The 56,958-nt window shown below is 67.6% G+C and carries 55 protein-coding genes and 1 pseudogene (2 of these 56 running past the window's edge); 18 read left to right on the top strand and 38 right to left on the bottom strand.

Translation table 11 applies throughout. The features are described 5' to 3' along the window. The 3 genes from K7711_RS42955 to K7711_RS42965 all read right to left on the bottom strand — a co-directional run. Positions 1-1,434 carry the 5' portion of a hypothetical protein gene (locus K7711_RS42955; protein ID WP_222978156.1) on the bottom strand. 567 nt of this gene lie to the left of the window's left edge, so the window shows 1,434 of its 2,001 coding nt (coding positions 1-1,434); its start codon is at positions 1,432-1,434; the stop codon falls past the left edge of the window. A 39-nt stretch (positions 1,435-1,473) separates the two neighbouring features. Further along, on the bottom strand, positions 1,474-2,325 hold the full coding sequence (locus K7711_RS42960) for an alpha/beta fold hydrolase (protein ID WP_235748689.1): 852 nt from the start codon (positions 2,323-2,325) through the stop codon (positions 1,474-1,476). Positions 2,326-2,715: 390 nt separating this feature from the next. After that, positions 2,716-3,075, bottom strand: coding sequence for a VOC family protein (locus K7711_RS42965; RefSeq protein ID WP_222978158.1), 360 nt, complete (start codon positions 3,073-3,075; stop codon positions 2,716-2,718). A 120-nt stretch (positions 3,076-3,195) separates the two neighbouring features. On the opposite strand from K7711_RS42965, the gene K7711_RS42970 reads away from it, so the two are divergent. Then, positions 3,196-4,005 carry an alpha/beta fold hydrolase gene (locus K7711_RS42970; RefSeq protein ID WP_222978160.1) on the top strand — a complete coding sequence of 270 codons (810 nt, stop codon included), beginning with the start codon at positions 3,196-3,198 and terminating at the stop codon, positions 4,003-4,005. Positions 4,006-4,016: 11 nt separating this feature from the next. Here K7711_RS42970 and nuoN read toward each other — a convergent pair whose 3' ends face one another. From nuoN to K7711_RS43040, 14 genes are all read right to left on the bottom strand, one after another. Then, a complete protein-coding gene (gene nuoN, locus K7711_RS42975) occupies positions 4,017-5,642 on the bottom strand; it encodes an NADH-quinone oxidoreductase subunit NuoN (protein ID WP_308015205.1) in 1,626 nt (541 codons plus the stop codon). Then, positions 5,639-7,294, bottom strand: a complete 1,656-nt coding sequence (locus K7711_RS42980) for an NADH-quinone oxidoreductase subunit M (protein WP_222978162.1) — start codon at positions 7,292-7,294, stop codon at positions 5,639-5,641. Before K7711_RS42980 ends, nuoN begins: the two co-directional genes overlap by 4 nt. 64 nt (positions 7,295-7,358) lie before the next feature. After that, positions 7,359-9,248, bottom strand: coding sequence for an NADH-quinone oxidoreductase subunit L (gene nuoL, locus K7711_RS42985; RefSeq protein ID WP_222978164.1), 1,890 nt, complete (start codon positions 9,246-9,248; stop codon positions 7,359-7,361). Position 9,249: 1 nt separating this feature from the next. After that, positions 9,250-9,549, bottom strand: a complete 300-nt coding sequence (gene nuoK / locus K7711_RS42990; RefSeq protein WP_222978166.1) for an NADH-quinone oxidoreductase subunit NuoK — start codon at positions 9,547-9,549, stop codon at positions 9,250-9,252. 16 nt (positions 9,550-9,565) lie between these two features. Beyond that, the gene (locus tag K7711_RS42995; RefSeq protein WP_222978168.1) at positions 9,566-10,438 is read right to left on the bottom strand and encodes an NADH-quinone oxidoreductase subunit J; all 873 of its coding nucleotides are present in this window, start codon (positions 10,436-10,438) and stop codon (positions 9,566-9,568) included. A gap of 61 nt (positions 10,439-10,499) precedes the next feature. Then, a complete protein-coding gene (nuoH, locus tag K7711_RS48160; RefSeq protein WP_222978170.1) occupies positions 10,500-12,338 on the bottom strand; it encodes an NADH-quinone oxidoreductase subunit NuoH in 1,839 nt (612 codons plus the stop codon). Next, entirely contained in the window at positions 12,331-14,778 is a 2,448-nt protein-coding gene (locus K7711_RS43005; protein WP_222978172.1) for an NADH-quinone oxidoreductase subunit G, read from the bottom strand. The genes nuoH and K7711_RS43005 overlap by 8 nt, the downstream gene beginning before the upstream one ends. Next, positions 14,775-16,112, bottom strand: a complete 1,338-nt coding sequence (nuoF, locus tag K7711_RS43010) for an NADH-quinone oxidoreductase subunit NuoF (RefSeq protein ID WP_222978174.1) — start codon at positions 16,110-16,112, stop codon at positions 14,775-14,777. The genes K7711_RS43005 and nuoF overlap by 4 nt, the downstream gene beginning before the upstream one ends. Beyond that, positions 16,109-16,834, bottom strand: coding sequence for an NADH-quinone oxidoreductase subunit NuoE (gene nuoE, locus K7711_RS43015; protein WP_222978176.1), 726 nt, complete (start codon positions 16,832-16,834; stop codon positions 16,109-16,111). The genes nuoF and nuoE overlap by 4 nt, the downstream gene beginning before the upstream one ends. Beyond that, positions 16,831-18,153: an NADH dehydrogenase (quinone) subunit D gene (gene nuoD / locus K7711_RS43020; protein ID WP_222978185.1), complete on the bottom strand. Its 1,323-nt coding sequence runs from the start codon at positions 18,151-18,153 to the stop codon at positions 16,831-16,833. The genes nuoE and nuoD overlap by 4 nt, the downstream gene beginning before the upstream one ends. Continuing rightward, positions 18,153-18,920, bottom strand: coding sequence for an NADH-quinone oxidoreductase subunit C (locus K7711_RS43025; protein WP_222978187.1), 768 nt, complete (start codon positions 18,918-18,920; stop codon positions 18,153-18,155). Before K7711_RS43025 ends, nuoD begins: the two co-directional genes overlap by 1 nt. Next, a complete protein-coding gene (locus tag K7711_RS43030; RefSeq protein ID WP_067674818.1) occupies positions 18,917-19,471 on the bottom strand; it encodes a NuoB/complex I 20 kDa subunit family protein in 555 nt (184 codons plus the stop codon). Before K7711_RS43030 ends, K7711_RS43025 begins: the two co-directional genes overlap by 4 nt. Positions 19,472-19,589: 118 nt before the next feature. After that, on the bottom strand, positions 19,590-19,970 hold the full coding sequence (locus K7711_RS43035) for an NADH-quinone oxidoreductase subunit A (RefSeq protein ID WP_222978189.1): 381 nt from the start codon (positions 19,968-19,970) through the stop codon (positions 19,590-19,592). Between the two features lie 350 nt (positions 19,971-20,320). Continuing rightward, positions 20,321-20,740 (bottom strand): Rv3143 family two-component system response regulator, encoded by a 420-nt coding sequence (locus tag K7711_RS43040; protein WP_222978191.1) that lies wholly within the window; start codon positions 20,738-20,740, stop codon positions 20,321-20,323. Positions 20,741-20,873: 133 nt separating this feature from the next. On the opposite strand from K7711_RS43040, the gene K7711_RS43045 reads away from it, so the two are divergent. Continuing rightward, positions 20,874-21,302 (top strand): CBS domain-containing protein, encoded by a 429-nt coding sequence (locus K7711_RS43045; protein WP_222978193.1) that lies wholly within the window; start codon positions 20,874-20,876, stop codon positions 21,300-21,302. Positions 21,303-21,818: 516 nt separating this feature from the next. Further along, a complete protein-coding gene (locus tag K7711_RS43050; RefSeq protein ID WP_222978195.1) occupies positions 21,819-22,229 on the top strand; it encodes a PASTA domain-containing protein in 411 nt (136 codons plus the stop codon). 25 nt (positions 22,230-22,254) lie between these two features. Here the strand turns inward: K7711_RS43050 and K7711_RS43055 are convergent, their stop codons facing one another. The 5 genes and pseudogenes from K7711_RS43055 to K7711_RS43070 all read right to left on the bottom strand — a co-directional run bounded on the left by K7711_RS43055 (position 22,255) and on the right by K7711_RS43070 (position 27,648). Beyond that, positions 22,255-23,232, bottom strand: coding sequence for an aldo/keto reductase (locus K7711_RS43055; RefSeq protein WP_222978197.1), 978 nt, complete (start codon positions 23,230-23,232; stop codon positions 22,255-22,257). A 114-nt stretch (positions 23,233-23,346) separates the two neighbouring features. Continuing rightward, the gene (locus K7711_RS43060; RefSeq protein WP_222978198.1) at positions 23,347-23,784 is read right to left on the bottom strand and encodes a MarR family winged helix-turn-helix transcriptional regulator; all 438 of its coding nucleotides are present in this window, start codon (positions 23,782-23,784) and stop codon (positions 23,347-23,349) included. Between the two features lie 124 nt (positions 23,785-23,908). After that, the gene (locus K7711_RS48165) at positions 23,909-24,913 is read right to left on the bottom strand and encodes an MSCRAMM family protein (protein WP_308015206.1); all 1,005 of its coding nucleotides are present in this window, start codon (positions 24,911-24,913) and stop codon (positions 23,909-23,911) included. Continuing rightward, positions 24,914-26,632 (bottom strand): annotated as a pseudogene (locus K7711_RS48170) (MFS transporter); the annotation flags it as partial. A gap of 131 nt (positions 26,633-26,763) precedes the next feature. Beyond that, positions 26,764-27,648 (bottom strand): LysR family transcriptional regulator, encoded by an 885-nt coding sequence (locus K7711_RS43070; RefSeq protein ID WP_235748690.1) that lies wholly within the window; start codon positions 27,646-27,648, stop codon positions 26,764-26,766. A gap of 125 nt (positions 27,649-27,773) precedes the next feature. On the opposite strand from K7711_RS43070, the gene K7711_RS43075 reads away from it, so the two are divergent. From K7711_RS43075 to K7711_RS43095, 5 genes are read left to right on the top strand one after another with little or no spacing between them, the layout of a single operon-like run. Next, positions 27,774-29,216 carry a form I ribulose bisphosphate carboxylase large subunit gene (locus K7711_RS43075; RefSeq protein WP_222978208.1) on the top strand — a complete coding sequence of 481 codons (1,443 nt, stop codon included), beginning with the start codon at positions 27,774-27,776 and terminating at the stop codon, positions 29,214-29,216. Between the two features lie 16 nt (positions 29,217-29,232). Next, positions 29,233-29,655 (top strand): ribulose bisphosphate carboxylase small subunit, encoded by a 423-nt coding sequence (locus K7711_RS43080; protein ID WP_222978210.1) that lies wholly within the window; start codon positions 29,233-29,235, stop codon positions 29,653-29,655. Between the two features lie 38 nt (positions 29,656-29,693). Next, entirely contained in the window at positions 29,694-30,701 is a 1,008-nt protein-coding gene (locus K7711_RS43085) for an AAA family ATPase (RefSeq protein ID WP_235748691.1), read from the top strand. A 16-nt stretch (positions 30,702-30,717) separates the two neighbouring features. Beyond that, a complete protein-coding gene (locus K7711_RS43090; RefSeq protein ID WP_222978213.1) occupies positions 30,718-31,776 on the top strand; it encodes a class 1 fructose-bisphosphatase in 1,059 nt (352 codons plus the stop codon). An 11-nt stretch (positions 31,777-31,787) separates the two neighbouring features. Continuing rightward, entirely contained in the window at positions 31,788-32,666 is an 879-nt protein-coding gene (locus tag K7711_RS43095) for a phosphoribulokinase (protein ID WP_222978214.1), read from the top strand. A gap of 3 nt (positions 32,667-32,669) precedes the next feature. Here the strand turns inward: K7711_RS43095 and K7711_RS43100 are convergent, their stop codons facing one another. From K7711_RS43100 to K7711_RS43115, 4 genes are all read right to left on the bottom strand, one after another. Beyond that, positions 32,670-34,304 (bottom strand): ABC transporter substrate-binding protein, encoded by a 1,635-nt coding sequence (locus tag K7711_RS43100; RefSeq protein ID WP_222978217.1) that lies wholly within the window; start codon positions 34,302-34,304, stop codon positions 32,670-32,672. A gap of 19 nt (positions 34,305-34,323) precedes the next feature. Then, complete coding sequence (locus tag K7711_RS43105) at positions 34,324-36,402, bottom strand: hypothetical protein (protein ID WP_222978219.1); 2,079 nt, start codon at positions 36,400-36,402, stop codon at positions 34,324-34,326. A 104-nt stretch (positions 36,403-36,506) separates the two neighbouring features. Beyond that, complete coding sequence (locus K7711_RS43110) at positions 36,507-37,220, bottom strand: YoaK family protein (RefSeq protein WP_222978220.1); 714 nt, start codon at positions 37,218-37,220, stop codon at positions 36,507-36,509. Between the two features lie 124 nt (positions 37,221-37,344). Further along, complete coding sequence (locus tag K7711_RS43115; protein WP_222978221.1) at positions 37,345-38,292, bottom strand: patatin-like phospholipase family protein; 948 nt, start codon at positions 38,290-38,292, stop codon at positions 37,345-37,347. A gap of 281 nt (positions 38,293-38,573) precedes the next feature. On the opposite strand from K7711_RS43115, the gene K7711_RS43120 reads away from it, so the two are divergent. The 3 genes from K7711_RS43120 to K7711_RS43130 are packed head-to-tail and all read left to right on the top strand — an operon-like array spanning position 38,574 to position 39,845. Beyond that, positions 38,574-39,455 (top strand): helix-turn-helix domain-containing protein, encoded by an 882-nt coding sequence (locus K7711_RS43120; RefSeq protein ID WP_222978222.1) that lies wholly within the window; start codon positions 38,574-38,576, stop codon positions 39,453-39,455. Next, the gene (locus K7711_RS43125) at positions 39,452-39,655 is read left to right on the top strand and encodes a DUF397 domain-containing protein (protein ID WP_222978223.1); all 204 of its coding nucleotides are present in this window, start codon (positions 39,452-39,454) and stop codon (positions 39,653-39,655) included. Before K7711_RS43120 ends, K7711_RS43125 begins: the two co-directional genes overlap by 4 nt. After that, positions 39,648-39,845, top strand: coding sequence for a DUF397 domain-containing protein (locus tag K7711_RS43130; protein ID WP_222978224.1), 198 nt, complete (start codon positions 39,648-39,650; stop codon positions 39,843-39,845). Before K7711_RS43125 ends, K7711_RS43130 begins: the two co-directional genes overlap by 8 nt. Positions 39,846-39,890: 45 nt before the next feature. Here K7711_RS43130 and K7711_RS43135 read toward each other — a convergent pair whose 3' ends face one another. The 3 genes from K7711_RS43135 to K7711_RS43145 all read right to left on the bottom strand — a co-directional run bounded on the left by K7711_RS43135 (position 39,891) and on the right by K7711_RS43145 (position 43,214). Next, complete coding sequence (locus K7711_RS43135) at positions 39,891-40,886, bottom strand: GlxA family transcriptional regulator (protein WP_222978225.1); 996 nt, start codon at positions 40,884-40,886, stop codon at positions 39,891-39,893. A gap of 142 nt (positions 40,887-41,028) precedes the next feature. Further along, complete coding sequence (locus K7711_RS43140) at positions 41,029-42,120, bottom strand: RNA ligase (ATP) (RefSeq protein WP_222978227.1); 1,092 nt, start codon at positions 42,118-42,120, stop codon at positions 41,029-41,031. Positions 42,121-42,374: 254 nt separating this feature from the next. Beyond that, positions 42,375-43,214, bottom strand: coding sequence for an NAD(P)H-binding protein (locus K7711_RS43145; protein WP_222978229.1), 840 nt, complete (start codon positions 43,212-43,214; stop codon positions 42,375-42,377). Positions 43,215-43,276: 62 nt separating this feature from the next. On the opposite strand from K7711_RS43145, the gene K7711_RS43150 reads away from it, so the two are divergent. Together K7711_RS43150 and K7711_RS43155 are read left to right on the top strand one after the other, a co-directional pair. After that, positions 43,277-43,675, top strand: coding sequence for a winged helix-turn-helix transcriptional regulator (locus tag K7711_RS43150; protein ID WP_222978231.1), 399 nt, complete (start codon positions 43,277-43,279; stop codon positions 43,673-43,675). 145 nt (positions 43,676-43,820) lie between these two features. After that, positions 43,821-44,864 (top strand): fused (3R)-hydroxyacyl-ACP dehydratase subunits HadA/HadB, encoded by a 1,044-nt coding sequence (locus tag K7711_RS43155; RefSeq protein WP_222978292.1) that lies wholly within the window; start codon positions 43,821-43,823, stop codon positions 44,862-44,864. A 62-nt stretch (positions 44,865-44,926) separates the two neighbouring features. Here K7711_RS43155 and K7711_RS43160 read toward each other — a convergent pair whose 3' ends face one another. From K7711_RS43160 to K7711_RS43170, 3 genes are all read right to left on the bottom strand, one after another. Continuing rightward, positions 44,927-46,294, bottom strand: coding sequence for a 2OG-Fe(II) oxygenase (locus K7711_RS43160; RefSeq protein WP_222978233.1), 1,368 nt, complete (start codon positions 46,292-46,294; stop codon positions 44,927-44,929). Between the two features lie 336 nt (positions 46,295-46,630). Continuing rightward, positions 46,631-47,401, bottom strand: coding sequence for a 2-phosphosulfolactate phosphatase (locus K7711_RS43165; protein WP_222978235.1), 771 nt, complete (start codon positions 47,399-47,401; stop codon positions 46,631-46,633). 174 nt (positions 47,402-47,575) lie between these two features. Next, entirely contained in the window at positions 47,576-48,163 is a 588-nt protein-coding gene (locus K7711_RS43170) for a TetR family transcriptional regulator (RefSeq protein WP_222978237.1), read from the bottom strand. 39 nt (positions 48,164-48,202) lie between these two features. On the opposite strand from K7711_RS43170, the gene K7711_RS43175 reads away from it, so the two are divergent. The 3 genes from K7711_RS43175 to K7711_RS48175 all read left to right on the top strand — a co-directional run bounded on the left by K7711_RS43175 (position 48,203) and on the right by K7711_RS48175 (position 50,711). Next, the gene (locus K7711_RS43175) at positions 48,203-49,447 is read left to right on the top strand and encodes a KasA/KasB family beta-ketoacyl-ACP synthase (protein WP_222978239.1); all 1,245 of its coding nucleotides are present in this window, start codon (positions 48,203-48,205) and stop codon (positions 49,445-49,447) included. 67 nt (positions 49,448-49,514) lie between these two features. Next, positions 49,515-49,955, top strand: coding sequence for an SRPBCC domain-containing protein (locus tag K7711_RS43180; protein ID WP_222978242.1), 441 nt, complete (start codon positions 49,515-49,517; stop codon positions 49,953-49,955). Positions 49,956-50,132: 177 nt separating this feature from the next. After that, on the top strand, positions 50,133-50,711 hold the full coding sequence (locus tag K7711_RS48175; protein WP_222978243.1) for an LppP/LprE family lipoprotein: 579 nt from the start codon (positions 50,133-50,135) through the stop codon (positions 50,709-50,711). A 20-nt stretch (positions 50,712-50,731) separates the two neighbouring features. On the opposite strand, the gene K7711_RS43190 is transcribed toward K7711_RS48175, so the two are convergent. The 6 genes from K7711_RS43190 to K7711_RS43215 form a co-directional block, all read right to left on the bottom strand. Next, entirely contained in the window at positions 50,732-51,493 is a 762-nt protein-coding gene (locus K7711_RS43190) for a dienelactone hydrolase family protein (protein WP_222978244.1), read from the bottom strand. Positions 51,494-51,715: 222 nt separating this feature from the next. Next, positions 51,716-52,837, bottom strand: a complete 1,122-nt coding sequence (locus K7711_RS43195) for an NAD(P)H-dependent flavin oxidoreductase (protein ID WP_222978247.1) — start codon at positions 52,835-52,837, stop codon at positions 51,716-51,718. Positions 52,838-53,102: 265 nt separating this feature from the next. After that, a complete protein-coding gene (locus tag K7711_RS43200; RefSeq protein WP_222978248.1) occupies positions 53,103-53,537 on the bottom strand; it encodes an NUDIX hydrolase in 435 nt (144 codons plus the stop codon). 413 nt (positions 53,538-53,950) lie between these two features. Then, the gene (locus K7711_RS43205; protein ID WP_222978249.1) at positions 53,951-54,526 is read right to left on the bottom strand and encodes a GTP-binding protein; all 576 of its coding nucleotides are present in this window, start codon (positions 54,524-54,526) and stop codon (positions 53,951-53,953) included. A 4-nt stretch (positions 54,527-54,530) separates the two neighbouring features. Beyond that, the gene (locus tag K7711_RS43210) at positions 54,531-54,905 is read right to left on the bottom strand and encodes a DUF742 domain-containing protein (RefSeq protein ID WP_222978250.1); all 375 of its coding nucleotides are present in this window, start codon (positions 54,903-54,905) and stop codon (positions 54,531-54,533) included. After that, positions 54,902-55,321, bottom strand: a complete 420-nt coding sequence (locus K7711_RS43215) for a roadblock/LC7 domain-containing protein (RefSeq protein WP_222978251.1) — start codon at positions 55,319-55,321, stop codon at positions 54,902-54,904. The genes K7711_RS43210 and K7711_RS43215 overlap by 4 nt, the downstream gene beginning before the upstream one ends. A gap of 164 nt (positions 55,322-55,485) precedes the next feature. Between K7711_RS43215 and K7711_RS43220 the strand changes: the two genes are divergently transcribed. Both K7711_RS43220 and K7711_RS43225 read left to right on the top strand, forming a co-directional pair. Continuing rightward, the gene (locus tag K7711_RS43220) at positions 55,486-56,115 is read left to right on the top strand and encodes a LysE family translocator (RefSeq protein WP_222978293.1); all 630 of its coding nucleotides are present in this window, start codon (positions 55,486-55,488) and stop codon (positions 56,113-56,115) included. Positions 56,116-56,231: 116 nt separating this feature from the next. After that, positions 56,232-56,958, top strand: partial view of a succinic semialdehyde dehydrogenase gene (locus K7711_RS43225; RefSeq protein WP_222978252.1) — the start only. It continues 827 nt past the right edge of the window; the window shows 727 of its 1,554 coding nt (coding positions 1-727); the start codon lies at positions 56,232-56,234; the stop codon falls past the right edge of the window.

The raw sequence follows: 56,958 nt of genomic DNA on the forward strand, positions 1-56,958 counted from the left end.
GTGTCCAGGGTGGAACGGCTCGCCGCCGGGCGGCGGGAACGGCGGTGGCGTGCCGAACCCGTCGTGCCGCTCGGTTTCGACGTTCGCGGGCCCGGCGGGCGGCGCACCGATGACGGAACCGTGCTGTGGTTCGACCACCGGCGGACCAGCTTGCTGTGGGTTCGCTGTGAAGTCCGGACGCGGCAGCACCGCGGTCGGCGGATCGACCGGCGGCACGGCGGGAATGCCGTCGGTCGCGGCATGGAACAACGCCGGATCGGGTTGCGCGAACGGCTCGGTGGGCGGAGTCTGCGCCGCGGCGAACGGAACCTGCTGCGGCGCACCGCCGCCGGCGGATTCGGGTTCGGTGGGCTGTGGCGCGAGACGTCCGGGCACATAGGGTTCCGGGGCGGGCGGCTGCGGCGCACCTGGCTGCGGATGCGGGGCGGATCCGGCCGGTCCGGACACGGCGAATTCGGGTTCGTTCTGCTCAGGCGGCATCGGAGGTGCAGAGCCGAACGCCTCGGCCGGACCGTTCCGCGGCCCCGATTCGGGCAGCGACATCTCCGGCAGTTCCAGCGACGAATAGTCCTGCGTCGCACGCTCGCCGGGGGCCGCGAACTCCTGCGACGCCGCGGTGATCGGACGGTCGGGAGCGGGCCGTGCGGGCATGCCGGGCTCGGGCCTGACGTGCTCGGATGGTTCCGCAGACGGCTCTGCGAACAGCGGTTCGGGTGCGGACTGCGGTGGCGCGCCGAACGGTGAGCGCTGCGCCAGCGGTGGCAGCACATCCTCGTCTTCCACGGCCGGAGCGCCGATCACACCGGCACTCTGCTCGACCACGGGTGCGGACCGCGGCGGCCCGTCTCCCCGACGCGATTGCGCTGGGTGATCGTCCTGGTAGCGAGGCGAATCGAAGTCGTCGTCGCGGCGGCGCGGGACGAATTCCTCGTCGAGATCCTGTCGCCGGTCGGCCGCGACGACCTGCTGCTCGGGCGACCACGAGGCCCGGTACAGCGCGATGATCGCGATGGTGGTGGTCGTCACGATCGGAATCGCCGCCCACGTACCGTATTTGCCGATCACGTCGTCGACCGAACCCCCGGTGAGGTTCACCGCGTTGAACAGCAGCATCGCCCCGGCGCCCAGGGCGCCGGTGAGTCGGCCCACGGCCGGTTTCATCCCGGTCACCAGCATCGCCCCGGCGGGAATCGCGATGATCGCGGCCAGCAGCGAACCGAAATCGCGGGCCTGGATCTCGTAGCCGGGTTGCGACAGCCCCCACACCAATCTGCCCAGATAGGTCAGTGTGGCCAGCAGCAACATGACCGCCGCCAGCACATCGGCGAGCGAATGCCGCCGTCCCCGGGGCGGTTCCGGCTCGGACGTCCGGCCCCGACCGGGGTCCGGCGCCACCGACATGGGCCGATTTCCGGGCGGGTGCGGGTTGTCCATCGGTGAAACTCCCTCGTAGCTACGCGAACACTCGGTAGCCTATTGGATGCTGCCGCCCCTGGCATACCGCTGTATCCCCAGGAGCTCGAGCACTCGTGCGGCGAATTCGAGGGTATGGGTGCGCGCGCCGTTGTGCATGCCGGGAAAATCGACGGCTTCGAGACCGAGCCGCTCGGCGATCCGTGCGGCCGGTCGCGCGGGCAGCAGGTGGCGCGAGTCGGCGCCCACGGCGAGTACGAGTCGATCGGCCTGTGTGGCCAGTGTCGCGAAATCGGGGATGTACGAGGTGAATTCGCACAACTCGTATTCCATCATGATGGGCGCGTTGACGGCCAGCCGTGCCCACATGGCGGTTTGATGCGGCGTGAGCTCGCTCGGTTCGGGGGACGGCGCCATCGCGCCGCCGATGCCGTCGAGGAATCGCTGTGACGCGGCGGCCATCCCGTCGGTGCGCGCGAGATGCGCGACCTCGGTCACGAAAGCCCGATGCTCCTCGGCGTCGGGTAGCACCGCGAAACAGGGCGGCTCGTGGGCGAGCAGTCCGCGCACCACGTCGGGATGACGCGTCAGCAGATCGAGCCCGACGATCGCGCCGTCGCTACCGCCGACGACGTAGGCGGGCTCGTCGGTGAGGTGCCGCAGCAGCAGGTACGCATCCTCGCTCTGTACCCGCACGTGCTGCTGTTCGGGCCGCCCGCTGTCGAGCGTGCTGCGCGAATACCCGCGCGCATCCATCGTGATGACGGTGGCGTGCGGTGCGAGCAGTTCGGCCATCTCATCGGACCCGTTGGCATCGCCCCCGCCACCGGGCAGCATCAGCAGGACCGGGCCCGTCCCGCGAATCTCGTGGTAGATGGTGGCGCCGGGCACGGGGAAGGTATCGGATTTCATTGCAGCTGTGGGTCTTTCATCATGATCGGCGGGCCGATCGCTCGGGGCCGGGGCGGCCGGACAGGGCGCATCACACGGCTTGCTATCTTGCTTAGGATATTCCCTAATCTAATTAGGATCAAGCAATGGTGATCGACCCCGTCCGGGTCCCGGAACCCTGAAGTCGAGCCGCACCACCGAGCCGGAGCGGCGATCCTGCGCAGTCCCTCGGCGAGGTCGCGGCCCGTCGGTGCGTTGTCGGGGTCGATGAGTTACTGCGCGGCGGCCCCGATGAGCGGTGCCGGATAGACGGCGCCGACGCTGCGCGCGGATGGTCGAGGCCTGTCAGAAGGTCGCCCGCACCATCCCCGCCGAGAACTACGCCGCCTGACTACCTGGGCACGCTGCGAATCACTCGATGCTGTGGGCGATTTCGTGCGTCGGCTGATACAGCCCGATCGGCCCGGCCCCCGGGACGATCAGTGTGGTGCGGAGCCCCCAGCGTTCCCGGGTGACGTCCCCGGTGAACTCGACGCCCTTGGCCCGCAACTCCTCGACGGTCGCGGTGAGGTCGTCGCACATCAGGTACAACTCGCAGCGCCCGCTGTCGGGCCCCTCGGCAGGGTGGACCGCCAGCTCGGCCGGGGGCGAGCGGAAGATCAGCCAGCCGTGCCCGGCGTCCACGTGGGCCAGGCCGAGAACGTCGCGGAAGAATTCGCGGGCGGCTTCGGGATCGGCCGCGTGAATGATGGTGTGCGCACCGTTGATCATGTGTCGAGGCTATCGTCGAAGCGCACGGCGGTGACCGGAAGTCTCGGTGGACCACGCCGATGAATTCCGGAGACTGGGGGAGTCCACATCGAGGACCGGTTCGATCTCTTGGAGGATCCGATGAGCATTCCCGTCACCGCGGGCACCCTCGCCGCGCCTGATGTACGGCTGTACTACGAACTGCGCGGCGCCGGACCGCTCGTGGCGCTGGTGGGTTCGCCGATGCACGCCGCGCCGTTCGCGGGTCTGGCCGATCAGCTGGCAGGTGAGTACACCGTGCTGACCACCGATCCGCGCGGGCATTTCGGCAGTGCGCTGCACGATCCGGAAGCCGATTCGACCCCCGAGCTGCGCGCGCAGGATCTGGCTCGGTTGTTGCGGCACATCGCCGCCGGACCCGCCGTCGTACTCGGATCCTCCGGCGGCGCGATCACCACCCTGGCGCTGCTGCAGTCCGCCCCGGAGCTGGTGTCCCTCGCCGTGGCGCACGAGCCGCCGCTGGCCGAACTACTGGACGAGCGGCTCCCCATGCGTGCCCGGCGCAAGGACATCGTGGCCACCTTCCGCGAGGACGAGATCGCCGGGATCCGAAAGTTCTTCTCCTACGCCGAACTCGAACTTCCCGAGGACCGATTCCAGCAGATGTTCGGGAACCGGACGCCCGCGGACATCGCCAACGACCGCTACTTCTACCTGCACGAGCTGGAGGGCACCTCGGGCTGGCAGCCCGACCTGGACGCCCTGCGCGCCGTGCGGGACCGGCTCGTCATCGGTATCGGCGAGGCGTCCGCGGGTGTGTTCTGCGATCGAACCTCCCGCGCACTGGGCGCCGAACTCGGCGTCGAACCGACCCGGTTCCCCGGCGGCCACGTCGGATTCCTGGAGAATCCCGCCGTGTTCGCCGCCCGGCTGCGCGAGGTCGTGGGCTGAGGGTCGGGGGATCAGCGCACGAATTGTGTTGCGCGATCGGCGATATCGAGCACCGATTGCGGCAGGATGCCCAGTACCAGGGTCGCCGCGGCGGTGAGCGCGACCACCGTGCTGGTGATCGGCGGCGCCACGATCTGCGGGGCGTCCTCGGGCGGGTCGGTGAAGAACATCAGCACGATGACCCGGATGTAGAAGTAGGCGGCGATCGCGCTGCACACCACGCCCACGATGACCAGCCACGCGTAGCCGCCGGTCGCCGCGGCCTGGAACACCGCGAACTTGCTGACGAACCCGCTGGTGAGCGGAATGCCCGCGAACGAGAGCAGGAACAGCGCGAAAATCGAGGCCAGCCACGGGGACCGGCGTCCCAGCCCGGCCCACGCCGACATCGCGGTGGCCTCGTCGCCGACCCGGTCGCGCACCAGCGTCACCACCGCGAACGCGCCGGTGGTGCTCAGGCCGTAGGCGATCAGATAGAACAGCACCGAGGACACGCCTTCGCTGTTCGCCGCGACCAGCGCGACCAGGATGAATCCGGCGTGCGCGATCGAGGAATAGGCGAGCATGCGTTTGACGTCGGTCTGGGTGATCGCCATGACCGCGCCGACGGCCATGGTGGCCACCGCGACCGCGGCCAGGATCGGCCGCCACGTCTGGCCCAGCCCCGGCACCGCGACCATCAGCACGCGCAGCAGCACACCGACGGCCGCGATCTTGGTGCCCGCGGCCATGAACGCGGTCACCGAGGTCGGCGCACCCTGGTACACATCGGGCACCCAGGACTGGAACGGCACCGCGCCGATCTTGAACAGCAGCCCGACCGCGAGCATCGCAAGACCTAGTACCGCAAGGGTTTTCGAACCCGAGTCCCGGCCCACCGCGTCGGCGATGCCCGCGAACCGCACGGTTCCGGCGTAGCCGTACAGCAGCGCCATCCCGTACAGGAAGAACGCCGAGGAGAACGCGCCGAGCAGGAAGTATTTCAGCGCCGCCTCCTGCGAGAGCAGTCTGCGACGGCGTGCGAGCCCGCACAGCAGATACAGCGGCAGCGAGAGCACCTCGAGCGCGACGAACGCGGTCAGCAGATCGTTGGACGCCGGGAACAGCATCAGCCCGCCGACGGCGAACAGTGCCAGCGGGAACACCTCGGTGGTGGTGATTCCCGCACGCGCGGCGGCGATCTCGTCCGAGCTGCCCGGCGTCGCGGAAGCCTGCGGAGTGAAGGCGTCCACCGGCACCCGGGCCCCGGCGGCCAGGGCGGCGGTGCGGCTCCAGGTGCCCGGCCCCTCGCGGCGTGTGCGCCCCAGCCGGGGTTCGATGCCGCGTTCGGCCATCAGCGCCATGCCGAACAGGGCGGTCACCAGGATCGTGCCCTGCAGGACGAGGGTGACGTTGTCGATGGCGACCGCGCCGACCACGGCGGTGCTGTGTGTGCCGGCCAGGCTGATCACCATGACCAGGGCGACCACGAGTCCGGCCGCGCCCAGCAGCAGTTGCAGCGCGTAGCGCCACGAGCGGGGTGCGAACGCATCCACCAGCACCGCCACGACGGCGACGCCGAAGACTATGAGCATCGGTGACAGGTCACGGTATTCGATCGAGGGCGCCGGAACCGTCGCGGCGAGAAGGGAACTCACGGGTGTGTACCTCCGTTCGCGGCGGCCGGTCCGGTGGCCGACCGAGGACTTCCGGCGGATCTGCTGTGCTCGGATGTGGCCTGCGGCACCGCGGGCGCGGGGTCATGCGCCCCGATCGTGCTGAGCGTGCCCGCGACGGCCGGATTGATCCGGTCCAGGAGCGGTTTCGGGTAGGCGCCCAGGAACACCAGCGCCGCGATCAGCGGCACTACCACGACGAGTTCGCGGGGCAGCAGATCTCGGAGCCGCTCGTTGCCCTCCTTGACCGGGCCGGTCATCATCCGCTGGTACATCCACAGCACGTACAGCGCGGCCAGGACCAGCGCGCTGGTGGCGAAGATCGCCGCGACCGGGTATCGGGTGAATGTGCCCACCAGGACCAGGAATTCGCTGACGAACGGCGCCAGGCCCGGCAGCGAGAGGGTGGCCAGGCCCGCGATCAGGAACGTCCCGGCCAGGACCGGTGCCACCTTCTGCACTCCGCCGAAGTCGGCGATGAGGCGAGTCCCCCTGCGCGAGACCAGGAATCCGGCGATCAGGAATAGTGCCGCGGTGGAGATCCCGTGGTTGACCATGTACAGCGTCGCGCCCGAACCGCTCTGGTTGGTCATCGCGAAGATGCCCAGGATGATGAACCCGAAGTGCGAGATGGAGGTGTAGGCGATCAGGCGCATCACGTCGCGTTGTCCGATCGCGACGATTGCGCCGTACACGATTCCGACCACGGCCAGCGCACTGATCAGTGGCGCATAGGTTTTCGAGGCGTGCGGGAACAGCAGCAGGCAGTACCGCAGCATGCCGAAGGTGCCGACCTTGTCGACCACCGCCATCATCAGCACCGCGCTCGAGGGGGTGGCCGAGACCGCCGCCCCGGGCAGCCAGGTGTGCAGCGGCCACAGCGGGGCCTTGACCGCGAACGCGAACATGAATCCCAGGAACAGCCCGTTGAGGACCGCGGGCCCTGCGCCCAGCTGTCCGGTCGCGGCGGCTTGGACCACGGTCCGGAAATCGAACGTCCCGCCGGCTCCGCCGAGGTGCTGGCGGGCGGTGAGTACGTAGAGTCCGATCACCGCGGCGAGCATGATCAATCCGCCGAACAGGTTGTACAGCAGGAACTTCACCGCCGCGCGCGAGCGGGCGCGGCGCAGTTCGAGATCGGCACCCTGTGGTCCGAAGCCGCCGATGAGGAAGTACATCGGGATCAGCATGACCTCGAAGAACACGTAGAACAGCAGGATGTCCAGCGAGACGAAGGACACCAGCACCATCGACTCGACCACCAGCGTCAGCGCGACGTAGATGTGCGCCACGCGGCGGCCGCCGCCGACTTCGTCCTCGTCGCGCCATCCGGCCACGATCAGCAGCGGCACCAGCGCCGCGGTCAGCAGCACCAGCGCCAGGGCGATCCCGTCGAGGCCGAGGGTGTATCCGGCCCCGAAAGCCGGTATCCACCGGTGTGATTCGACCATCTGATACTGCGGTCCGCCGGGGGTGAACCGTGCCGCGATCACGATCGCGATCGCCAGCGTGGCCACCGCCACCACCAGCCCGGTCGCCCGCGCCACGGTTCGCCATGCCCGTGGCACCGCCACCACCACGATCGCGCCGACCAGCGGCAGCACCCACAGAGTTGTCAGCCAGGGATAGTTCACATCGACCTCACCGTGAGCAGGGCGGCGACCACCGGGGCCGCACGGGTGAACAGGGACGGGGCGCTCATATCAGGCTCACCGCCAGCAGAGCCACGATCACCACGGCCGCTCCGGCGAACATGGACAGTGCGTACGAGCGCACGAAACCGGTTTGCACGCGCCGGATCCGGGTGGAGGCCGCGCCGATGACGGTGGCCGTGGAGTTGACCAGGCCGTCGATGCCACGGGTGTCCAGGAACACCAGCGAGCGGGTCAACCGGGCGCCCGGGCGCATGAACGCGGCCTCGTTGACCGCGTCGCCGTACAGGTCGCGGCGGGCCGCGACGGTGAGCGCGGACACCGGCACGGGTGCGGTTTCGGGGACGGGACGTTGCCCGTACTGGCGGTAGGCGAGCACGACACCGGCCGCGACGACCAGCAGCGCGAGCACCGTGACCACCCAGGAGGGCATGCCGCCTTCGGAGTGCCGCTGTCCGACAACGGGTTCGAGCCAGTTCTGCAGCGAGGACCCGAACACGAACACCCCGCCGGAGAAGATCGAACCCAGCGCGAGCACGATCATCGGTCCGGTCATGGCGACGGGTGACTCGTGCGGGTGGGTCTCGGGCTGCCAGCGGCGCTTGCCGAAGAAGGTCAGCAGCATCACCCGCGTCATGTAGAACGCGGTGATCCCCGCACCCAGCAGCGCCGCGACGCCGAGGGTGACTCCGCTCGCGCCGCCGTACCCGAACGCGGCCTCGATGATGCGGTCCTTGGAGAAGAAGCCCGCGAACGGCGGCACCCCGATGATCGCCAGGTACCCCAGGCCGAAGGTGACGAAGGTGATCGGCATGAGCACGCGCAGCCCGCCGTAGCGGCGCATATCGGTTTCGTCGTTCATCGCGTGCATCACCGATCCCGCGCCCAGGAACAGTCCGGCCTTGAAGAATCCGTGGGTGAGCAGATGCATGATCGCCACCGCGTATCCGGCCGGGCCCAGGCCCGCGGCCAGGACCATGTACCCGATCTGGCTCATGGTCGAGGCGGCCAGGGCCTTCTTGATGTCGTCCTTGGCGCAGCCGATGATCGCACCGAACAGCAACGTCACCGCGCCCACGATCAGCACGCCCGCGCGGGCGCCGGGGGCGAGGTCGAAGATGGCGTGCGAGCGGGCGATCAGGTACACCCCGGCGGTGACCATGGTCGCGGCGTGGATCAGCGCGGAGACCGGGGTCGGGCCTTCCATCGCGTCCCCGAGCCAGGACTGCAGCGGCACCTGCGCGGATTTACCGCACGCGCCCAGCAGCAGCAACAGCCCGATCGCGGTGAGCGTGCCCTGTCCCGCGTGCGGCGCACCGCCGAACACCTGCCCGAAATCGAGTGAGCCGAAGGTGGCGAACATGACGAACAACGCGATCGCCAGGCCCATATCGCCGACCCGGTTGACCACGAACGCCTTCTTGGCCGCGGTCGCGGCCGAGGGCTTGTGATACCAGAACCCGATCAGCAGGTAGGACGCCAGACCCACGCCCTCCCAGCCCAGATACAACACCAGATAGTTGCCCGCCAGGACAAGCACCAGCATCGCGGCCAGGAACAGGTTCAGGTAGGCGAAGAAGCGCCGCCGCCCGGGATCGTGCGCCATGTAGCCGACCGAGTACAGGTGGATCAGCGATCCGACGCCGGTGATCAGCAGCGCGAAGCAGATCGAGAGCTGATCGAGTTGCAGGGTGAAGTTCACCTGCAGTCCGGCCGCGGGCACCCAGCTGAAGAAGTCGTGCGAGACCGCGCGGGTGGCATCGGAGCGGCCGAGCATATCGACGAAGGCCCACACCGCGATCGCGAACGAACCCAGTGCGGCGAGCAGGCCGAGCCAATGTCCCCAGGCGTTGCTCACGCGCCCGGCCAGCAGCAGGATCACCGCACCGGCCAGCGGGATCGCGGGCAGGAGCCACAACATCTGCGTGGTATCCATATCAGTACTTCAGCAGGTTGGCGTCGTCGACCGAGGTCGAGCGGCGGGCGCGGAAGATGGTCATGATGATGGCCAGGCCGATGACGACCTCGGCCGCGGCCACGACCATCGTGAAGAAGGCGAAGACCTGACCGTCGAGGTTGCCGTGTTCGCGAGCGAAGGTCACGAAGGCCAGGTTCACCGCGTTGAGCATCAGCTCGATGCACATGAACACCACGATCGCGTTGCGCCGCACCAGAACTCCGGCCGCGCCGATGGTGAACAGCAGAGCCGAGAGATACAGGTAGTTGTCCGGATTCACCGCAGAGCCTTTCTGGTCAGCCGTGCGTGGGGGCGTCGTTGCCGGAGCCGTTCCCGTTCGCGGGGCGGGCGTTGTCGTCCGAGTCGGTCAGGCCCACGCCGATGGCCGCGGCCTCGGTGTGGGCGCGGTTGCGGCGGTGGCGCAGCACGGTGCTGACCGACAGTTCGGCGAACGAGCCGTCGGGCAGGCGGGCGGGCACGTCGACCGCGTTGTGCCGGGCGTACACGCCCGGGGTCGGCAGCGGGGTGACCCGATCACCTTGGCGCACCCGGCGCTGGGACATCTCGCGCTGGTCGGTGCGCGGCCCGAATCGTTCACGGTGCGCGAGCACCATCGCGCCGATGGTGGCGGTGATCAGCAGTGCGCCGGTGAGCTCGAACGCCCACACGTACCGCACGAAGATCAGTTCGGCCAGCTCGCCGATGGTGTCCTGGGGGAAGCCGGGTCCGGTGCGGACGACCGAATGATCGTGCATGCCGCGCGAGATCGCGGCGATCAGGATCAGCCCGAAGCCGATGCCGACCACCAGGACCGCGATCCGGTGCCCGCGCAAGGTTTCGCGCAGCGATTCGGAGGAGTCGACTCCGACGAGCATCAGCACGAACAGGAACAGCATCATCACCGCGCCGGTGTAGACCACGATCTGCACCACGCCCAGGAACAGGGCGTTCTCGGCGATGTAGAACACCGACAGGGTGATCATGGTGCCCGCCAGGCACATCGCGGCATGCACGGCCTTGCGTGCGGTCACCATGCCGACCGCGCCGACGACCGAGACCACCGCCAGCACCCAGAACAGCACCGCTTCACCGGTGGAGGCGCGCACCGGGTGCGCGGCCAGCGGAATCTGCTGGGTGGCCGAAACCAGTTGTGTCGCAAGGATGGTCATCGCGAACCTCCTTCGGGTCCGGTGCACGGTGTAGCCGCTGCGCCGCGATGTGTCGCCGGAGTCACCGCAGGGCTCCTTCGGCGTGAGCCGTGGGTGCCTGGTTCGGGTCCTGTCCCGCGGCGAGACTGCCGAGCACATCGACGGTGCCGAGGTAGTAGTCCTGCTCGGTGGTGTCGGGGACCATCGCGTGCGGCGGGAGAGTCATGCCGGGCTCGAGCGGGGCCAGCAGCCGGTCCTTCTCGTAGATCAGATCCGCGCGGTTGTCGTCGGCGAGTTCGTATTCGTTGGTCATCGTCAGCGCGCGGGTGGGGCACGCCTCGATGCACAGTCCGCAGCCGATGCAGCGCAGGTAGTTGATCTGGTAGACCCGGCCGTACCGTTCGCCGGGGGAATAGCGTTCGGTCTCGGTGTTGTCCGCGCCTTCGACGTAGATCGCATCCGCGGGGCACGCCCACGCGCACAGTTCGCAGCCGATGCATTTCTCCAGCCCGTCGGGGTGCCGGTTGAGCTGGTGACGGCCGTGATAGCGGGGCGCGGTGGGGACTTTGACCTCGGGATAGAACTCGGTGTTGGGCTTTTTGAACATGGTCAGGAAGGTGACCGCGAAGCCGCCGAACGGTTCGAGCAGTCCGGGTTTCGGTCCGCGCGCGGGTGGGGTGGTGGGCATCGGCGGGACCGGGAATCCGGCGTATTCCGGTGCGGGATGCGCGGATTCGGTGCGGGCGGGCCGGTCGTTTCCGCGCAGCCCGGCGCGCACCACCGCCGCGAGCAGCAGCAGGGTCAGCACGATGCCGCCGATCACCAGTCCGGCGGTCTGTACGTGATATCCGTTGTCCTGCAGCACTTTCAGTACGGCCACGAACATCACCCACAGCAGCGAGGCCGGGATCAGCAGCTTCCAGCCCAGATTCATGAACTGGTCGTAGCGCAGCCGCGGCAGCGTGCCGCGCAGCCAGATGAATACGAACAGGAACACCCACACCTTCGCGGTGAACCACAGCAGTGGCCACCAGCCCGAATTCGCGCCCGCCCACAGGCTCAGCGGGAACGGGGCGTGCCAGCCGCCGAAGAACAACGTGGTCGCCAGCGCCGAGACGGTGCCCATGTTGATGTACTCGGCCATCATGAACATCGCGAATTTGAGCGAGGAGTATTCGGTGTGGAATCCGCCGACCAGTTCGCCCTCGGCTTCGGGCAGGTCGAACGGGGCGCGGTTGGTCTCGCCGACCATCGAGACCGCGTAGATCACGAACGAGGGCAGCAGCAGGAACACATTCCAGGTGCCGAACTGGTACGCGACGATGCCGGAGGTGGACATGGTGCCGGTCAGCAGGAACACCGCGGCGAAGCAGGCGGCCATGGCGATCTCGTAGGAGATCACCTGCGCGGTCGAGCGCAGCCCGCCCAGCAGCGGATAGGTCGAACCCGAGGCCCATCCGGCCAGCACGATGCCGTAGACCCCGACCGAGGCCATCGCCAGGATGTACAGCACCCCGACGGGCATATCGGTCAGTTGCAGCGGAGTGTGCGTGCCGAAGATCGACACCTGCGGCCCGAACGGCATCACCGCGAACGCCATCACCGCCGGAATCAGCGAAATCACCGGCGCGAGAATGAATATCGGCTTGTCCACGATGGCCGGGACGATGTCCTCCTTCAGGAGCATCTTGACCCCGTCGGCGATGGACTGCAGTGTCCCGTTGGGGCCGACGCGGTTCGGGCCCACCCGCATCTGCATGAACGCGACGATCTTGCGTTCGGCGTAGACGCCCAGCATCGGGATCAGCAGCAGGAAGATGAAGATCGCGACGCATTTGACGATCACCAGCCACCACGGGTCGTGCCCGAAGGCGGTGAGGTCGGTGCTCGCCGCGGTCGATGTGGCTACGAGCTCATTCACGGTGGTCCTCCCGTCGGATCCGCACCAGGCGCCCGGGGGTGACGGCGAGGTGTTCGTACACCGACGATCCCGGTGAGTTCAGCGGCAGCCACACCACCCGGTCGGGCATCTCGGTGACCACCAGGGGCAGGGTGAGGTGGCCGTGGTCGGTGCTCACGTGCACCGGATCGCCTGTGGCGGCCCCGATTGCGGCCGCGGTGTCGTGCGAGAGCCGCACCACCGGTGGGCGCGCGGTTCCGGCGAGGTTCGCTTCGCCGTCCTGCAGGCGGCCGCGATCGAGCAGCATGCGCCATCCGGCCAGCACCGCGGTGCCGGGTGTGCGGTCCGGGACCGGTTCGGGCATCGTGTCCGGTCCGGTGGCCGGTGGTCCGTCCCACGTGCCGAGGTTCGCCAATTCCCTACGGGCCGAGGCGATATCGGGCAGGCCCAGCCGCACGCCCATCTCCTCGGCGATGGCGTGCAGGACGCGATGGTCGGCCAGTGGCGCGGATTGCCGGCGCACGCTGGGATCGGCGAGGGCGGCGTCGAATTCGCGGGCGCGGCCCTCCCAGGTCAGGAAGGTGCCCGCCTTCTCCATGGCGGTGGCGACCGGGAACACAACGTCGGCGCGGTCGGTGATCTCGCTGCTGCGCAGTTCCAGGGCCACCACGAAGCGGGCGGCGTCGATGGCCGCGAGTGCCGCGCGGGGGTCGGGCAGGTCGGCGACCTCGACTCCGCCCACGACCAGTGCTCCGAGTGTGGCGGCGTCGGCGAGGATGGTGGCGGTGTCACGTCCGGGTGCGGCGGGCAGTTCGTCCAGGTCCCACGCGGTCTTGATCTGTTGGCGGGCACGGGAATCGGCGACCGGGCGTCCGCCGGGCAGCAGACCGGGCAGTGCTCCGGCCTCGAGTGCGCCGCGCTCGCCCGCGCGCCGGGGTACCCACGCCAGTGCCGCTCCGGTGTCGTCGGCGAGCCGGGCGATCGCGGTGAGCGCGCCGGGGACCGTGGCCAGGCGTTCCCCGGCCAGGATCACCGCGCCGGGCACGCGCAGCAGCTCGGCCGGTGCGTCGAGCTCGGCGGGACCGTCGCCGATGCGCAGCGCCTCGAGCAGGCGCGGCTCGTCGCCGGGCACCGTGGAAATCAGCGTGCCGGCCATCCGTTCGAGCCCGCGCGAGGCGTACGCGGCCAGCGAGTACACCGGAAGTCCGTGCTTACGTGCGGCTTTGCGCAGCCGCACGTACACCATCGGCGATTCCTCTTCGGGCTCGAATCCGGCCAGCAGCACCACCGGCGCGGTCTCGAGGGCGGCGTAGTCCACGCGCATGCCCTGTCCGGCGATGCGGGCGGCCAGGAACCGGGTCTCCTCGGCCGAATGGGCGCGGGCCCGGAAGTCGATATCGTTGGTGTCCAACGCGATTCGCGCGAATTTCGAATACGCGTAGGCGTCCTCGAGGGTGCTGCGGCCGCCGACGAGCACACCGGCGTTACCGTGCGCGGAGGCCAGCCCCTCCGCGGCGCGGGCCAGCGCCTCGGACCAGGATGCCGGGGCCAGGGTGCCGTTCCAGTCGCGCACCAGCGGGGTGGTGAGGCGATCGGGTTGAGTGGCGTAGCTGAACGCCCAGCGGCCCTTGTCGCAGTTCCATTCCTCGTTGACCTGCGGATCGTCACCGGCCAGGCGACGCAGCACGGTGCCGCGGCGGTGGTCGGTGCGCTGGGCGCAGCCCGAGGCGCAGTGCTCGCACACCGCGGGACTGGAGACCAGGTCGAAGGGCCGGGCGCGGAAGCGGTAGGTGGTGCCGGTGAGTGCGCCGACCGGGCAGATCTGCACGGTGTTGCCGGAGAAGTAGGAGTCCAGGGGTTCACCGTCGGCGATGCCGACCTGTTGCAGCGCACCGCGATCCATCAACTCGATGAACGGATCCCCGGCGACCTGCTGGGAGAAGCGGGTGCAGCGCGCACACAACACGCACCGTTCGCGATCCAGCAGCACCGCGCTGGAGAGCGGAATCGGTTTGGGATACGTACGTTTGACGCCTTCGAAGCGGGATTCGGCGCGTCCGGTGGACATCGCCTGGTTCTGCAACGGGCATTCCCCGCCCTTGTCGCACACCGGGCAGTCGAGTGGATGGTTGATCAGCAACAGTTCCATCACCCCCTCCTGCGATTTGCGCGCGACGGGGGAGCTGAGCTGGGTGCGCACGATCATGCCCTCGGTGACCGGAATCGTGCAGGACGCCACCGGCTTTCGCTGCCCTTCGACCTCGACGAGGCATTGGCGGCACGCGCCGACAGGGTCCAGCAGCGGATGGTCGCAGAATCGGGGGATCTGGATGCCGACCAGTTCCGCGGCGCGGATCAGCAGTGTCCCGGCGGGCACGCTGAGGGTGGTGTCGTCGATGGTCAGGCTCACCAGATCCGCGGGGGTGACGCCGCTGGTGTCGGTGGGGACCGTGGCGGTCATCGCGTGCCTCCTCGTTCGGCGATGGCGGTCTCGGCGGTGGCCCACGCGGTGCTGCGGGCCGGGTCGAATGGGCAGCCGCCGCGCAGGTGCTGCTCGTATTCCTCGCGGAAGTACTTCAGGGAGGAGAAGATCGGGCTGGCCGCGCCGTCGCCCAGGGCGCAGAACGACTTGCCGTTGATGTTGTCGGCGATGTCCAGGAGCTTGTCCAGATCCGTACCGGTGCCTTGCCCGGTTTCGATGCGTTCGAGCAGCTGCACCAGCCAGTAGGTGCCCTCGCGACAGGGCGTGCATTTGCCGCAGGATTCGTGGGCGTAGAACTCGGTCCAGCGCAGCACTGCCCGCACGACGCAGGTGGTGTCGTCGAAGATCTGTAATGCCTTGGTGCCCAACATGGATCCGGCCGCGGTGACGTTCTCGTAGTCCAGTGGCACGTCCAGGTGTTCGGCGGTGAACAGCGGGGTGGACGATCCGCCGGGCGTCCAGAACTTCAGCGTGTGCCCGGCGCGTACGCCGCCCGCGTACCCGAGCAGCTCACGCAGCGTGACACCGAGCGGGGCCTCGTACTGGCCGGGCCGGGTGACGTGTCCGGACAGCGAGTACAGGGTGAATCCGGGCGAGCGTTCGGAACCCATGGTGCGGAACCAGTCGACGCCGTTGCGGATGATCTCCGGGACGCTGGCGATGGATTCGACGTTGTTGACCACGGTCGGGCAGGCGTACAGGCCCGCGACGGCCGGGAACGGCGGACGCAGCCGGGGCTGGCCGCGGCGGCCCTCGAGCGAGTCCAGCAGCGCGGTTTCCTCACCGCAGATGTATGCCCCGGCACCGGCGTGCACGATCAGGTCCAGGTCGTAGCCCGAGCCGAGGATGTCGTGTCCGAGGTAGCCCGCAGCATAGGCTTCCGCGACCGCGACCTGCAACCGTCGCAGCACGGGCACGACCTCACCGCGCACGTAGATGAACGCCTGTGCCGCACGGATCGCGTACGCCGCGATGATGACGCCCTCGATGAGCACGTGCGGGGTGGCCAGCATCAGCGGGATGTCCTTGCAGGTGCCCGGCTCGGACTCGTCGGCGTTGACGACCAGATAGTGCGGTTTGCTCGTGCCGTCCGGGCCGGGGCCCTGCGGGATGAATCCCCATTTCATGCCGGTGGGGAAGCCCGCGCCGCCGCGTCCACGCAAACCGGAGTCCTTGACCGTGGAGATGACCTCGTCCGGTTCCATGCGCAGTGCCTGGGACAGTGCGCGGTAGCCGTCGTGGCGGCGGTAGGTGTCCATCGTCCAGGACTGCGGTTCGTCCCAGTAGCGGGTCAGTACGGGTACCAGGCTCACCGGTCGCTCCCGTTCGATGCGGCCGAATCATGCTGCGGCGGTGATTGTTCGATGCTGCGCGCGATCTGCAGTCCGGCCAGGGTGGGCGCGCCGGGTTCGCCGTCGGTGGCTCCGGGACGTTCGTCCGGGAATCCGGCCAGCACGCGGGCGGTCTCGCGAAACGTGCACACCGGCAGGCCGCTGCGGGTTCCGGTGACCGGCTCGCCCGCGCGCAGCGAATCCATCAGGGCGCGTGCGGATTCGGGAGTCTGGTTGTCGAAGAACTCCCAGTTGACCATCAGCACCGGTGCGTAGTCGCAGGCGGCGTTGCATTCGATGTGCTCGAGGGTGATGCTGCCGTCGGTGGTGGTCTCCCCGTGCCGCACACCCAGATGCTCCTGCAGTGCAGCGAGGATCTCGTCGCCGCCCAGCACCGCGCACAGCGTGTTGGTGCACACCCCGACGTGGTAGTCCCCGGTCGGGCTGCCGCGGTACATCGAATAGAAGGTGGCCACCGCGGTCACCTCGGCGTCGGTCAGCCCCAATTGTTCTGCGCAGAAACCGATTCCGGTGCCCGAGACGTATCCCTCCACGCTCTGCACCAGATGCAGCAGCGGCAGCAGCGCCGAGCGTGACTGCGGATAGCAGTCCAGGATGGTCTTGGCGTCCGCGGCCAGGCGGTCGTGCACCTCGGCCGGATACGGGATCGGTTTGGTGGTCAGTTTCAGCATGATTCGGCTCATCGGTCCACACCGCCCATCACCGGGTCCAGACTCGCCACCGACGCGATGACGTCGGCGACCATGCCGCCTTCGCACATCGCGGCCACGGCCTGCAGATTCGTGAACGAGGGGTCGCGGAAGTGCACCCGGTGCGGACGGGTGCCGCCGTCGCTGACCATGTGCACGCCGAGTTCGCCGCGCGGGGATTCGACCGCGCAGTACACCTGTCCCGGCGGCACCCGCATTCCCTCGGTGACGAGTTTGAAGTGGTGGATCAGCGCCTCCATGGAGGTGCCCATGATGGTGCCGATGTGCTCGGGGGAGTTGCCCAGCCCGTCCGGGCCCAGGGCCAGGTCCGCGGGCCAGGCGATCTTCTTGTCCTCCACCATGATCGGGCCGGGCCGCAACGTGCCCAGGCACTGCTCGACGATCTTGAGCGATTCGCGCATCTCGTTGACCCGGATCAGGTAGCGGCCGTAGCAGTCGCTGCCGGTGTCGGTCATGACGTCGAACTCGTAGTTCTCGTATCCGCAGTACGGCTGGGACTTCCGCAGATCGTGCGGCAGTCCCGTGGCGCGCAGCACCGGGCCGGTGATGCCCAGGGCCATGCATCCGGCCAGATCCAGATAGCCGACGTCGCGGGTGCGGGCCTTCCAGATGGGGTTCTGGTTGAGCAGCAGTTCCATATCGCGCAGCCGTTTCGGCATGAGCGCCAGCAGATCTCGGATCTTGGCCACGCCGTCCTCGGGCAGATCCTGGGCCAGGCCGCCGGGACGGATGTAGGCATGGTTCATCCGCAGGCCGGTGATGGTCTCGAAGATGTCCAGGATCAGTTCGCGCTCACGGAATCCGAACAGCATCGGGGTCAGCGCGCCCAGTTCCATGCCGCCGGTGGCCAGGGCCACCAGATGCGAGGAGATCCGGTTGAGCTCCATGAGCATCACCCGGATCACGTTGACGCGCTCGGGAATCGCCTCGGTGATGTCGAGCAGTTTCTCCACCGCCAGGCAGTAGGCGGTCTCGTTGAAGAACGGCGAGAGGTAGTCCATGCGGGTGACGAACGTGACGCCCTGCACCCAGCTGCGGAATTCGAGACTCTTCTCGATGCCGGTGTGCAGATAGCCTATGCCACAACGGGCTTCGGTAACGGTCTCGCCCTCGATCTCCAGGATCAGCCGCAGCACACCGTGGGTGGAGGGGTGCTGCGGGCCCATGTTGACCACGATGCGTTCCTCGGCCGCGCCGTCGAGGGCTTCGCGCACGTCGTCCCAGTCCTGCCCGACGACGGTGATGGTGGTTTCTCCCGGCTGCTGCGCGCGCCGGGTTTCGGTCTCGCTCATCAGTTGTACGTCCTCCGCTCGTCGGGCGGCGGGATGCGCGCGCCCTTGTACTCGACCGGGATCCCGCCGAGCGGGTAGTCCTTGCGCTGGGGGTGTCCGCGCCAGTCGTCGGGCATCTCGATGCGGGTCAACGAGGGGTGACCGTCGAACAGGATGCCGAAGAAGTCGTAGGTCTCCCGCTCATGCCAATCGGTGGTGGGATACACCGAATACAGCGAGGGGATGTGCGGATCGTCGTCGGGCGCGGCCACTTCCACGCGCAGTCGCCGGTTGTGGGTGATCGACATCAGGTGGTAGACCGCGTGCAGTTCGCGCCCGGCGTCGTCGGGATAGTGTGCTCCGCTCACGCCCAGGCACAGTTCGAAACGCAGCGGGGCCGCATCGCGCAGGGCTTGTGCGAGGGCGGGCAGGCGTTCGCGGCGCACGTGCAGGGTCAGCTCGTCGCGGAAGACCACGACCTTCTCGATCGCGGCGGTGAAACCTTCGTCGGACAACGCGTGCCGTAGCTGGTCGATCAGCTCGTCGAAGTAGCCGCCGTAGGGCGGGGGTGTGCTGCCGGGCAGGCTCAGGGTGCGGATGAGGCGGCCGTAGCCGGAGGTGTCACCGCTGCCGGTGACTCCGAACATGCCGCGCCGCACGCCGATCACCTCGTCGGCGGGTTCGGGCTGGGGTGTGGGGGTGGGCTCGGATCGTTCTGTGCTGGACGGGGTGTCGTTCACCGCGGCCTCCGGTGTGCGCTCGCTGGTGCCGGGGGAGTCGAAGGTCATCGCAACAGCCCCTTGAGTTGGATGGTCGGGGTGACCGCCAGGGCCGCGGCCTCGGCGGCGCGCACGGCCTCCTCGCGGTTGACCCCGAGGGGCATGTGCTGGATCTTCTCGTGCAGGGTGAGGATCGCGTGCAGCAGCATCTCCGGGCGGGGCGGGCAGCCGGGCAGGTAGATGTCCACGGGCACAACGTGATCCACGCCCTGCACGACGGCGTAGTTGTTGAACATCCCGCCCGAGGAGGCGCACACGCCCATGGCCAGAACCCATTTGGGCTCGGTCATCTGGTCGTAGACCTGGCGTAGCACCGGGGCCATCTTCTGGCTGACCCGACCGGCCACGATCATCAGATCGGCCTGCCGGGGCGAGGCGCGGAACACCTCCATCCCGAATCGGGCGCTGTCGAATCGGCCCGCGCCGGTGGCCATCATCTCGATCGCACAGCACGCCAGCCCGAACGTCGCGGGCCACAGCGAGCCCTTGCGCAGATATCCGGCGAACTGTTCGACCGTGCTCAGCAGGAATCCGCTGGGCAGTTTCTCTTCCAGACCCATCTCGGACCGACTCGCTTCCGTCCTCGAAACCCTCGCTCCGGTACGGACCGGAGGCGGGTTTGCCGTTCCGTGTGCTTGGTGGTGTACCTCGGTGATCGTGTTGCTCGGTGACGCCGGATCAGTCCCAGCTCAGGCCGCCGCGCCGCCATTCGTAGGCGTAGGCGATGGAGACGTTGACGATGAACAGCGCCATCGCGGCCAGGCCGAACAGGCCCAGCGCGTCGAAGTGGACCGCCCACGGATACAGGAACACGATCTCGATGTCGAAGATGATGAACAGCATCGCGGTCAGGTAGTACTTGACCGGAAAGCGTTGTCCGGCAGCGTTTCCGGGACCGCCGGCCACGGCGTGGGGGGTGGGTTCGATACCGCACTCGTAGGGTTCGAGCTTGGCTCGGTTGCGGCGTTTGGGGCCGATCAGGGCCGCGAGCAGGATCGACCCCACCGCGAACGCCGCAGCGATCGCGCCGAGAACGAGTGTGGGAACTTCGTTATTCACAACTGCACAACCCCTTCTCCGTATCCTCGGACGGCAGCAGCCGAGGCGGGGCTGACATCGTCGTCTGCCGGGCCAGTCTCGCCCCCAGGGCGCACTCGGTCGCGAGCGCGGACGGGTGAGGGACCTGACTTGGGCGGGTACTCATACCAACGCCCGCACTCGTGTGAGCTACAGCACAGCCTACAACCGTTCCTTCTCAATGCGTGCCGATTCGCAGCCGTGTTTGATCGAATTCAGAACTGTCACTTATGACCGAAACGGCGTAATGATCGGATTTGCCGGGCGCGCCGAACGCCCGCCTCCGAGGGAGTGCGGGCGTTCGGGGAGAACGGGATTCTTGGGTGCCGGGTTCAGGCGGCTTCGGAGTTGCGCAGCAGGCCGACCACGGCTTCGGTGAGCCGGAACGGGTCGATCGGATGCGGGACCGCGGCCTCGGCGCGCGACCAGTTCGCCAGCCAGGCGTCGTCGGGGCGGCCGGTGAGCACGAGGATCGGCGGGCAGGGCTCGACCTCGTCCTTGAGCTGCTTGGCCAGACCGAGTCCGCCGGTGGGGGCGGCCTCGCCGTCCAGGATGGCCAGGTCGATACCGCCGGTGTCGAGCCGGTCCACGACCACCGGCGCGGTGGCCACCTCGAGGTACTCGAGCGGTGGCAGATCGGGGTGCGGATGGCGCCCCAGGGCGAGCATCACCTGGCGGCGAGTATCGGAATCGCTGCTGTACACGAGAACCCGCAGCACCGCGGGACGGTTTGCTTCGGCCACGTTCGGCATGGTACGTCCGCAGACCGTCCGGGCGTGGCAGGTTCGCCGCACTCGGTGCGTCCCGGTATGAATCCGTGCTGGTCATCGGCGGCGAAACGCGAGATCCTGAGTAGCGGGGTGGCCGACGAGGTGGTGAAGGGCGATGCGAATTTCGGAGGTTCTGCGCAAGAAGGGCGCCGAGGTGGTCACGATCGGGCCGCAGGCCACGGTCGCCGAACTGCTGGGGGTGCTGGCCGAGCACAATGTCGGGGCGGTGGTGGTCTCGGGCGACGGGCTGGCGATGGATGGCATCGTCTCCGAGCGCGACGTCGTGCGGCGCCTGCACGCGATGGGCGCTGCGCTGCTGGAATCTCCGGTGCAGGACATCATGACGATGGTGGTGCACACCTGCTCACCGGCGGATCGGGTGGAGAGCCTGCGCTCGACGATGACCGAACATCGCATCCGTCATCTGCCGGTGGTGCAGAACGGGCAGATGGTGGGGATCGTGAGCATCGGTGACGTGGTCAAGAACGCGATCTCCGAACTGGAGACCGAGCGCGAGCATCTCGAGCACTATCTGCAGGGCTGACTCGCGCGGAATGCGCTGCGGTACCGCGCGACACCGTAGGTGCGACGGTCGAATTCGGCGGTCCGGAAATACCGCTGTGCGGATTTTCATCGGTTCGTAACAGAAAATGCCTGCGCGCCGATGGAATTCGAGGCAGACTTTCGGTGGGCTATTCGCCGATACCAAGCTCGCGGTCGAAGCACCGCTGATCGGGTGGGGTCCGGGATGCGCCGAAACCCTCGGACCTCACCACCCGATACCACGTCGTGGCGCGAAACTCACCCGTACCCGACAGGCCGCCGTCACGGCCGGAAATTTCCGGTCGTAAAAGACAATTCGAGGCAATCCGACCGGTCTGCACCTGATTTCGTCATCGAATTTCCGGCGCGTGCGCGCGGATGTGCTTGCCGCTGCGGAAGTTCACCGCTCACGCGCGTGGCCCGGACCGATCGATGCCGCCCTCGCCGCGCGTATTAGGGTCTGTGACGCACCGCTACGGCGGCCGGGGTGCCCGGCCCTTGTCCTGAAGGAAACTCTATGCGTCGCACCGCGATCACCGTGTTGACCCTGGCCGCTGCCCTCGCGTGTGGCGCGTGCGGTTCCTCGGGAGGTTCGGACGGCTCGAACGCGGCATCGGCGTCCTCGGCGGTGAGTTCGCCGGAGGCCGCGCCGAGTTCCGCGCAGTCCGCGGCACAGCAGTGCAGCAGCCAGACCTGGCCGCAGAAGCTGCCGGACTTCCACGGTAAGGCGCTGGGCGAGATGGTGGTCGGTGCGGGCCTGTGCTACAACATCACCGCGATCACCGCGCCGGACGGCACCGACGTCATGCACGACGCGGCCGGGATGACCAAGCCCTGGACGGTGGCCTCGCAGTCCCCGGCGGCGGGCACCTCGGTCACCGCGCAAACCCCGATCACGCTGAAAGTCACCGCGGCGCAGCACAACTGACCGGCCGCGGTGACCTCGCGCGGGATTACCTGCCCACGACGCGGGCGAACCGTTCGGGGTAGCGGGCCCCGGCGACGTCCGCGGTGACGTCCTCGATGCGGGCCAGTTCCTCAGGCGTGAGGGTGATCTCGGTCGCGGCGACGTTCTGCTCGAGGTAGGTGCGGCGCTTGGTGCCCGGGATCGGGACCACGTCCGCGCCCCGGCTCTGCACCCAGGCCAGCGCCAATTGTCCTGCGGTGCAGCCCTTCTCCTCGGCCAGGGTGCGCAACGCGGTGACGATCGCCAGGTTGCGGTCCAGGTTGCCCTCGGCAAAACGCGGCATACCGCGGCGCATGTCGTCTGCGGGCAGCTCCTCGGCGGAGGTGATCGCGCCGGTGAGCAGGCCGCGCCCCAGCGGGGAGAACGGCACGATGCCGATGCCCAGTTCGCGGCACACCGGCACCACTTCGTCCTCGATCTCGCGGGTCCACAGCGACCATTCGCTCTGCAGCGCGGTCACCGGGTGCACGGCGTGGGCGCGGCGGATGGTGTCCGCGGCGGCCTCGGAGATTCCGGCGTACCGGATCTTGCCTGCGGCGGCCAGTTCGGCCAGCGCGCCCCAGGTCTCCTCGATCGGGACGTTCGGATCGACGCGGTGCTGGTAGTACAGGTCGATGTGATCGACTCCGAGGCGGGTCAGGGACTCCTCGCAGCACTGTTTGACGTAGGCGGCGTCGCCGCGGGCGCTCATCGTGCCGTTCTCACCCCACACGATGCCGAATTTGGTGGCCAGGACCACCTGGTCGCGGCGTCCGGCGATGGCGCGGCCGACGAGTTCCTCGTTGGTTCCCGGGCCGTAGACGTTCGCGGTGTCCAGCAGGGTGACACCGAGTTCGAGTGCGCGATGGATGGTGGCGATGGATTCGGTGTCGTCGTCGCGCACGCCGTAGGCCTGGCTCATACCCATGCAGCCCAGGCCCTGGGCGCCGACGGTGAGTTCTCCGAGTGTGCGGGTCGCGATCATGGCTGGATCCTCCTGAGGAACACCGGAATTGGCAGGTGAGTCACGCTCACCACCGACGACGCTAGGTGCTGGAGCGCACTCCAGGTCAAATCGGTTTTCCGATGCCGTGTCCGCTCACTCGTCGAGCAGATCCACGATCCTGGTCAGGGTGGTCGCCAGGATGCGGCGTTCGTCGTCGTGCAGGTGATCCAGTACGTCGGCGAAGCGCTGGATGCGCGCGGAGGTCAGGCCGTTGACCATGTCCTGGGCCGGTCCGGTGGCCGACAGGACGTGCGCGCGGCCGTCGATCGGGTCGGGGGCGCGCTGGACGTACCCGCCCTTCTCGAGCTGGGTGATGATGCGGGACATGGTGGGTGCGGTGACGCGTTCGGCGGCGGCGAGATCGCCCAGGCGCATCGGCCCGCACCGCACCAGGGTGCCCAGGGCCGCGGCGGAGCCGGGGCTCAGTGCGCCGGTGTCCCCGGCGCGGCGCAGCAGCCGGGTGATCCGGCCGACGGCCAGATACGCATCGGCCGCCTCGGCCAGACGTTCGGCACTGTGCTGCTGAATCATCCGATCCTCGTTCCTACCCGGCTCGATACCCGCACTGACTGTGTCAGCAAGTATGCCCGTCGTGCGGGGCGCCGGGGCGTGCGGTGCGCGGCGAATCGTGCCGCCGCGCACCGCACGTGGATCACTATTCGACCTCGGCGGTGATGTCCGCCGCGTGGCGGCCGTTGCTGCCGTTGCTCGCGATACCGTGTCCGGCGTCGGCGGGCAGGTCGAAGCCGAGTTCCAGATCGTGCGAGACCTGCGAGCCGGTGATGCGCACCCGGCTCGACACCGGCGGGTAGCCGCGGGTCACGACGGTGTACTGGCCCTCGACCAGATCGGTGACGCTGTAGCGGCCCTCGTCGTCGGTGCGGGCGGAGCCGAGGATGCCCCCGGTCGCGTCCTGCACGATGACCTGGGCGTCGGGCACGGCGCGTCCCTGTGCCCACACCGAACCGCTCAGCACCGCCATGGTGGTCAGCTCGACGTCCTGTGCGAGCACGCCGCTGTCGGGGACGGTGAGCGTGATCGCGGTGGGCCGCATGTGCTCGGCGACCGCGACCAGCGTGTACACCCCGGACACCACGCCCTGGCAGGCGTAGTCGCCGCGGGTGCCGGAGACCGCGGCCCCGACGACCTCGCCACGCATATCGGTCAGCGTGATGGTGGCTCCGGCCAGCGGCCGCAGATCATCGGCCGAACGCACGACGCCGGACACCTCGCCCGAACCCTGCAGCGGCACGTCCAGGCGTTGCGGGTGGCCGTCGACAGTGACGTTCACCGCGGCGGGCTGGTGCCCACCGGCCGACACGATCAGCACGTAGCTGCCCGCGGTGGGCGGCTCGATGACGTACTCGCCCTGCTGATTGCCCGTGGCCCGCGAAACCTGGTGTCCGCGTTGGTCGATCAGCGTCAGCGCCACCCCGGGCACCACGTATCCGTCCGAGCGCACGATCCGGCCGCTGATGGCGCGGCCGTCCGCGACCAGCGGGCGGGTCGAGGGTGCGGCGGGAGCCCGGAACGTCGCGGGCGCCGGCGCGGTGAGCGTGCTGGCGACGGCGTGCCCGTTGGTGGCGGGCACCGGCAGCTGCTCGGTGTCGTCGATGATGCCCTCACGGGTGGCCTCGGCCAGTTCGGCGGCCTCGTCCACGGCGTAGTCACCCTTGGCGAACCAGGAGGCGATCGAGCCGAGCAGCAGCATCACCGCGGCGGCGATGAACACCGCGATCAGACCGGAGTGGAACGGTCCGGAGATCAGGTGCGGGAAGAACTGCTCACCGGTGATGGTGTCGCCGTTCACGCCGGGCTGGTTCAGCACGTCGGGGGAGATCATCTCCTTGAACGGGTTGTAGCCCAGGAACGTCGCGAACAGGCTGCCCACCGGCGGGGTGTTGGAGAGCTGATCGGCCACGTTCGCCGGGATGCCCTGGTCGCGCAGTCCGGAGTTCATCGCGTTGGGCAGGGTGCCGGACAGGCCCGCGATCATCAGCGAGAAGAAGATGCCGATCGACAGCGCCATACCGCCGTTCATCAGCGTCGCGCGCATACCCGAGGCCACACCGCGCTGGTTGGCCGGCACCGAGGACATCACCTCGGCGGTGTTGGGCGAGGTGAAGATGCCCATACCGAAGCCGTTGAGCAGGATGATCAGCGCGAACAGCCAGTAGTTGAAGTTGACCGGGATGATGATCAGCAGCACGAAGGTGATCGCGGCCAGCAGCAGGCCGCCCGCGGCGAAGACCCGTCCGCCGAAGCGGTCGCTGAGATAGCCCGACAGCGGGCCCGAGACCAGGAAGCCGATGGTCAGCGGCAGCATGTAGATGCCCGCCCACAGCGGGGTGTCCTCGAAGCTGTAGCCGTGCTGGGGAAGCCAGATGCCCTGCAGCCAGATGATGAGCATGAACTGCAGGCCACCGCGGCTGACCGAGGTCATCAGGCTGGCGAAGTTGCCCAGCGCGAAGGTCTTGTTGCGGAACAGCGACATGTTGAACATGGGCTGGCGCGATTTGGCTTCGATGATGCAGAAGATCACCAGTAGCGCCAGGCCGCCGATGACGCCGGTCAGCACCCAGGGGTTGCCCCAGCCGGTGTTGGAGCTGCCGTAGGGCTGGATGCCGTAGGTGATACCGGCCAGCAGTGCGGTCAGGCCGATGGCGAAGGTGAGGGTGCCGGGGATGTCCAGCGAGCCGGGGGTGCGCTGGCCGTTGTCGTGCAGGGACCGGTAGGACCAGATGGTGCCGATGATGCCGAAGGGCACGCTGATCCAGAACACGGCCTTCCAGTCCCACTCGGCGAGCAGCCCGCCCAGCAGCAGGCCCAGGAACGAACCGGCCACGGCCGCGACCTGGTTGATGCCCAGGGCGAAACCACGCTGTTTGGCGGGGAAGGCGTCGGTCAGGATGGCCGAGGAGTTGGCCATCAGCATGGCGCCACCGACACCCTGGACCACTCGCCAGGCGATCAGCCAGATCGCGCCGCCGCCGTGGTCGAACGGGTCGAAGGACAGCAGGATCGCGCAGACGGTGAAGACGATGAATCCGGCGTTGTAGATCTTGACTCGGCCGAACATGTCGCCGAGGCGGCCGAACATGACCACCAGTACCGCGGAGGTGAGCAGGAAGCCCATCATCAGCCACAGCAGGTAGCTGACGTTGCTGGACTCGAGCGGATTGAGGTGCACGCCGCGGAAGATCGCGGGCAGTGAGATGAGCACGATCGAGGAGTTGATGGTGACCATCAGCATCCCCAGCGTGGTATTCGACAACGCCACCCACTTGTAGTGCGGGTGATCGTGGTCGACGCGGAGCCGCCGGCGAACGGTCTGGACGTCGCCGACGTCCAGGTCGGCGGAAGTTTGTGCGGAAGCCAAGAGTCCCTCTCCCCGAGGATTGCCGTGAATAGTGCCTCACTCAATATAGTTGCAATATGCTAACTAACTAAATGGAGTGAATAGGGAATTGGTCACACCTCGGCCGGGAATACGCTCGGCGTGGTAGAGGATCAGGGCGCGGGAACCGCTTCGAAGGCCCGGTCGCCGGGGGCGGCGTGATGCAGCAGATGGTCGATGAACAACCGGGCCGGTGGGGTCGGTGTGCGAGTGGTGACCGCGAACCAGGGCCGGTCCAGCGGGGTGCCCTCGACCGGCAGGATCTCCAGATGTCCTGCGGTCACGTGTGATTCGACCGCGTCGCCGTGGATCAGCGTGACGCCCAGCCCTTCTCGCGCGGCGGCCAGCACCGCGCCGTGCGTGCCCAGGGTGAGTGTGGGCGGGCGGATCTGCAACCGGTCCAGCAGGGCCAGGGTGGTCGCGCGGGTGCCCGAGCCGTGCCCGCGCAGCAACCAGGTGGCGCGCAGCGGATCCGGGCAGCGGCCGGGTGAGCCGACGACCACCAGACGGCTCGGCCGGCGCGCGCGCACCACCAGCCCGGCCTCGCGCGGCGGGCGACCGGCGATCACGAGATCGCTTTCGTGGTGCTGCAATTCGAGGAACAACATATCGCGCGGATGGATCGACAGCCCCACTTCGATATCGGGATAACGGTCCCGGAACGCGGCCAGCGGACGCAGCAGAACGTATTCCCCGGCGGTGGCGACCACCCCGATCCGCAATCGTCCGGTATCCGCGCGGCGCACCGCGGCTTGGGCCTCGCGCATCAATCCCAGAATGCTGCGGCAGTATTCGGCGTACACGCGCCCGGCATCGGTGAGTACGATCCCGCGCCCGGATTTGGCGATCAGTTTCGCGCCCAACTGCTTTTCGATATGGGCGACAGCCGCCGAGGCAGCGGCCTCGGTGATGTGCAGCTGCGCGGCGGCGCGGCGAATGCTGCCGTGGCGGGCCACGGCCAGATACGTCTCCATCCGGACCGCACTCACCGTTCCCATCGTCAGACGGTAGCAAACTCAACTGTTCGGTTGAGCGTGCCGAGAAACAATCGAATTGTCCGTGGAGGTGCCCGCCCGCATCCTGAATCTGCAAGGCGCACAGGCTCGCTCGCACAGGAGGAGATATGGCCGAGGAATCCACTCGTGACCGCTGGGATCCGGGCGTGCAGTCCTATGCCTCGATGGGCTATTACGATCCGCACTACGAACCCCGGGACACCGACGTGCTCGCGGTGTTCCGGGTGACCCCGCAGACGGGCGTGGACCCGATCGAGGCCGCCGCGGCGGTGGCGGGCGAATCCTCCACCGCCACATGGACAGTCGTGTGGACCGACCGGCTCACCGCGCACGACCGCTATCGCGCCAAATGCTATCGGCTCGATGCGGTGCCGGGTCGTCCGGGCGAGTACTTCGCCTATGTCGCTTACGATCTGGACCTGTTCGAGGAGGGGTCGATCACCAATCTGACCTCCTCGGTGATCGGCAACGTATTCGGCTTCAAACCGCTGGCCGCGCTGCGGCTCGAGGACATGCGCATTCCGGTCGCGTATGTCAAGACCTTCCCCGGCCCGCCGCACGGAATCGTCACCGAGCGGGAATATCTGAACAAGTACGGGCGCCCGCTGCTGGGCGCGACGGTCAAACCCAAACTCGGTTTGTCCGCGCGCAACTACGGGCGCGTGGTGTACGAGGCGTGCCGGGGCGGACTGGATTTCACCAAGGACGACGAGAACATCAACTCCCAGCCGTTCATGCGCTGGCGTGATCGCTATCTGTTCGCCATGGAGGGGGTGAATCGGGCGATCGCGGAAACCGGCGAGCTCAAAGGCCATTATCTCAACGTCACCGCCGCCACCATGGAGGACATGTACGAGCGCGCGGAATTCGCCAGATCACTCGGCAGCGTGATCATCATGATGGATCTGACCGTCGGATACACCGCGATGCAATCGATGTCGACGTGGGCGCGGCGCAACGGCATGCTGCTGCATCTGCATCGCGCCGGCCATTCCACCTTCACCCGGCAGAAGACGCACGGGGTGAGTTTCCGGGTGCTGGCCAAGTGGTGCCGCCTGATCGGGGTGGATCATCTGCACGCGGGCACCGTGATCGGCAAACTCGAGGGTGACCGCAACACGGTCAAGGGGTTCTACGACACGTTGCGGGAGAACTACATCCCCGCCGACGCGGGCACCGGGATCTTCTTCGATCAGGACTGGGCGAGTCTGCCGGGCGTGCTGCCGGTGGCCTCGGGCGGCATCCACGCCGGGCAGATGCATCAGCTGCTGGATCTGTTCGGTGACGATGTGATCCTGCAGTTCGGCGGCGGCACCATCGGACATCCGATGGGTATCGCCGCGGGCGCGGAGGCCAATCGGGTGGCGCTCGAGGCGGTGGTCAAGGCCCGCAACGAGGGCCGCGATCTGCTCACCGAGGGCCCGGCGGTGTTGCGCGCGGCCGCGCGCGGCTGTCGTTCGCTCGAGGCCGCGCTGGCGGTGTGGGGCGAGGTCACCTTCGAATACACCTCCACCGACGCTCCCGACGCCGTACCCACGGCGACGCTGTGAATCAGAAAGGGCTGCCATGTATGTGCGTCAGGGGACCTTCTCGCATCTGCCGGAACTGTCCGACGCCGAGATCGGCGCGCAGGTGCGGTACGCGCTGCTGAACAACTGGCCGGTGTCGATCGAGTACACCGACGATCCGCATCCGCGCAACGTGTACTGGGAGATGTGGGGGCTGCCGATGTTCGACCTGCACGAACCCGACGGGGTGTTGGCGGAGATCGCCGCGTGCCGGGATGCGTTGCCGCGCCACTACATCCGGGTGACCGCCTACGACGCCCGGTACGGGCGTCAAACCACCGCGCTGAGTTTCCTGGTGCAGCGCCCGCCGGTCGAACCCGGATTCCGGTTGACGCGCACCGAATCCGACGATCGCGCGCAGCGGTACGGATGGGCCGCGTACGCCAGCGATCAGCCGCCCGGCGAGCGGTACCGCGAGTGAGGCCGGATGCGATGACGAACGCGGGCAACGGATTTCGGATGCATCGTCCCGATCCGGTCTCGGGCAGCCCGCCCGGGGAGGCGCCCGGTCCGGAGTCGTGCGGGCCGGAGATTCTCGGTCCGGACGCGGAGCTGGATCTGTCGCAGGATCCCGCGACCAGGGAGGTCGAGCGCACCCTGGCGCGGCTGGACGCGGAACTGGTGGGTCTGTCGTCGGTCAAGACGCGGGTGCGGGAGATCGCGGCGCTGCTGCTGATCGATCGGGCCCGCGCCCGGTTCGGGCTCGCGGCCGCGCGCCCGACGATGCACATGAGTTTCACCGGCGGTCCGGGCACCGGCAAGACCACCGTGGCCCTGCGCATGGCGGATCTGCTGCACGCACTCGGTTACATCCGTAAACCGCTGGTGCACAGTGTGACTCGCGATGACCTGGTGGGCCAGTTCATCGGTCACACCGCGCCGCGCACGAAGGAGGCCCTGGCGCGCGCGGCCGGGGGTGTGCTGTTCATCGACGAGGCGTACTACCTGTTCCGCCCGGAGAACGAACGCGACTACGGGCAGGAGGTGATCGAGATCCTGTTGCAGGAGATGGAGACCGAGCGCGCCAGCCTGGTGGTGATCTTCGCCGGGTACCCGGATCGGATGGAGACGTTCTTCTCCGCCAATCCGGGCCTGTCCTCGCGGGTGGCGCACCACATTGATTTCCCGGACTACAGCCACGGCGAGCTGATGGCCATCGCGGAGTTGATGGCCCGGGGCGAGCAGTTCGCCCTGGATCCGGGCGCGGTCACCGCCCTGGGCGAATATCTCGAATTGCGGATGGCCCGACCGCGATTCGCCAACGCGCGCAGCCTGCGCAACGCCCTCGAGCGCTGCCGGTTGCGCCAGGCCCGCCGGTTGGTGGACCTGCACCGGCCGCTGCGGCGCACCGAGCTGATCACGTTGACCGCCGCGGATGTGTACGGCAGCAGCGTGTTCCGCGACGCCGATCCGGTCCCCGTCACCGACGACGGAGCCGGGCGTCGCGACGACGGGGACGATCCGTGAGGAGCTGACAGACGCGATGTCCGAGAGACTCGAGACACTGACCCGGTACACGATCGCGCAGGAACACCGCCATCCCGGCTCCTCGGGTGAGTTCTCCGCACTGCTGAACGTGGTGGCCACCGCGACGAAGATCATCGCCAATCAGGTCACCCGGGGCCGCATCGTGGACACCGGTGCGGCGGACCCGGCGCCGATCGCGGAGCATCGCCGGATCGACGCGATCGCCAACGACATCATGGTCGCCGAATCGGAGTGGACCGGCCCGCTCGCGGCGCTGCTGTCCGAGCAGATGACCGGATTCCATCCGGTGCCCACCGAGTTCCGGCGCGGCAAGTATCTGCTGGCGTTCGATCCGCTGGACGGCTCATCCAATATCGACGTGAACCTGCCCGTGGGAACGATTTTCAGCGTGCTGCGCTGCCCCGACGACGCCCGCGCACCAGGCGCGCGGGACTTCCTGCAGCCGGGAGTGCGGCAGGTGTGCGCGGGTTTCACCCTGTACGGCCCGGCCACGATGCTGGTGCTGACCACCGGGGACGGGGTGGACGGTTTCACCCTGGATCGGGAGATCGGCGCGTTCGTGCTCACCCATCCGCGTATGCGCATCCCCGAGGACACGTCGGGATTCGCGATCAACGCCGCCAACGAGCGGTTCTGGGCCCGGCCGGTGCGCCGTTACGTGCACGAATGCCTGGCCGGGGTGGACGGCCCGCGCGGGCGGGATTTCAACATGCGCTGGGTGGCCTCACTGGTGGCGGACACCTTCCACATCCTGACCCGCGGCGGGGTCTACCTGTATCCGTACGACACCCGGTGTGCGGGCCGGGTGTCGCTGCTGTACGGGGCGAATCCGATCGCGTTCGTGGTCGAGCAGGCCGGCGGGGCGGCCACGACCGGGCACGCGCGGGTGCTGGAGGTGCCGCCGGGGGATCTGCATCAGAGGGTGCCGTTGATCTTCGGTTCGCGCCGGGAGGTCGAGCGCATCGAGCGCTATCACCGCGAGCCCGAGGAGGGGCCGCGGTTCGACGCGTCGCTGTTCGGCACGCGGTCGCTGTTCCGGCCCGCGGGCCACTGAAACGAGGTGCGATGTCGCTCAAACATCCCGTGGTCGCGATCACCGGGTCCTCCGGTGCGGGCACGACCAGTGTCACCCGGACCTTTCAGGAGATCTTCCGCCGCGAGGGGATCGATGCCGCTGTGGTGGAAGGGGATTCGTTCCACCGGTTCGATCGCGGGGAGATGGCGCTGGCGATGGCCGAGGCGGAGCAGAACGCGGATCGGCACTTTTCGCATTTCGGTCCGGAGGCGAATCTGCTGTCCGAACTCGAGGCGCTGTTCCGCGATTACGGCGAGACGGGGGTGGGTCTGGTGCGCCGGTATCTGCACGACGAGGCCGAGGCCAAACCCTTCGGGCAGCCGCCGGGCACCTTCACGCCGTGGCAGGAGCTCGCGCCGGGCAGTGATCTGCTGTTCTACGAGGGGTTGCACGGTGCCGCGGTGACCGAGAAGGTCGATATGGCCCGGCATACCGATCTGCTGGTGGGTGTGGTGCCGATCATCAATCTGGAGTGGATTCAGAAGGTGATCCGGGACAAGACCGAACGCGGGTATTCCGGTGAGGCCGTGCTGGATACGATCCTGCGCCGCATGCCGGACTACGTGAACTACATCTGCCCGCAGTTCTCCCGCACGTACGTGAATTTCCAGCGGGTGCCCACGGTGGACACCTCCAATCCGTTCGTCGCGCGCACGATTCCGACCGCGGACGAGAGTTTCGTGGTGATCCGGTTCGCCGATCCGAAGGTGATCGACTTCCCGTATCTGCTGTCGATGCTGCACGATTCGTTCATGTCGCGGCGCAACTGCATCGTGGTGCCGGGCGGGAAGATGGACCTGGCGATGCAGTTGATCTTCACCCCGCTGATCCTGCGGTTGATGGACAAACGCCCGAACAGCCGGGTGTGAGCCTCAGCAGGCCGGGTACGGCTGTCCGGGTTGCACGGGAACGGTCCGCACCGTGTGCGATTCGCGGTCCTCGCGACGCTCGACCGGGCACACCCGGACCACCGCGGGCGCGGAGTCGGCGCGGTTGCCCGCGTTGTCGAAGTAGATCGGCCCGCCCGCGCCGGGGATCGCCTGACCGGGTGCGTTGTATCCGCTGATCACCGTGTTGACCTGCCCGCGGGTGACCGGCTCGTGCTGGGGCAGGGTGTGTACCGCGGTGGCGATGGTGGTCACCGCGTCGTAGCCGTTGACCGCCCAGCCCTGCTCGAGGCGGGAGTGGTCGAGCCGGGCGGCGGTGAAGGCGTTCTGGTAGTCCAGGAACGCGGTGTCGTCGGCCGGGCGGTGGGTGTCGGCGATCATGCTCGACAGCAGCCGCACCCGGCCACTGGTGAAGCTGGCCGAGCTCAACGCCTTGCTGCGCAGATCCTCGAGCACCGGATCGGGTTCGGGCGTGGACAGCCGCACCGCGTCGGAGGTCGCGATCACGGTGATCGAGGGCGCGGCGCACTGGCCGTTGCCGTACGCCTGGTCCACGCTGAACAGGAACCGGCTCAGGTCCCGGCCCCGGGCCAGATAGGCGACCGTGACGTCTTTGGTTTCGGCACAGACTCTTTCGGCGGTCTGCACGACGGTGCTGGGTTCGGTCGCGTCGAACTTCACATCCGGTGCCTCGGTGTGCAGGGCGCGGTGCAGCAGGGGCAGTGCGGTGCAGGTGTAGGGGTCGGTGGTGCCGGTGGGGACCATCACGAAGTCGGGGGAGTTCGCGGCGACCTTCGTCAGCGAATCGACCTGCACCGCCACCCGGAACGCGACTCGATAGAAATAATCCTTACCGACGCCGTACTGGTAGGTCTCCTTCGCATCGCAACCGTCGTAGATCGGTTGATCGCGGCGCGAACCGTCCTGGTCGAAACCTTCGGCGGTCACCACGTCCCCGACGGTCGGAAGCTTCGCCGCGGTAAGGGTTCCCACGACCTCGGTGGTGCTCTGGTAACTGAGCCCGACCCCGGCGACGGCCACCACGTCCGCGCGCGCGGCCATCGCCTGTGCGACCGCACGGGGGCCGGGCCCGTGCTGATCGTCGCCGAGCTGGCCGATCAGCAGCTTCACCGGGTGCAGGCATCCTGAATCGTCCGCGCGGCGTTGCGCTGCGGCCATGCCCTCGAGTTGGTCGAGGGCGCGGCCGCCGACCGACGGGTCGGTGAGACTCAGCAGCACGCCGACGGTGACGGGTGTGCCTGTGGGGCAATTGGTTGCGGCACTGTCGTTCTGTTGCCGGATCAATCGCATGACGGGGGCGAATTCACGTACGCCGAAGTCGTAGGGGCCCGAACTGAGTCCGACGCACTGGTTTTCGGCGTGCCAGGTCGGCGTGCTGGTGTACCAGCCGCGACCGCAGGTGAGTAGCTGCCCGATGTGCGGCGCCAACACGATCGCGGTGGGAACCACGATGACGACGGTCGTGACCGTGCTCAGGAAGGGCAGCCATACGCGCAGCGGGCGTGGTGGTGCGACGGTCCACGGCGCGAACCATCTCTTCAGCCGGGACCGCCATCGGTGGTTCATCATGGCCCTTTCGGTCGGAAGCGGATTCGTCACGCCTGGATGGAATTCCGGGTCAGCACCAGATTCGGATCCGGGACGGGACGGTGTCGGGATCGGCCAGGAACGTCTCGGCGCGCCCGATCTGGTGATCCAGGCGATCGCGCGTCGCGTCGTCGGTCACCGTGGGATTTCGACAGCTGGGCACCGCGGCGAGCAGTGTCGCGATATGCCACTCGCGGGTGTCCTCCCGGTACAGTCCGCGCAGGTCCTCGACCCGGGGTGCTCGGGCGTGCGGGTCGGGGGTGGCGAGAATGTCGCTGACCAGTGCCGTCCAGTCCTGCCACGACAGCCGCGTGTGCAGTTCGGCCAGTTCACCGACGACCTCGATATGCCTGCGCAGCAAGCGATCACAGCTCAGCCGCGCCGCCGTGTCGTTTCTGTCGCACCGCTCACGCAGCAGTTCGAATACGGCGTCCCAGTCGCGTTCCGGGTCCGTGCGGACAGCCAGTGCCCGCAGACCCAGATAGCGCGCGAGGGGATGCATGCGTGCGGTCACCTCGTCGGGGCGATGTGTGCTCCACAGCGTCGAGGAGGTGTACAGCGGATGCTGCACACCGCCGATGACGTCGCGGTTGTGCAAACCGAGCAGACTCCGCGCCTCGGGCAGATTTCGGGCCGCCGAGATGGTGACCAGAGCGTCGATGAGTTCCTCGGTGGGCCGGGTGGCCGGATCGAGCCCGGCGGCGAAGACCTGTAGCAGGTGCCGCTCGAGTGTGGGGACGTGCCGGTGCGCGGGATCGTCTGCGCTGTCGGGCTTTTGCGCCGCAGCACGTCCGTCCGGCTGGACCCGGCTGGACAGCAGCGCGTCGATGTCGCGCCACAGCCGGTGATCCGCGCTGATCTTCTGCAGCGACAGCTCGGTGGCCTCGTGATGCCGGTGGGCCAGGCGCTCGAGATTCGAGGCGATGGTCTGGGCGTGGAACGGGGCGATGGCACCGGCCCGCAGGAGTAGTTCGTTCTTGGTGAATCCGGTGAGTTCTGCGCGCAGCCAGGGGCGGGCTGCCAGGGTGGGCGCGGCGTGGTCGACCACGGTGTGGGCCCAGCGGCTGCCGTGGCCAGACGCATTGTCCGGAGCGAGGATGGCGCGTACCTCGGTGTGGGCCCAGTCGGGATCGCCGCCGGATTGTTCGTACAGCGCGGCGGTGAGCGCGCCGGAACTCGCGGTCACCAGCGTGAGCGGATCGGCGGCGACTGCTCCGGCGGCCGCGACGAGTTCGCGCACCCGCAGCAGTGACTGGGTGAACGCCGTGGCCATCGGCAGATCGCCGTCGTCGAGCAGCAGCAGGATGTTGGGCGTCCGCGACCCGAGCCTGGTCACGCTCTCGCGCAGGTCCGCCAGCAGCGCGCCGGTCAGCATGTCGTCCACGCCGCGCTGCACGACCGGATCACGTTGTCGCGCATGGTTACTGAGGTCGATCAGCACATGTTCGGGGATGCTTCTGATACTGAGGTCATGGCTCGTGCCCAGGTCACGATGCCCGAACCACTTCACGGCGTGGTCGAGCCTGCGGCGCATCCCCTTGCGCACGAGCACCGGCACCGCCCCGCTGATCCATTCGGCCTTGGCGGCATCGAGCACGATGTTCAGTGGCGGCGGAGGATTGGGGATCGCGGCCGCGACGAATCGGGCCAGTCCGTCCAGCAGACCGCGCAATTGCTGTGGGTCGCAATATTTGTCGAGCTCGGCGTCGAGCAGCCGCAACTGGTCGTCGAGGGCCAATCCGCGGAAGTCGGTGCCGATCGCGATGTGCGCCACCAGCATCCGCATCCGGGTGAGGCGAAATCCCGGCAGCCGCTTGCCCAGCCACACCATGATCGCGACCATGAGGGGGCGCAAGGGATCTCGTTCCTCGGGGTCGATGCGCGTTTCCCGGTCGGCGAGTTCCCATTCGCGGGAAGTGAGGCGTTCGGCGTATGTCCTATTCTTCCATTCATCCAGAATGTCGAGTAGTAAGCCGGTTCGGCCGGAACCGCCGCAGCCCTCCAGCACCAACACCGGCCGTGGCCGGAGCTGATTGTGGTCGTGCGGCGACTCGGTGAGTCGTTCGACGAGTACGGGCAGGATTTCGCGCAAGCTGATCTCGTCGGCCATCGATTCCCCCTCCGCCGGAATACGATCGCGTGTGTAGAAGACAGGCTCTGCCCGACAGGCGTGCCTGTCAAGTCGAAAAGTCGGCCCGAATCCTGTTGCGCGAGTCAGTTTCCGGAACGGGACTGTTCCTGGCGGCGCACCCAGCGGATGTCCGCGCGCCAGGTGTAGGCGGCGACCAGAGCCGAGCCGACGGCCGCGGCGATGAGCATTTCATCGCCGTTCACGGCCAGGCTGACCAGTCCGCCGATCGCGGCGCCGGTGACGAAGGACAGCCACTGCACCGCATAGTTGAGCCATTCGCGGTGGGTGCCGCCGGCGAGGTGGCGCTCGACGCCCTGAGCGAATTTGACCAGTGTCCCGGTGACGTAGGTGACCGGAATCGACACCTCGCCCTTGCGCACGAACGAAGTATTCAGCGAACCCATGGCGAATGCGACGAACAGAATCGGGACCAGTCCCACGCTCGCCGCGTGGCTGAACGCGTCCACCGTCGCGGCGATCACCAGCGCGAAGGTGGCCAGCATCGTCGCGCCGTGCGGGTGGTTGCTCCACCAGTGGCGGCGGCAGACCGAGGCGCAGAACACACCGGCCAGGAAGCAGACGATCAGCAGGAACGCGCCGCGCGCGAGCAGGAAGTCGCCCAGGAATCCGCCGATGACCGCGCGTTCGGTGTTGCCGGTCATGAAGGTGACGAAGTATCCCTCGGAATGGGTGTAGGCGGCGGCGCCGACGAATCCGGCCAAGATCAGTAGTGCCGTGGCCAGCCGGGCTTCCAGATCCCAGAACGGTTCGCGTGCGTCGTTCGAGTTCGCGGTCACAGCGACAGGCTAGCAATCTGTGCGGCACCGAGCATGAATTGTGAGATGGGCCGCCTCGGGTGCATCGATGTGAGGAGATCGGCGAGAAGTTCCGCGAATGCTTCCCGAGGCAGGTGCGGTGGGCTCAACCGGTGACGCGCGCCAATCCGGGTAACGCCGCGAGTACTGCGTCTCGGCCCAGGTCCAGTGCGCGCAGCAACACGGTCGAATCGCGTCCGACGCGACCGATCGCGGGCGCGTGCAGCGGTGGGCGGATCTGCAGAATCGTGTGATCCCCGGTGAGGACTCGTTCGTCGCGGGCATGCTGATCGCCCCTGGCGAGCCAGTTCGGGACCACGCCGGGTGCGTGCCGGGACAGGTACCGCGCGACCACGCGGGTCTCGATTGCCGAAGGGACGCTGGGGATTTCGTCGACGCGTCGGGTGCGCAGCACGACCGCGTGGGTGGCGCCCTGAGCCAGGGCGGTGTGGATGGGCACCGATTCGGACAGTCCCGCATCGACAAAGCGGCGTCCGGCCATCTCCACCGACCGCCCGGCCAGGATGGGCAGACATGTGGTGGCCAGCAGCGCGCGTTGCAGCGAGGCCGGATCGGTGATGTGCGGGTGCAGGTCCACCGCCGCGCCGTCGGCGGTGTCGGTGCCGATCGGATGGAAGCTCACCGGGGAGTTCACGATCGCGGCGAAGTCCATGGGCACGATCCGCTCGTACACCGTGTGCACCAGATACCGGGTGTCGACCACGCGCCCGCCGCGCAACGCCCGCGCCGGATCGATCACCCGTCGCACCACATCCGCATGCCAGGCTCGCCGCGACCGATTGGCCCGCTCACACAGCAGCCACGCCCCGTTCAACGCACCGGCCGAGGACCCGTACACCGCATCGAAGCAGCTCAACACCCCCAGATCCTCGAGCCCGATCGCCATCCCGTGCGAATACGCTCCCCGCGCGGACCCACCCTCGATCACCAACGCGACCCGCGCCCCGTCAGTGCGCTGACCAGGCATACTCCCGCTGGCCCGCCGCGCGGCGATCAGATCGGCAACCGGGGACCCGGATTCATCGAGCGACATCAGCGGACCCTTTCAGCAATACGAGACGAACCGGAATCCGGTCTATCACAGTGCGCTCACCGCGCCGACCGGCACGTACGCGATCTCGCCGGCTCCTTGCCTGGTACGCGCTTCGCGGCTGTCGGCGTGAAGCCGGATGCCGGATGCAAAGCGGTGCAATCCCAACTGAGATCCGTCCTGGGCTGATGCGTGGATCGAATGAAAATCTGCTCTGGCAGGGCCTTCAGGAGATTGCGCCATGGTGGGCTGGCCTCATCAACGGACCGTAGCGGGAGGCGGGTATGTCGGAGGACGGGTCGACGCTGGCACGACGTCAGCTGGGGAAGTATCTGCGGGAGGGCCGCCAGGAGCGCGGCCTGACATTGCACCAGGCAGCCGACATGATTCAGCGCAGCGCGAGCACATTGCAGCGAATCGAGAAGGGTACGGTAGCCAAGCTGCGAGAGGTGGATCTCGACGCGCTGTGCGAGATCTACGATTTTGACACAGGCCACACTGCCGCGATGAAAGGTCTTGCCGCACAGGGGAATGAGCAGAGTTGGTGGTACGAATACGGCGACTTGATGCCGGAGAACTTCGATTTCTTTGTGGGGCTGGAGGCTTCGGCTCAGCGGCTGACAAGTTATGAACCTGAACTAGTGCCGGGTTTGCTGCAAACCCCCGCGTACGCCAGTACTTTGATCCGATCTGTTTACCCTGATGACAGCGCCGAGGGGCATACACGCAGGGTGCAGTTGCGGATGCGGAGGCAAACCAGGATTACGCGAAAGACTCAGCCGATCGCCCTCGACGTCATACTGCGCGAATCGGCCTTGAGGGGCGTCGTGGGCGGCGCGAAGGTCATGGCGGCCCAGCTCAAGCACTTGGCGGACATTGGAACACGTCCTAATGTCAGTCTGCGGATATTGCCGTTCAGTGCGGGTTTCCCTCTCGGTGATGCTGTCGGCCCGTTCGTCATCCTCGAGTTCGGCACCGACAAAGACGGGCAGTCGGTCGAGCCGCCGGTTGTCTATACGGAATGTTTCACAGGGGACTTGTACCTTGCGAAACCGATTGCGGTCAGGCGATATCATGAGGCATACGAGTGTTTCCGGCGAAGTTCGTTGGATGCGGTAGCGAGTCGAGCCCTGCTTCGGCAGATCGCGAAGGAGTACGTGTCGTGACTGATGACCTAGCGAGCGCGAAGTGGTTCAAGAGTAGCCGCAGCGGTGGCTCGAAGAACTGCGTCGAGGTCGCTTTCCTGCCGAAAAGCCTTGTCGGCGTCCGTGATTCAAAGGAGCCGTCTGGTCCTGCGCTGGTATTCACGTCTGACGAGTGGTCCGCCTTCGTGGATTCAGCATTTCGGGGCAAGTTCGATGATTGACCTGACAGGTGCAATGTGGTTCAAGAGCACCCGCAGCGGCGGCGACAAGAACTGCCTCGAGGTCGCGTTCCTGCCCAGAGATCGTGTCGGCGTTCGTGATTCGAAGAGCCCTTCGGGCCCGGCGTTGGTCTTCACCTCCGACGAGTGGGCAATGTTCACGGACGCGGCGACCCGAGGCATGCTCGACTGACAGCTCGGTGTTCGTGATTCGATACCGGTGGCCGCGACAGGTCGGCTACCCCCGTCTCGCCGCAGGCCCCCAGGCGGCGTTCGACCCGCGAACCTCCGCGATGGTCCTGCCGCGGCGTCGCCGGAACAGTGCCCGCAGCGTTCCGGCGTTGAGATAACCGACTTTCGCGGCGATCGCGTCCACCGACAGATTGGTCGTTCGCAGGAGCCTCGTGGCTCGCTCGAGGCGGATCTCGTCCACGAAATCCCTTGGTGACATGCCCAACTCGGCCTGGGTCGCACGCTGCAGACTGCGCGTCGTGATGCCCAGGGCCTTGGCGGCGTCGCTGATCGAGAACTGATCGGCGACGCGCTCGCGCACCCAGCGTTCGAACGACGCGACGAGTGAGTCGCCGCGGGCGACGACCTCCGGAATCGAGAACTCGATCTGTGGCCCCCGATCGGCGATCGCCAGATACCTGGCGACGATCTCGGCCAGCGCCGGACTGACCGAACTGACCAGTGACAGTGCAAGATCCAGGTGCGAGAGGGACGCTCCGGCGGTGGTCACCCCCTTCGCGTGGCACAGGGTGCGGCTTTCGTGGACATCGACTCGGGGATACCTGCGGCGGAAGGAGGGGCCGAGCCACCAGCTGGTGGTCGCGGCAAGACCATCCAGCACTCCGGCCTCGGCCAGGAAAAATGTTCCGGTGCAGGCTGCGGCCAGGTGGGTTCCGTGCTGCTGCGCTTCGGAAATGCGTTCCAGCAGTGGACGGTTCGCGGGCGCGGAGATCAGCTCGACCAATCCTTCGGCGTCGGGAATGCCGATCGCCGGGATGATCATCACATCGATCGCACCGGATAGATCGTCCAGCGGCGTGGTCGGCACGAGGTGGCCGTGCGCGGACCGGACGCTGGTGCCGAGCGAGGCGGTGCGCACCCGCCAGGGCGCGGGCGGGGATTCCAGCTCGGGCAACAGGGCATTGGCCATGTTGAAGGTCTCGAGCACCGCCGCGAACCCGAAATCGGCCACACCATCGATGACGAGTACCGCAGCCTCCATGTCGCGAACAGTACTCGATCTGTCTGGTACGACACGGGTAGTCGCGGGTTCTGCTATCTACCGTCCACATATGACTCGTTGCGACATACATCCCATCGCTGAGCCGGCGGCACCGGAATTCACCGATGCCGCCGACCCGGGTTCATTCGTACTCGGTGCCGCCGTCGCGGAGCAGGTAGGCGGGGGAGACGATCTTGCCGATGGCGCGGCCGCCGAGTGTGGTCGAGTGTCTTTCGACGGCGGGCCGGACCACCAGACCCTCGCGGATATTCGCTGCGGTACCGGTGATGGTCTCGGTGCCGTCCGCGAGCCGCAGCAGGGTATCGATGTCGTACGGTCCCTCGAACAGCACCGGCGCCCGCGGCACTTCCAGGCCGAGATCGCCCAGGGCCGAGTCGATTTCGGCCGGGCTCAGCCAGCGCTGAGGTCCCTCGCCGACGTCGACGGCGATATCGAACAACGCATAGCCGAGTGTGTGGTCGTGCTGTGCGCTCGCCCCGTAGTGCAGATCCTGCACCCCGGCGCCGTACACCTCGCCGAACAGCGCGACCCGGTCCACGTTCAGCCCCGCGGCGAGCTTGCGCGCGACGTCCGCAAGCGCGTATCGGGTCACCGCCCGCCAGTACAGGTTGCCGGCGGCCTGGGTGAGTGCCAGGGACTGGGATCCGATTCCCTTGGACGACACCAGAACTTGATCGCCGTCGCGAAGGTAGGTCATGAGGCAGGCGGTGCCGTGGATCTTCTCCGTCGCCACCACCGGCTCGCCCGGGGTGAAGATATCCGGGTATCGCGCGATGTTCTCGATATCGATCCAGCGCAGCAGATTCGGTGCCGGTTCGGCTTGGCCGGACATCGAAACCGGCACCGGTGGAACCCATTTCGTGATGCCGAGCAGCTCGGCGAAATCGGTGCCCGCGGCGGCGGCCTGCGTCAGATCGGCGTCGTGCAGTTGCCGTGGGCGGCAGACGATGCCCTGTGAGACCTCGCCGCGCAGTCGCACCGTCTTGACTCGATTCCGTTGGCGGCCAGCCAACTTCCCGGTCAGTCCGAGTTCCTCGATCAGCGGGTCGGGCACGATCGCCTGCTCCGGGATGTACACCGCGTGATCACCGGTGCTGAACTGCCCCTTGGCCACCACTGCCCGGTACAGCCCGACCTGCGCCAGCTCCAGTCGATCCGCGTTCGGATGCGGATGGACGGTGAGCCGTTCGGAGGTAACTCGAAACGTGGACATGCCGGCTCCTTTCTGGATCGGCCGAGCGTAAGGCTCGTGGTCGCACGTCGTCGACCGAATTTCCCCCGACACGGTCGGCGAATTTCGGGCCTGCGCCGGTGTTCACGTGGCCGACTCCCGGAATGTGTGGCGCTACCACGGCGGGATCCGCGGCGCTGTCGAGATTGGGCTGCCACCACTGGCCGGGTGTCGAACCGTCCTCGCCAGTTATGTTCCAGGGCAGTCGATTCGGACCGGCAAGCAGTGGGAGCCGCTCAGCGGAAGTCGCTCGCGTGATCCTGCGCCCACTGCGCGAAGGTGTGCGCGGGGCGACCGGTGACGTCCGGCACGACCGTCGACACCTGCGCAGAGGTGGTTGTTCCGGCCCGCCATGCGGCCAGGACCGCGTCGACGCCGATGGAGGGCATGGTGTTGGCGAGTTCGGTACGTGCCTGATCGTCCGAAATCACCTCGAGGGTGATCTCGCGGCCGATGGCCGCGCTGATGTGTTGCAGCAGTTGGCGAATGGACAGCGACTCCGGGCCCCACACGGTGTAGGCGCGGCGGTGGTGACCAGGTTGGGTCAAGGCGGTCACTGCGATCGCGGCCATGTCCTTCTCATGGACGGGTGCTGTGTGCGAGTCCGGATACGGTACGCGCACGAGGCCCTGCTCGCGGATCGATTTCTGCCACCACCACAGCGTGTTGGTGGCGAACATGCCCGGCCGGATGAATGTCCATGCCAGAGCGGACTTTTCGAGAGCGGACTCGACGGCGAGATGCGCCTGGGCGATCGGGTTGCGCGGGGCGTTGGCGTGCACCACGGACCCGGAGGACAGGAGGACGACGTGCTGTACTCCGGCTGCCTCGGCCGCCGCCACGAAGCCGTCGATCCCTTCGGGCTTGGCGTAGAGGAAAACCCGCTGCGCGCCGTCGAGTGCGGCGGGCAGGGTTTCAGGGCTCTCCAGATCGGCTGCGACGACCTGCGATCCCGGCGGCACACCCGCAGCACCCGGTGTCCTGCTCGTGAGGCGAAGCTCCTCGCCGACCGATCTCAAACCCGCCGCGACGTGGCGACCGACATTGCCTCTGGCTCCGAAAACGACTGTGACCATGGCAGCAACCTAAGCCCGTGGCTAACTTATCGAAAGGACATACCCTGAGGTAAGCTCCGAGCGTGGAGGTAGGTTCGCAGGCTGATCACGACGCCTGGCAAGGCGTGAGTGACGCATTCAACAGCGCGTGCCCCGCGCGGGAAGTGCTCGAGCACATCACCAGCCGGTGGGGCACGCTGATCTTGGCCGCGCTGGGAGGCGGGCCACGGCGGTTCTCCGAACTGCACGCGAGGATCGGCGGAATCAGCGAGAAGATGCTGTCGCAGACACTGCGCACCCTGGTGCGTGACGGTCTGGTCGAGCGGACGGTCGAGCCCGCCACCCCACCCCGGGTCAGCTACGCGCTCACCCCACTCGGCCAGGGCCTGACCGAGTCGCTGCAACAGTTCCTGGACTGGATCCGGCAGCACACCGTCGAGGTCGTCACAGCCCAGCGCCACTTCGACCGCCGGCCCCGATGACCCCATCCCATGACCATGTCCGCCCTGCGCGGTGGCCTGCTCGTCGAGTCCGGTGAGCACGGTTTAAGGTGGGGCTTCACTCGTGAATTCGGTGCTGCCGGTCTCGGTTACGAGTGTCGAAGGAATCCCGGACAGAGGAGTGGCTTTGGTGGAAGCGGCGTTCGATGTGGCTGGGCTGGTGGGGTACCGCTATCGAGCGGACGACTACTACGAGGTGGGGCGGGAGAAGATCCGTGAGTACGCGCGAGCGGTACAGGACTTCCACCCGGCGCACTGGAGTGAGGCCGCTGCCGGTGAGCTCGGATACGCCGGTCTGATCGCGCCGACCACGTTCATCTCCACCGTCGCGATGCTGGCCAACCGTCGGCTGCTCGAGACCGTCATGACCGGCTACGACGTGGTCGTGCAGACCGATCAGGTTTTCGAGATGTACGCCCCGGTGCACACCGGCGACCAGCTGGTCAGCGATGTCGAGCTGTCCTCGGTGCGTCGTGTCGCGGGCAAGGACCTGCTCACCATCACCAACACGTTCCTGGACCGGTCCGGTGAGATCGTGCAGATCATGCACACCACCGTGCTCGGTCTCACCAGCGAGGACGTCGAGGCCGACCTGAGCGAACGGGTCGAGCGCGTCATCATGAGCGGGCTCGATACGACTCCCCGAACCGCGACCGTGGCCGCCGGTGCGGACGGGCTACTGGTGACGGATCCGGATTCCGAGACCGCCGCGCGTCTTTCGACGCTCTCGCGCACACGTGTGCCGCGCACCGCGCTGCGATTCGAGGACGTCGCGGTCGGTGACGAGCTTCCCGCTCGTTCGGTGAAGCTGACCCGCGGGGATCTGGTGAACTATGCCGGTGTCTCGGGCGACGCGAACCCCATCCATTGGCACGACGGGGTCGCCGCTCTGGCGGGTCTTCCGGATGTGATCGCCCACGGGATGCTGACCATGGGCCTGGGCGCCGGATTCGTCACCGGATGGCTCGGCGATCCGGCCGCGCTCATCAGATACGGTGTCCGGCTGTCCAATTACGCGGCGATCGAAGCCACCTCCGCCGGAAGCGTCGAGTTCACCGGCCGCGTCAAGTCGGTCGATCCCGACACCAGGACCGCTGTTGTCGTCATCGTCGCGAAATCGGCGGGCCGCAAGGTTTTCGGCCTCACCACTGCGAACGTGCGTCTCGCATAGTCGCCGCGACAACACCTTCAGGCTGTTGCCGCCTGATGCCAGGTGACACCGTGCCGCCAGGGTTACGCGGGTGCGCTCCGAGGCCGCACGACGATGGCCGCGCGCCGGTACCAGCGATCCACCGTGTTGCCCTCATTGCCGGTGAACCCCTCGGATTCGACGGCGAACGGCTGCAGGTCCACTTCCGTTGTGTCGATGCATATCTCGGCGGGAGAGACCTTTCGGGTAACCGGGCCCGTGATCTCTCCCGCTCGGTCGATCCACCACGTCAATGTGAGATGCGAGCTCGGCGTGTTCAGTTCCTCGGGTGTCATCCGGTCGGGATGGTCGATGGGCAGGGAGCCTTCGGCCCGTTCTTCTTCCAGTGGCTCGTCCTCGGTGAACTCGTTGGGCTCCCACTCGTCCTGGACGAGTTCCCAGCTGCCGTCGATGCGTTCCCAGCGGCGCCGCCGGCCACACATCCAGAACTCGTCCGCGAGATCTTCGCTGCTGTGGTTGTCCTGCACCTCCGCCAGGGCCAGAGCCGTGTCGCAGCCCGCGCTGTCGGCTGCGGCGAGGAGAACCTCGGCGCGGGTCGTGTCGGCGCCCTTGAGCTGATCCCACCCGAATCCGCGTTGGGAATACTGGTGATCCAGGAGGTAGACGAGCTGGTCCGGTGGGCGCGGGAGCGCGGGATCGCTGCTTGCGCGCCAGGTCGTATCGGGTACCGGGGTGGCGAAGTGCTCGCGCAGCTGTTCGGCCAGCGCCGCGACGGCCGGGTCCGTCGCGCCGGTATCGGCGATCGGGACGGCGCGTGGGCTGGCGATCAGGTTGTAGGTCAGCGAGATTCGACTGCCTCGGGTCACCGGCAGCACCTCGTGCTCGCAGTCGGTGTAGAACGCGACGAGGCCGAGTTCGTCGGGCGACCCGTGGTCGATCACCTGCTCACCGTGATGTTCGACCACCAGCTCGCCGCCCGTGAACGTCGACGGCAGCGTCACCACGAGAGTGGCGATCATGCCGTCGGACTTCTCCGAATCCCGGTGCCGCCGGAAGAATTGCCCAGGTCCGTAGATCAGCATCGAATGCAACTCGGCCGAAAGCTCGCAATCGGGCGGCAGACCCAGATCGAACCGCAGCGCATCCAGAATCGGCGCCAACCCGCGGCGCCAGCGGTCCTGGTCGACGGTGACGAGTTCGCGGGGAATCTCGCCGGTGTCGCGCACGCTCGGATCCAGCAGCGTCTGCTCGCCGAGGCCGTAACGGGCCGGGCGCGCGATCTTGCGCAACTTCATCGCCTGCACCGGCATCACCGGAAACCCGAGCGCACCAATCCCGTCCACCTCGATCGCCAGATCCCCGGCCGGTGCGGTACGGCAGGCGACGAAGGACCCCGGCGGCCGAACCGACCTCAGGAACTCGCCGATGGCCCGTAAGGTCTTGTCCGTCATCCCCGTCTCCCAAGTCTGCCGTGCGGCAATCCCCAGCATCCTGTCAGAGGTTGCGGCACGCCGCGAACGTCAGTGCGCCCTTCGCGCCTTTGTCCACCGTGGAGCAGGCTGATATCGCCGGACCTTGCACTGACGGCAATTGCCCTGGGCCGCACCATCTGTCGCCGAGATGGCGACTCATCGCGTCGAGAGTTCCGAGCGCCGAGTTCGGTCGATCAGGGCGTGTGGCGAATCGTGTCGACGCGATGTCCGAGCTGATCGGACTGCTCAGGTCCGTCATCTCGGTTTCAGTGAACCGGAAAGGACCAAACGCGTGCCGGGCGACACGGCTGTGCGTCAGCGGGTATTCGCCGCATCCGCGAAAGCACCCTCGCGCAGGACGGGAACCACTGTGCTGCTGTCGATTTCGACGGCTATCTCGACATCCTCGGCGAATCCCATGGTGGCGAGTTCGCGTCCGGACGCGCAGTTGCGGATCAGATCGGGCAGGTCGGTGACGGCGTCGTGGGCGGCTTGCGCGGCGGTCGCCTCGGGGGATAGGGGGCCTGCGCCGTGACGTGCCAGTGCGGATACCACGGCTCCCGCACCGAGCCAGTCTTCTATTCCGGGGCGCAGGATCGGTTGTTCGGGCCAGGATTCCCCTGCGGCGATCACCGAGACCGGCTGGTCGAGAGTTCCCCAGCCTTGTGCGCGAATCCATTGCGCGAGCGCCGAGGCGTTGCGCAGGCATGCCGCGGCCACCGGTGCCGTGGTGACGGCCGAGGAAATGGCCGATCCGTTGGGTGAGGGCAGGACCAGCCGTGCGGGTGCGGGCGCGTGTCGCAGAGCAGCCGGGGACAGCGACCACGGTTGCCGCGCTGAGGCTTTCGAGCGTGCGACAGCCCGTTCGGCATCGTGACGTTCGGCCATCCGCTGAGCGCGTTCGTCGTGCCACGGGCACGGCAGCACCTGGGTTCCGCGCGCCACGGCCACCGATACCGACGTGGTGAAAGACAGCACGTCGACCACCACCACGACCGCGCTGCCGGGTGCCAGTGCCTCTGCGCCTGCGGGCCCCCAGTCCATCCGCACACCCCAGGACCCCTGTGCTGCCCAGTCCACGTTCATCGGATCCCCCTGTCCTCGTGCCGGTTTCAGTGTATGCAGAGCGTCGTGCACGCAGCTGATCGGATCATCTGGCCACGTCGCAGCATCGCAAACTCCGACAGATACCTCATTCGGTTCCACCCCCGGGAACAGACGGGCGCAGGGAAGCGGGCGATGCGAGCGGTCAGCTGAGGCTCAGGGGCCGGGGGTGCGGGCGTTGGCTGCGGGTAGGCACTGGTTGATCAGGAGGCGGGCGGCTTTGGAGACGCGGGTGGTGTCGCCGGTGACCAGGCGGTCCTGCAGGAGGCCGCGGATGCCCGAGATGAGCAGGGTGGCGGTGGATATGGGGTCCGGCATGTGCGGGTCCAGGGTCTGCAGGACTTCGGTGAGGGCGTCGACCAGGATGTGCACCGCGTCGTTGGCGTAGTCGCTGAAGGGGCTGGCCGGGACCGTGGATACGCCCAGGACCTGAAGCAGCACACCGGTGCTGGTGACCCAGTCGCTGGTGGTGTTCACGCAGAACGATTCGATCATGCGGCGCCGGAGCATATCGATGTCGGTGACTCCGGCGAACAGGCCCGCGATATCGGGTCGCTGGGTTTCCAGGGCCGCGATGAGCATCTGCTCCTTGCTGCCGAAGTAGTGGATCAGCATGCGTGAGCTGGTGCCCAGGTAGTCCGCCAGAGGGCGCAGGGACAGTTCGATGAGTCCGTGATCGCCGATGTAGGCGATGACTCCGGCGAGCAGAGCGGCCCGGCGGGCCTGGTCGAGGGGGCGTGGCACCGGTTGACTGTAGCGCTTGGTACAGGTATTCATGACGCCATGGGTGTAACAACTGCTTCACATTCGCGACGCGATGTGGTCGTCACCGGTATGACCACCACGACCAGCCTGGCCCCGGATCTGGTCGGCACGTGGACTGGCCTGCTGGCTGGCGAGAGCGGAATCGGCCCGCTCACAGACGAATTCGTCACCAAATACGATCTGCCGGTCCGCATCGGCGGCAAGCTGAAGCAGGGACCGGGGGAGCATCTGACCCGTATCGAGCTACGCCGGCACTCCTATGTGCAGCAGTTGGCGCTGGTGCTGGGCCGTCAGGTGTGGGAGGAGGCCGGTAAACCCGATGTGGACGGTGAACGCCTGGCGGTCGCGATCGGCACGGGCCTGGGCGGCGGCGACACCATCCACACCGCCATCCACCAGATGGAGGCCGGGGGTTATCGCAAGATCCATCCGCTGACCGTGCCGATGGTGATGCCCAACGGTTCCGCGGCGCGCGTGGGCCTGGAATTCGGCGCGAAGGCGGGCGTGTACGCACCGACCTCGGCGTGCTCCTCGGGCGCGGAAGCGATCGCGCACGCGTGGCGGCTGATCGCCACCGGGGAGGCCGATGTGGCGATCGCGGGCGGAGTGGAGGGATACATCGAGGCGATCCCGATCGCGAGCTTCGCGATGATGCGCGCGATGAGCACCCGCAACGACGAACCCACCCGCGCCTCGCGCCCGTTCGACCGCGACCGCGACGGTTTCGTGTTCGGTGAGGCCGGTGCGCTGGTGATCCTGGAATCGGAGGAGTTCGCCCGTGCGCGTGGCGCGCAGATCCACGGCCGGGTGATGGGCGCGGGGATCACCTCGGACGGCTATCACATCACCGGCACCCAGCCCGAGGGTGAGGGTTCGGCGCGCGCGATGCGCAAGGCGATCGAATTCTCCGGGCTGGCCCCGTCCGATATCCAGCACATCAACGCGCACGCGACCTCCACCCCGGTCGGGGATGCCTCGGAGGCCAACGCGATCACCGCGGTCTCGCCCGAGGCGAGCGTGTACGCGCCCAAGGGTGCGCTGGGGCATTCGATCGGCGCGGTCGGCGCGCTGGAGGCGATTCTGACGGTGTGCAGTGTGCGCGATGGAATCGTCCCGCCCACACTGAATTTCGAGAATCCCGACGAGGGTGTGGAACTGGACATCGTGGCCGGCAAGGCCCGCGAGCAGAACATCTCGTATGCGCTGAGCAACTCGTTCGGGTTCGGCGGGCACAACGTGTCCCTGGCGGTCGGGCGCGCCTGAGCGGTGCGGGTGCGCCGGTCGCGCACCCGCACCCACTGTCTAGAACTTGTTTCAGTATTGTTCGGGCATGGCCTTCGTGATCGATGACACCGTGCAGATCGATGCTCCCGCCGAGGTGGTGTGGCGGGTGCTGACCGACTTCCCGCGCTACGAGGAGTGGAATCCGTTCTGCGTCTCGGCCGAGTCGACCCTCGAGCCCGGCGCGCCGATCACCATGCGGGTGCGGCTGCTGGGTTCGGGGGAACGCACGCAGCGCGAATACATTCGCTCGGTGACCCCGCAGACCGGATTCACCTACTGCATGAAGCCCATTCCGCTGGGCGCGCTGCACAGCGAGCGCTCGCACACCCTGACTCCACTGGGTGCGGACCGCTGCCGCTACGACTCGCACTTCGAACTCGGCGGCTGGCTGCTGCCGGTGGTGACCGGTCTGATGGGCGGGGCGCTGCGGCGCGGATTCGGCGCGATGACCGCCGCGGTCGCCGAGCGCGCCGCCCAGCTCGCCTGAGCGTGCGTTAACGCCTGGCTCGATCAGGCCGATCCAGTTGCAGCACACAGGTTTTCTCGACCCGATCGCGCGGGCCCGGGAATTCGGGTCTGTGCGACGCCCGCGGCGGTGCGGAATACTCCGCGCTGCTCGGGGTAATGACATCGTGCACGAAGAACCGACGGAAGGTCACCGACAGTGTTCCGATCCACCGGCGTTGCCGTCCTTGTCAGTGTCGTCTGCGCGGGCCTGCTGGCAGGTTGCGGCAGCAGCGACAGCACCAACGCCGATCGTGCGGCCACCTCGCCCACTTCTGCCGCGGCGCAGGCGAATTCGCCGGACCCGCACATCGCGACCGCGGGCGCGCCGCTGAGCAAGTGCGGGGTCGATCTGTCCTCGCCGACGGTTCGCGCCGCGATCGAGAAGCAACCGGTCGAACCGGTCACCCATGCGCAGTGGGAGACGAATCCGGCCTCGATCGAGGGCAATTTCAATCCGTGCGCCACGTTGTCCACCGCGATCATCTCGATCAAGGGCGCGACGGGCAGCTCACCGAATCAGGCGCTGATGTTCCATTCGGGGCATTATCTGGGCACCGCGACGTCCAAGGCATACGGGTTCACCTCCCTGGCCCCGGCCGCGACCGCCGATGACACGGTGGCGTTGAGCTACAAGACTCCGGGCAGCTGCAACGCCTGCTCCGACGGCAAGATCACCCAGGTCAAGTTCCATTGGGACGGAACGCATGTGGTGATGATCGGCAACCCCCCGAGCTGATCGGTGTCGGGTTTCCTGGCTTACCGGCGCAGGTTGCGGTCGAACAGGGTCAGCAGTTCGCGGTAGTGCCGGGCGGCGGCGTCGGGGTCGTGGGCGGAGGTGTCGGCCTGGGTGAAGCCGTGTTGTGCTCCCTGGTAGACCTCGGTGCGGTGGCGGACGCCGGCGGCGGTGAGTGCCTTGTCGAACCGGTCGATGTGTTCGGGCGTCATGTGCTCGTCGTTCCCGGCGTGGGCGAAATACAGCTCCGCGGTGATGTTTTCGACGCTCAGGTGCGGACTGCCGGGGGTGTCGGTGACGAGTGGGCCACCGTGGAATCCGGCCACCGCGGCGACCCGGTCGGGGAACATGGCGGCGGCCATCACCGCCAGCCGGGCACCCATGCAGTAGCCGGCGAGGCCGACCTTGCCCGGGGTGACCTGCGGCGAGGTTGCCAGCCACCGGAGGTAGGCGTCGGCATCCGAACGTAGGCGCTGCGGGGTCAGGTCGCGGATCATCGGGAACACCTGCTCGAAGATCTCCGGCCGCTGCGCTGGGTCGATGAAGTCCGGCAGTTCGATCACCGGCGCCCGCCCGTGCCGGTAGTAGGCGTTCGGTAGCAGGACGGTGTAGCCGTGGGCGGCGATGCGATCGGCCAGTGATCGCAGGCTGGGCCGCAGTCCGAAGCCGTCCTGGATCACCAGTACGCCCGGATGGGCGGCGCCGTCGTCGGGGGAGGTGAGGTATGCGTCGGCGACACCGTCGGGTGTCTGCACGTCGACGGACGTACCGTGCGTTGTAGTCATCGTTGAATCCTTCTGTCGTAGTTGATGTTCGGTGATCAACACGACGAAGGCGGGGCCCGCGCGGCGCTCAGAACAGCGCCGGGTAACCCATCCGTGTGTGGCGTAACGCCGTCCCGGTAGTCATCGGCTCACACCGTAGCCCACCGGGCAGGCTCGATGTCAACCGATTGCGCCGCCCCCGACATCCGGGGGCGGCGCAATCGTGTTGTGCGGGTGGCGAACTCAGCCGTTGTTGAGCTTGTTCAGGCGCTCGCAGGATTCGAGGTACTCCTCGATGAGGCGCTGCATGAGGTCCGAGGTGCGCTCGACCTTGTTCATCAGGCCCACGACCTGGCCGACGGGGTTGAAGTTGACGTCCTTGGCGGCCTCGGGGTAGCGGTGCCCGCGCTTGACGCCGTCCAGGGCGACCATCATCTGCAGCGGCATGGGCAGCGGGTCCGGGTTCTCGGGGCTCTCCCACGCCTCGGTCCAGTCGTTGCGCAGCATGCGGGCGGGCTTGCCGGTCCACGCACGCGAGCGCACGGTGTCGTGGCTGGTGGCATCGATGTAGGACTGCATCTGCGCGGGCGGCACATTGGCCTCCTCGACGGTGAGCCACAGCGAGCCGGTCCACGCCCCGGCCGCGCCCATGGCCATCGCGGCGGCGATCTGGCGGCCGTTGCCGATACCGCCGGCCGCGAGGGCGGGCAGGTCGCCGATCGCGTCGATGACCTGCGGCCACAGCACCAGCGAGGAGATCTCACCGCAGTGCCCGCCGCCCTCGGTGCCCTGCATGACCACGAAGTCCAGGCCCGCGCGCTTGTGGTTGAGCGCGTGCTTGACCGAACCGCACAGTGCGCCGATCAGCCGGCCCGAATCCTGGACCTGCTTGATGATGTCCTCGGGCGGGGTGCCCAGCGCGTTGGCCACCAGCTTGGCCTTGGGGTGGCGCAGGATGACCTCGACCTGCGGGCCCGCGGTGGTGGCGGTCCAGCCCAGCAGCTGGTGGTGGTGCTCGCCTTCGGGCAGGTGCGGGACGTTGTGGTCGTTGAGGATCTTCTCGGCGAAGTCGCGGTGGCCCTGGGGGACCATCTCGGCGAGTTTGGCTTCCAGCTCGTCGGGGCTCAGCCCGTCCGCGCCCTTGCCCTCGTACTTGGAGGGGATGACCAGGTCCACGCCGTAGACGCCCTGCACGTGCTCGTCGAGCCAGGCCAGCTCGACCTCGAGCTCCTCGGCGGTGAATCCGACCGCGCCGAGCACGCCGATCCCGCCGGCGTTGCTCACCGCGGCGGCGACGTCGCGGCAGTGGGTGAAGGCGAAGATGGGAACGTCGATGCCCAGTCGTTCGCAGATCTCGGTACGCATGGCGTGAAGTACTCCTCTGGTTTTCCGGCGCTGGAAAGTCTCGCCGCATAACACTAGAACACGTTTCATATTCAGGCTAGCGACTCGGAGTACACAAATCGAGAGGGGGGATCGAATTACGGGCGGTCAAATGCCTCTATAGACTATTGATCCGAGGATTTCAGGAAACAATCGTGCACTGAAATTCGCTCGCAACTCGTTCTAGTTTGGTGGACGGCGTGAGGAACGGGCCGATGGTGCGGAATCGGGTGCGCGCGGGGTGGGATCAGTGGGCGAGGTTCGGCCGCGCGGGCAGCATGCCGCGCGCGACCAGATCGTCGAACAGCAGCTGATCGACCGGCGGGACACGGTCGCGGTCCAGGTAGGTGAACCACGCGATCTCGGCGATCTCGCTGCTGGGCGCCAGGGTGCCGGTATGGTCGGCGGTGTAGCACGCCATGCGCACCGAACCCGGTGTAGCACCGTGTAATTCGGCTTCGTAGGTGCCCACGTGGGTGAGGGTGTCCGGCAGCAGTGCGACGGTGAGTTCCTCGTCGATCTCGCGCAGCAGAGTCTGCGGATCGGTTTCCGCGCCTTCGCGTTTGCCGCCGGGAATGTAGAAGATGTCCTTACCGCGCGGGCGCGCGCACAGGATCCGGCCATCCTCGATCAGCACCCAGGCGACGGTGTCGATGAGCAGTGCGGTCGGCTCGGTGCGCATGCCGAGCACAGTACCGGCCGCCGCGCCGCGAACAGTGGCCCGCGAGGCCGCGTCCCGGTCCGGGCTCGGGAACATCCCGGTTCGAGCGGGTTGATCAGCGACTGGTTCGATCTGGCCAACGCGGGGCCCAAACGCGAGCCCGCCTCGCATGCGGTGATCGCCTCGGCGATCGGGGTGCGCGGGCCGGAGATCCTGTTCGTGTCCGATCATCCCGACGAACTGGACGCGGCCGTGGCGACGAACTGGACGCGGCCGTGGCGGCGGGCTGGCGCGCGGTGGGTGTCACGCGGGCGGGATAGCCCAATTCCCCTCGCTCGCCGCATCATTGGGTCGGCTCGTTCGCCGAGATCGATCTCGCGGACCGGTAGCCGCGCACGACATTCGAGGGCTACCGGATCCTCGGGTGCCGCGGGTCAGCGCACGCCTGCGGAGGTGGCGCGCTGGATCAGATGCTGCACCAGGGTCATCAGCACGGTTTTGCTCGAGCCGCGATCGCGCGCGTCGCACAGCACGACGGGCACCTGCGCGTCGAGGTCCAGTGCGTCGCGGACCTCGTCGGGGGTGTAGACCGGGGCGTTGTCGAAACAGTTGACCGCGACCGCGAAGACGAGCCCGCGGCGTTCGAAGTAGTCGATCGCGGCGAAGGAGTTCTCCAGCCTGCGGGTGTCGGCGATGACGATCGCGCCCAGCGCGCCGCGCGCGAGTTCGTCCCACAGGAACCAGAATCGGTCCTGTCCGGGGGTGCCGAACAGGTACAGCACGAGGTTGTTGTCGATGGTGATGCGGCCGAAATCCAGCGCGACGGTCGTAGTGGTCTTGGCTTCCACGCCGGACAGATCGTCCACGCCGGTGGATATTTCGGTGATCAGTTCCTCGGTGCGCAGCGGGGTGACCTCGCTGAGGGAGGAGACCATGGTGGTCTTGCCGACGCCGAAACCACCGGCGACGAGGATTTTGACCGAGGCGGCCAGGGTTCGGGTATCGGTCACGGGTTCAGAGCTTTCGGATTCCGGCGAGGACTGCTCGCAGGATGGTCAGGTCGCCGGGACCGGCGTCGGTGTCGACCGGTGCCCGGAAGGTCAGGTGTCCCTCGCCGATGAGGTCCCCGACCAGGATCTTGGTCACCGCCAGAGGCAGTTTGAGCAGTGCGGAGACCTCGGCCACCGATTGCGGTGCGCGACATACTCGCACGATGGCCGCGTACTCGGGTTCGGTGCGCCGCAGCCGGGGTGCGGCCTCGGGGGTGACGACCAGGGTGAGCATATCCAGGTCGTGTCCGGCGCCGACGGTGCGGCCCCGGGTGACCGCGTAGGGACGCACCAGTGGTCCGGCGTCGTCGTCGTACCACGAGTGGCCGTGGCCGCTCATGAGGATCGCTGCGGCGCGTGCATCGGGCCGCGGGTGCCGGTGGACAGGTAGCTGCCGAGACGTTGCACGGTCAGGTTCATCTCGTAGGCGACCATGCCGAGGTTGGCGTCGTCGGTGGCCTGCAAGGCGATGCACGCGTTGTCTCCGGCGGCGGTGACGAACAGGACCGCGCGGTCCAGTTCGATGACCGCCTGGCGCACCCCGCCGCCGTCGAAACGGCTTCCGGCGCTGCGCGCCAGACCGTAGAGGGTGGCGGACATGGCGGCGAAGTGTTCGGCGTCCTCCCGGCTCATCGTGGTGGACCGGCCCAGCACCAGTCCGTCGGTGGAATGCACCACCGCGTATCGCACACCGGCCAGGCGGTCCACGAGGTCGTCCAGCAGCCAGTTGAGATCCCCTGCGTTGGATATGGTCATCCTCGGCCTTCCTGACTCATGCGATTCGGCACAACATTACCGTTCTGTGACGAGGTTGCGGCCGGTCCACGGACAATGGCCGACAAGGGCCGCACTCTTGACAGCAATTGTCGAATATGTCTGGGGCACTGCGGTGTTACAGCGATTCGTATACTCGGTCGGTGATGTCGATTGCGCAGGTCTGTGGTGTGGGTGGGGCGATGCTGCTGGGTGCGATGTCCCCGGGCCCGGATTTCCTGATCGTCACGCGCAACGCGATGCTCTCGGGCCGGCGCGCGGGCATGGCGTCGGGGGCCGGGGTGGCGCTGGGGGTGTTCGTGTGGGCGGTGCTGAGCGGGCTGGGGGTGGCCGGGTTGCTGGCGGCCTCGGCGATGGCGTTCACCGTGGTCAAGCTCGCCGGTGCGGTGTACCTGTGCTATCTGGGGGTGCGGGCGTTGCTGGCCGCGCGGCGCGGGGCCTATGACACTGGCGCCGAGCAGGTTTCGGCGGATCCGGTGGGGGTGCGGGCGGGTTTCCGGCAGGGGCTGCTGAACAATCTGCTCAATCCGAAGGCGGCGGTGTTCTTCGTCGCGTTGCTGCCGCAGTTCCTGCCCGCGTCCCCGACGCTGGCGGACACCGCGCAGGTCGCGGTCGCGGCCACGGTGGTGACCCTGGCGTGGTTCGTGGTGCTCGCGGTGGGGATCGCGACGTTGCGCCGGGTGTTCACCCGCCGCCGGGTGCGGCAGGTGATCGATGGGGCGATGGGCACGCTGCTGGTCGGGCTGGGTGTGCGAATAGCGTTGCAGAGCAACTGAATCCGGCGATCGGTCCGGCACCGGGGCGGATCGGCCCGGGTGAGGGGCGGTCCGTGGGCGCACGGCGCGGTAGATTGTGCGTATCGCGCGGTTACTCATAAGTAGGAGGCCTGTTCATGCCCGCACCGGATCCCGCCGAATTCGCCCGCCTGTCCGGATTCGCCGCGGTCGACTCCGCGGGGGTCCACGCGACGCGCACGATCACCGAGGTGTTCACCGGTCAGGTGCTCGGTGAGGTGCCCGTCGGCGCTGCCGACGACGTGACCGCCGCGGTCGCGCGCGCCCGCACCGCCCAGCAGCAGTGGGCCGCGCGTCCGGCCGCCGAACGCGCGCAGGTCCTGGACCGGTATCGCGCGCTGGTGGTGCAGCAGCGCGAGCAGTTGATGGATGTGATCCAGGCCGAGTCCGGCAAGGCCCGCTGGGCCGCGCAGGAGGAGATCATGGGCCTGATGTTCGCGGCCCGCTATTTCTCCCGCGTCGCGCCGAAACTGCTTGCCCCGCAGCGGGTGCGCGGTGCGTTCCCGCTGCTGAACCGCGCCGCGGTGCATGCCCGGCCCAAGGGTGTGGTCGGGGTGATCGCGCCGTGGAACTATCCGATGCTGCTGTCGATCGGTGATGCGCTGCCCGCGCTGGCGGCCGGGAACGCGGTGATCGTCAAACCCGACAGCCAGACCCCGTATTCGGCGCTGGCGAATGTGGAGTTGCTCCTGCGTGCGGGGCTGCCGCGCGATGTGCTGCAGGTGATCCCGGGTCCGGGCGCGGTGGTGGGCACCCAGATCGTACAGTCGTGTGACTATCTGATGTTCACCGGTTCCTCGGAGACCGGCCGTACTCTCGCGCGTC

The organism is Nocardia coffeae (assembly GCF_019890715.1).
Lineage (GTDB): Bacteria > Actinomycetota > Actinomycetes > Mycobacteriales > Mycobacteriaceae > Nocardia > Nocardia jiangxiensis.

Coding starts and splice junctions, on each gene's coding strand:
- K7711_RS43120 (WP_222978222.1), top strand. CDS start 38,574: ATGTCGGAGGACGGGTCGACGCTGGCACGACGTCAGCTGGGGAAGTAT.
- K7711_RS42965 (WP_222978158.1), bottom strand. CDS start 3,075: ATGATCAACGGTGCGCACACCATCATTCACGCGGCCGATCCCGAAGCC.
- K7711_RS43080 (WP_222978210.1), top strand. CDS start 29,233: ATGTATGTGCGTCAGGGGACCTTCTCGCATCTGCCGGAACTGTCCGAC.
- nuoD (WP_222978185.1), bottom strand. CDS start 18,153: ATGAGCGAGACCGAAACCCGGCGCGCGCAGCAGCCGGGAGAAACCACC.
- K7711_RS42995 (WP_222978168.1), bottom strand. CDS start 10,438: ATGACCATCCTTGCGACACAACTGGTTTCGGCCACCCAGCAGATTCCG.
- K7711_RS43070 (WP_235748690.1), bottom strand. CDS start 27,648: ATGGGAACGGTGAGTGCGGTCCGGATGGAGACGTATCTGGCCGTGGCC.
- K7711_RS43060 (WP_222978198.1), bottom strand. CDS start 23,784: ATGATTCAGCAGCACAGTGCCGAACGTCTGGCCGAGGCGGCCGATGCG.
- K7711_RS43115 (WP_222978221.1), bottom strand. CDS start 38,292: ATGTCGCTCGATGAATCCGGGTCCCCGGTTGCCGATCTGATCGCCGCG.
- K7711_RS43210 (WP_222978250.1), bottom strand. CDS start 54,905: ATGAGCGGCCACGGCCACTCGTGGTACGACGACGACGCCGGACCACTG.
- K7711_RS43030 (WP_067674818.1), bottom strand. CDS start 19,471: ATGGGTCTGGAAGAGAAACTGCCCAGCGGATTCCTGCTGAGCACGGTC.
- K7711_RS42970 (WP_222978160.1), top strand. CDS start 3,196: ATGAGCATTCCCGTCACCGCGGGCACCCTCGCCGCGCCTGATGTACGG.
- K7711_RS43130 (WP_222978224.1), top strand. CDS start 39,648: ATGATTGACCTGACAGGTGCAATGTGGTTCAAGAGCACCCGCAGCGGC.
- K7711_RS43160 (WP_222978233.1), bottom strand. CDS start 46,294: ATGACGGACAAGACCTTACGGGCCATCGGCGAGTTCCTGAGGTCGGTT.
- K7711_RS42960 (WP_235748689.1), bottom strand. CDS start 2,325: ATGAAATCCGATACCTTCCCCGTGCCCGGCGCCACCATCTACCACGAG.
- K7711_RS43220 (WP_222978293.1), top strand. CDS start 55,486: ATGTCGATTGCGCAGGTCTGTGGTGTGGGTGGGGCGATGCTGCTGGGT.
- K7711_RS43190 (WP_222978244.1), bottom strand. CDS start 51,493: ATGACTACAACGCACGGTACGTCCGTCGACGTGCAGACACCCGACGGT.
- K7711_RS43165 (WP_222978235.1), bottom strand. CDS start 47,401: ATGAACGTGGACTGGGCAGCACAGGGGTCCTGGGGTGTGCGGATGGAC.
- K7711_RS43085 (WP_235748691.1), top strand. CDS start 29,694: ATGCATCGTCCCGATCCGGTCTCGGGCAGCCCGCCCGGGGAGGCGCCC.
- K7711_RS43195 (WP_222978247.1), bottom strand. CDS start 52,837: ATGCGTACCGAGATCTGCGAACGACTGGGCATCGACGTTCCCATCTTC.
- K7711_RS43090 (WP_222978213.1), top strand. CDS start 30,718: ATGTCCGAGAGACTCGAGACACTGACCCGGTACACGATCGCGCAGGAA.
- K7711_RS43040 (WP_222978191.1), bottom strand. CDS start 20,740: ATGCCGAACGTGGCCGAAGCAAACCGTCCCGCGGTGCTGCGGGTTCTC.
- K7711_RS43175 (WP_222978239.1), top strand. CDS start 48,203: ATGGGTGTAACAACTGCTTCACATTCGCGACGCGATGTGGTCGTCACC.
- K7711_RS43215 (WP_222978251.1), bottom strand. CDS start 55,321: ATGACCATATCCAACGCAGGGGATCTCAACTGGCTGCTGGACGACCTC.
- K7711_RS43045 (WP_222978193.1), top strand. CDS start 20,874: ATGCGAATTTCGGAGGTTCTGCGCAAGAAGGGCGCCGAGGTGGTCACG.
- K7711_RS43005 (WP_222978172.1), bottom strand. CDS start 14,778: ATGACCGCCACGGTCCCCACCGACACCAGCGGCGTCACCCCCGCGGAT.
- K7711_RS43050 (WP_222978195.1), top strand. CDS start 21,819: ATGCGTCGCACCGCGATCACCGTGTTGACCCTGGCCGCTGCCCTCGCG.
- K7711_RS43075 (WP_222978208.1), top strand. CDS start 27,774: ATGGCCGAGGAATCCACTCGTGACCGCTGGGATCCGGGCGTGCAGTCC.
- K7711_RS43135 (WP_222978225.1), bottom strand. CDS start 40,886: ATGGAGGCTGCGGTACTCGTCATCGATGGTGTGGCCGATTTCGGGTTC.
- K7711_RS43180 (WP_222978242.1), top strand. CDS start 49,515: ATGGCCTTCGTGATCGATGACACCGTGCAGATCGATGCTCCCGCCGAG.
- K7711_RS43145 (WP_222978229.1), bottom strand. CDS start 43,214: ATGGTCACAGTCGTTTTCGGAGCCAGAGGCAATGTCGGTCGCCACGTC.
- K7711_RS43140 (WP_222978227.1), bottom strand. CDS start 42,120: ATGTCCACGTTTCGAGTTACCTCCGAACGGCTCACCGTCCATCCGCAT.
- nuoL (WP_222978164.1), bottom strand. CDS start 9,248: ATGGATACCACGCAGATGTTGTGGCTCCTGCCCGCGATCCCGCTGGCC.
- K7711_RS43055 (WP_222978197.1), bottom strand. CDS start 23,232: ATGATCGCGACCCGCACACTCGGAGAACTCACCGTCGGCGCCCAGGGC.
- K7711_RS43200 (WP_222978248.1), bottom strand. CDS start 53,537: ATGCGCACCGAGCCGACCGCACTGCTCATCGACACCGTCGCCTGGGTG.
- K7711_RS43025 (WP_222978187.1), bottom strand. CDS start 18,920: ATGACCTTCGACTCCCCCGGCACCAGCGAGCGCACACCGGAGGCCGCG.
- K7711_RS43095 (WP_222978214.1), top strand. CDS start 31,788: ATGTCGCTCAAACATCCCGTGGTCGCGATCACCGGGTCCTCCGGTGCG.
- K7711_RS43105 (WP_222978219.1), bottom strand. CDS start 36,402: ATGGCCGACGAGATCAGCTTGCGCGAAATCCTGCCCGTACTCGTCGAA.
- nuoE (WP_222978176.1), bottom strand. CDS start 16,834: ATGAGCCGAATCATGCTGAAACTGACCACCAAACCGATCCCGTATCCG.